52 protein-coding genes and 1 other annotated feature (2 of these 53 running past the window's edge) are annotated in these 57,671 nt (G+C 42.4%); of the genes, 1 reads left to right on the forward strand and 51 read right to left on the reverse strand.

Annotated elements, in window-relative coordinates; genetic code table 11:
- The 13 genes from pknB to AC1DVK_RS00640 form a co-directional block, all read right to left on the reverse strand.
- Positions 1 to 929 carry the 5' end (the start) of a Stk1 family PASTA domain-containing Ser/Thr kinase gene (gene pknB / locus AC1DVK_RS00580; RefSeq protein ID WP_089362430.1) on the reverse strand. It extends 1,102 nt beyond the left edge of the window, so only the first 929 of its 2,031 coding nucleotides appear in the window; the start codon lies at positions 927 to 929; the stop codon falls past the left edge of the window.
- A 5-nt stretch (positions 930 to 934) separates the two neighbouring features.
- Positions 935 to 1,684 (reverse strand): Stp1/IreP family PP2C-type Ser/Thr phosphatase, encoded by a 750-nt coding sequence (locus AC1DVK_RS00585; protein ID WP_061462366.1) that lies wholly within the window; start codon positions 1,682 to 1,684, stop codon positions 935 to 937.
- A 4-nt stretch (positions 1,685 to 1,688) separates the two neighbouring features.
- Positions 1,689 to 2,783 (reverse strand): dual-specificity RNA methyltransferase RlmN, encoded by a 1,095-nt coding sequence (gene rlmN / locus AC1DVK_RS00590; RefSeq protein ID WP_061462365.1) that lies wholly within the window; start codon positions 2,781 to 2,783, stop codon positions 1,689 to 1,691.
- Positions 2,783 to 4,135 (reverse strand): 16S rRNA (cytosine(967)-C(5))-methyltransferase RsmB, encoded by a 1,353-nt coding sequence (gene rsmB / locus AC1DVK_RS00595; RefSeq protein ID WP_410860265.1) that lies wholly within the window; start codon positions 4,133 to 4,135, stop codon positions 2,783 to 2,785. Before rsmB ends, rlmN begins: the two co-directional genes overlap by 1 nt.
- Positions 4,122 to 5,081: a methionyl-tRNA formyltransferase gene (gene fmt / locus AC1DVK_RS00600; protein ID WP_089362428.1), complete on the reverse strand. Its 960-nt coding sequence runs from the start codon at positions 5,079 to 5,081 to the stop codon at positions 4,122 to 4,124. Before fmt ends, rsmB begins: the two co-directional genes overlap by 14 nt.
- Positions 5,078 to 5,563, reverse strand: coding sequence for a peptide deformylase (gene def, locus AC1DVK_RS00605; RefSeq protein ID WP_061462362.1), 486 nt, complete (start codon positions 5,561 to 5,563; stop codon positions 5,078 to 5,080). Before def ends, fmt begins: the two co-directional genes overlap by 4 nt.
- A 95-nt stretch (positions 5,564 to 5,658) precedes the next feature.
- The gene (gene priA, locus AC1DVK_RS00610) at positions 5,659 to 8,070 is read right to left on the reverse strand and encodes a primosomal protein N' (RefSeq protein WP_061462361.1); all 2,412 of its coding nucleotides are present in this window, start codon (positions 8,068 to 8,070) and stop codon (positions 5,659 to 5,661) included.
- 6 nt (positions 8,071 to 8,076) lie between these two features.
- Entirely contained in the window at positions 8,077 to 9,285 is a 1,209-nt protein-coding gene (gene coaBC / locus AC1DVK_RS00615) for a bifunctional phosphopantothenoylcysteine decarboxylase/phosphopantothenate--cysteine ligase CoaBC (protein ID WP_410860263.1), read from the reverse strand.
- A 262-nt stretch (positions 9,286 to 9,547) separates the two neighbouring features.
- The gene (rpoZ, locus tag AC1DVK_RS00620; RefSeq protein ID WP_089362426.1) at positions 9,548 to 9,754 is read right to left on the reverse strand and encodes a DNA-directed RNA polymerase subunit omega; all 207 of its coding nucleotides are present in this window, start codon (positions 9,752 to 9,754) and stop codon (positions 9,548 to 9,550) included.
- A gap of 3 nt (positions 9,755 to 9,757) precedes the next feature.
- Positions 9,758 to 10,372 (reverse strand): guanylate kinase, encoded by a 615-nt coding sequence (gmk, locus tag AC1DVK_RS00625; protein ID WP_061462358.1) that lies wholly within the window; start codon positions 10,370 to 10,372, stop codon positions 9,758 to 9,760.
- 10 nt (positions 10,373 to 10,382) lie between these two features.
- Positions 10,383 to 10,646, reverse strand: coding sequence for an extracellular matrix/biofilm regulator RemA (gene remA, locus AC1DVK_RS00630; RefSeq protein ID WP_034313813.1), 264 nt, complete (start codon positions 10,644 to 10,646; stop codon positions 10,383 to 10,385).
- Positions 10,647 to 10,701: 55 nt separating this feature from the next.
- On the reverse strand, positions 10,702 to 11,577 hold the full coding sequence (locus AC1DVK_RS00635; protein WP_061462357.1) for a YicC/YloC family endoribonuclease: 876 nt from the start codon (positions 11,575 to 11,577) through the stop codon (positions 10,702 to 10,704).
- Between the two features lie 154 nt (positions 11,578 to 11,731).
- The gene (locus tag AC1DVK_RS00640; protein WP_089362502.1) at positions 11,732 to 14,410 is read right to left on the reverse strand and encodes a calcium-translocating P-type ATPase, SERCA-type; all 2,679 of its coding nucleotides are present in this window, start codon (positions 14,408 to 14,410) and stop codon (positions 11,732 to 11,734) included.
- A 405-nt stretch (positions 14,411 to 14,815) separates the two neighbouring features.
- Between AC1DVK_RS00640 and AC1DVK_RS00645 the strand changes: the two genes are divergently transcribed.
- A complete protein-coding gene (locus AC1DVK_RS00645) occupies positions 14,816 to 16,537 on the forward strand; it encodes an Rqc2 family fibronectin-binding protein (RefSeq protein WP_477625662.1) in 1,722 nt (573 codons plus the stop codon).
- A gap of 53 nt (positions 16,538 to 16,590) precedes the next feature.
- Here the strand turns inward: AC1DVK_RS00645 and pyrE are convergent, their stop codons facing one another.
- The 38 genes from pyrE to rsmH form a co-directional block, all read right to left on the reverse strand.
- Positions 16,591 to 17,226, reverse strand: a complete 636-nt coding sequence (gene pyrE, locus AC1DVK_RS00650) for an orotate phosphoribosyltransferase (protein WP_061462355.1) — start codon at positions 17,224 to 17,226, stop codon at positions 16,591 to 16,593.
- Positions 17,220 to 17,936: an orotidine-5'-phosphate decarboxylase gene (gene pyrF / locus AC1DVK_RS00655; RefSeq protein ID WP_061462354.1), complete on the reverse strand. Its 717-nt coding sequence runs from the start codon at positions 17,934 to 17,936 to the stop codon at positions 17,220 to 17,222. The genes pyrE and pyrF overlap by 7 nt, the downstream gene beginning before the upstream one ends.
- Complete coding sequence (locus tag AC1DVK_RS00660; protein WP_477625663.1) at positions 17,908 to 18,849, reverse strand: dihydroorotate dehydrogenase; 942 nt, start codon at positions 18,847 to 18,849, stop codon at positions 17,908 to 17,910. Before AC1DVK_RS00660 ends, pyrF begins: the two co-directional genes overlap by 29 nt.
- Positions 18,846 to 19,625 carry a dihydroorotate dehydrogenase electron transfer subunit gene (locus AC1DVK_RS00665; protein WP_089362424.1) on the reverse strand — a complete coding sequence of 260 codons (780 nt, stop codon included), beginning with the start codon at positions 19,623 to 19,625 and terminating at the stop codon, positions 18,846 to 18,848. The genes AC1DVK_RS00660 and AC1DVK_RS00665 overlap by 4 nt, the downstream gene beginning before the upstream one ends.
- On the reverse strand, positions 19,622 to 22,828 hold the full coding sequence (gene carB / locus AC1DVK_RS00670) for a carbamoyl-phosphate synthase large subunit (protein ID WP_410860261.1): 3,207 nt from the start codon (positions 22,826 to 22,828) through the stop codon (positions 19,622 to 19,624). Before carB ends, AC1DVK_RS00665 begins: the two co-directional genes overlap by 4 nt.
- Positions 22,807 to 23,913, reverse strand: a complete 1,107-nt coding sequence (locus AC1DVK_RS00675; RefSeq protein WP_061462350.1) for a carbamoyl phosphate synthase small subunit — start codon at positions 23,911 to 23,913, stop codon at positions 22,807 to 22,809. Before AC1DVK_RS00675 ends, carB begins: the two co-directional genes overlap by 22 nt.
- A complete protein-coding gene (locus AC1DVK_RS00680; RefSeq protein ID WP_477625664.1) occupies positions 23,910 to 25,196 on the reverse strand; it encodes a dihydroorotase in 1,287 nt (428 codons plus the stop codon). The genes AC1DVK_RS00675 and AC1DVK_RS00680 overlap by 4 nt, the downstream gene beginning before the upstream one ends.
- The gene (locus AC1DVK_RS00685) at positions 25,159 to 26,094 is read right to left on the reverse strand and encodes an aspartate carbamoyltransferase catalytic subunit (RefSeq protein ID WP_089362420.1); all 936 of its coding nucleotides are present in this window, start codon (positions 26,092 to 26,094) and stop codon (positions 25,159 to 25,161) included. Before AC1DVK_RS00685 ends, AC1DVK_RS00680 begins: the two co-directional genes overlap by 38 nt.
- A gap of 202 nt (positions 26,095 to 26,296) precedes the next feature.
- Positions 26,297 to 27,586: a solute carrier family 23 protein gene (locus AC1DVK_RS00690; RefSeq protein ID WP_089362419.1), complete on the reverse strand. Its 1,290-nt coding sequence runs from the start codon at positions 27,584 to 27,586 to the stop codon at positions 26,297 to 26,299.
- Positions 27,587 to 27,761: 175 nt separating this feature from the next.
- Positions 27,762 to 28,307, reverse strand: a complete 546-nt coding sequence (gene pyrR / locus AC1DVK_RS00695) for a bifunctional pyr operon transcriptional regulator/uracil phosphoribosyltransferase PyrR (protein ID WP_061462346.1) — start codon at positions 28,305 to 28,307, stop codon at positions 27,762 to 27,764.
- Positions 28,308 to 28,501: 194 nt separating this feature from the next.
- Complete coding sequence (locus AC1DVK_RS00700) at positions 28,502 to 29,419, reverse strand: RluA family pseudouridine synthase (RefSeq protein WP_410860259.1); 918 nt, start codon at positions 29,417 to 29,419, stop codon at positions 28,502 to 28,504.
- Positions 29,412 to 29,882 (reverse strand): signal peptidase II, encoded by a 471-nt coding sequence (gene lspA, locus AC1DVK_RS00705; RefSeq protein ID WP_061462344.1) that lies wholly within the window; start codon positions 29,880 to 29,882, stop codon positions 29,412 to 29,414. The genes AC1DVK_RS00700 and lspA overlap by 8 nt, the downstream gene beginning before the upstream one ends.
- 222 nt (positions 29,883 to 30,104) lie before the next feature.
- Positions 30,105 to 32,873 carry an isoleucine--tRNA ligase gene (gene ileS / locus AC1DVK_RS00710; RefSeq protein WP_089362417.1) on the reverse strand — a complete coding sequence of 923 codons (2,769 nt, stop codon included), beginning with the start codon at positions 32,871 to 32,873 and terminating at the stop codon, positions 30,105 to 30,107.
- An 87-nt stretch (positions 32,874 to 32,960) separates the two neighbouring features.
- Positions 32,961 to 33,203: a binding site (T-box leader), on the reverse strand.
- Between the two features lie 63 nt (positions 33,204 to 33,266).
- Positions 33,267 to 33,782, reverse strand: coding sequence for a DivIVA domain-containing protein (locus tag AC1DVK_RS00715; protein WP_061462342.1), 516 nt, complete (start codon positions 33,780 to 33,782; stop codon positions 33,267 to 33,269).
- A gap of 85 nt (positions 33,783 to 33,867) precedes the next feature.
- A complete protein-coding gene (locus AC1DVK_RS00720) occupies positions 33,868 to 34,641 on the reverse strand; it encodes a YlmH family RNA-binding protein (RefSeq protein ID WP_477625665.1) in 774 nt (257 codons plus the stop codon).
- 136 nt (positions 34,642 to 34,777) lie between these two features.
- Positions 34,778 to 35,044: a YggT family protein gene (locus AC1DVK_RS00725; RefSeq protein WP_034313862.1), complete on the reverse strand. Its 267-nt coding sequence runs from the start codon at positions 35,042 to 35,044 to the stop codon at positions 34,778 to 34,780.
- A gap of 6 nt (positions 35,045 to 35,050) precedes the next feature.
- Positions 35,051 to 35,515, reverse strand: coding sequence for a cell division protein SepF (locus tag AC1DVK_RS00730; protein ID WP_061462340.1), 465 nt, complete (start codon positions 35,513 to 35,515; stop codon positions 35,051 to 35,053).
- A 21-nt stretch (positions 35,516 to 35,536) separates the two neighbouring features.
- The gene (locus tag AC1DVK_RS00735; RefSeq protein WP_061462339.1) at positions 35,537 to 36,208 is read right to left on the reverse strand and encodes a YggS family pyridoxal phosphate-dependent enzyme; all 672 of its coding nucleotides are present in this window, start codon (positions 36,206 to 36,208) and stop codon (positions 35,537 to 35,539) included.
- A gap of 2 nt (positions 36,209 to 36,210) precedes the next feature.
- Entirely contained in the window at positions 36,211 to 37,038 is an 828-nt protein-coding gene (gene pgeF / locus AC1DVK_RS00740; RefSeq protein WP_477625666.1) for a peptidoglycan editing factor PgeF, read from the reverse strand.
- A 55-nt stretch (positions 37,039 to 37,093) separates the two neighbouring features.
- Positions 37,094 to 37,363 (reverse strand): YlmC/YmxH family sporulation protein, encoded by a 270-nt coding sequence (locus AC1DVK_RS00745; protein WP_061462337.1) that lies wholly within the window; start codon positions 37,361 to 37,363, stop codon positions 37,094 to 37,096.
- A gap of 231 nt (positions 37,364 to 37,594) precedes the next feature.
- Positions 37,595 to 38,374, reverse strand: a complete 780-nt coding sequence (sigG, locus tag AC1DVK_RS00750) for an RNA polymerase sporulation sigma factor SigG (protein ID WP_061462336.1) — start codon at positions 38,372 to 38,374, stop codon at positions 37,595 to 37,597.
- Between the two features lie 150 nt (positions 38,375 to 38,524).
- A complete protein-coding gene (gene sigE / locus AC1DVK_RS00755; RefSeq protein WP_053345247.1) occupies positions 38,525 to 39,244 on the reverse strand; it encodes an RNA polymerase sporulation sigma factor SigE in 720 nt (239 codons plus the stop codon).
- A 59-nt stretch (positions 39,245 to 39,303) separates the two neighbouring features.
- Positions 39,304 to 40,230, reverse strand: coding sequence for a sigma-E processing peptidase SpoIIGA (gene spoIIGA, locus AC1DVK_RS00760; protein WP_089362416.1), 927 nt, complete (start codon positions 40,228 to 40,230; stop codon positions 39,304 to 39,306).
- Between the two features lie 521 nt (positions 40,231 to 40,751).
- Complete coding sequence (gene ftsZ, locus AC1DVK_RS00765; protein WP_061462334.1) at positions 40,752 to 41,909, reverse strand: cell division protein FtsZ; 1,158 nt, start codon at positions 41,907 to 41,909, stop codon at positions 40,752 to 40,754.
- Between the two features lie 44 nt (positions 41,910 to 41,953).
- Positions 41,954 to 43,252, reverse strand: a complete 1,299-nt coding sequence (ftsA, locus tag AC1DVK_RS00770; RefSeq protein WP_061462333.1) for a cell division protein FtsA — start codon at positions 43,250 to 43,252, stop codon at positions 41,954 to 41,956.
- A 261-nt stretch (positions 43,253 to 43,513) separates the two neighbouring features.
- Positions 43,514 to 43,879: a small basic family protein gene (locus AC1DVK_RS00775; protein ID WP_076366662.1), complete on the reverse strand. Its 366-nt coding sequence runs from the start codon at positions 43,877 to 43,879 to the stop codon at positions 43,514 to 43,516.
- A complete protein-coding gene (locus AC1DVK_RS00780) occupies positions 43,879 to 44,589 on the reverse strand; it encodes a DUF881 domain-containing protein (protein WP_477625667.1) in 711 nt (236 codons plus the stop codon). The genes AC1DVK_RS00775 and AC1DVK_RS00780 overlap by 1 nt, the downstream gene beginning before the upstream one ends.
- A gap of 42 nt (positions 44,590 to 44,631) precedes the next feature.
- A complete protein-coding gene (locus AC1DVK_RS00785; RefSeq protein ID WP_477625668.1) occupies positions 44,632 to 45,324 on the reverse strand; it encodes a DUF881 domain-containing protein in 693 nt (230 codons plus the stop codon).
- Positions 45,311 to 46,093, reverse strand: a complete 783-nt coding sequence (locus AC1DVK_RS00790) for a cell division protein FtsQ/DivIB (RefSeq protein ID WP_061462329.1) — start codon at positions 46,091 to 46,093, stop codon at positions 45,311 to 45,313. Before AC1DVK_RS00790 ends, AC1DVK_RS00785 begins: the two co-directional genes overlap by 14 nt.
- Before the next feature lie 137 nt (positions 46,094 to 46,230).
- Entirely contained in the window at positions 46,231 to 47,139 is a 909-nt protein-coding gene (gene murB, locus AC1DVK_RS00795; protein ID WP_089362415.1) for a UDP-N-acetylmuramate dehydrogenase, read from the reverse strand.
- A 359-nt stretch (positions 47,140 to 47,498) separates the two neighbouring features.
- On the reverse strand, positions 47,499 to 48,599 hold the full coding sequence (gene spoVE / locus AC1DVK_RS00800; RefSeq protein ID WP_089362414.1) for a stage V sporulation protein E: 1,101 nt from the start codon (positions 48,597 to 48,599) through the stop codon (positions 47,499 to 47,501).
- A 162-nt stretch (positions 48,600 to 48,761) separates the two neighbouring features.
- A complete protein-coding gene (gene murD / locus AC1DVK_RS00805) occupies positions 48,762 to 50,114 on the reverse strand; it encodes a UDP-N-acetylmuramoyl-L-alanine--D-glutamate ligase (protein WP_089362413.1) in 1,353 nt (450 codons plus the stop codon).
- Positions 50,115 to 51,092, reverse strand: coding sequence for a phospho-N-acetylmuramoyl-pentapeptide-transferase (gene mraY / locus AC1DVK_RS00810; RefSeq protein WP_125161779.1), 978 nt, complete (start codon positions 51,090 to 51,092; stop codon positions 50,115 to 50,117).
- A gap of 89 nt (positions 51,093 to 51,181) precedes the next feature.
- Positions 51,182 to 52,654 (reverse strand): UDP-N-acetylmuramoyl-L-alanyl-D-glutamate--2,6-diaminopimelate ligase, encoded by a 1,473-nt coding sequence (locus AC1DVK_RS00815; protein WP_477625669.1) that lies wholly within the window; start codon positions 52,652 to 52,654, stop codon positions 51,182 to 51,184.
- Positions 52,655 to 52,812: 158 nt separating this feature from the next.
- Complete coding sequence (locus tag AC1DVK_RS00820) at positions 52,813 to 54,735, reverse strand: stage V sporulation protein D (protein WP_477625670.1); 1,923 nt, start codon at positions 54,733 to 54,735, stop codon at positions 52,813 to 52,815.
- A 113-nt stretch (positions 54,736 to 54,848) separates the two neighbouring features.
- Entirely contained in the window at positions 54,849 to 57,002 is a 2,154-nt protein-coding gene (locus AC1DVK_RS00825; RefSeq protein WP_477625671.1) for a penicillin-binding protein, read from the reverse strand.
- A 2-nt stretch (positions 57,003 to 57,004) separates the two neighbouring features.
- Complete coding sequence (gene ftsL / locus AC1DVK_RS00830) at positions 57,005 to 57,361, reverse strand: cell division protein FtsL (protein ID WP_061462321.1); 357 nt, start codon at positions 57,359 to 57,361, stop codon at positions 57,005 to 57,007.
- 32 nt (positions 57,362 to 57,393) lie between these two features.
- On the reverse strand, positions 57,394 to 57,671 hold the final stretch of the coding sequence (gene rsmH / locus AC1DVK_RS00835; protein ID WP_318680654.1) for a 16S rRNA (cytosine(1402)-N(4))-methyltransferase RsmH. The gene runs 655 nt beyond the window's last position; only the last 278 of its 933 coding nucleotides appear in the window; the start codon falls outside the window, past its right edge; the stop codon is at positions 57,394 to 57,396.

A 57,671-nucleotide genomic window follows, 5' to 3' on the forward strand; every position in this document is an offset into this window, starting at 1 on the left:
CTAATGATAGTCTCATCTATGCTTGAAAGCTGATCGTCCGTAATGACAGGGATGGCTTTGGTCGCATCATGATCTTCAGGAATCGTAAAAGGCAGTTCATTTGAACGTTCAGGATTAAGTGATGTCCGAATGTCATCTTCCATTGAGTCTACGCTCTCATAGCGGTAATATGAATCTTTGGCTGTCGCTTTCAAGATGATATTTTCCACACTCTGAGGTATTTCAGAGTTCCAGCGTTTTGGCGAAGGAGTTTCCGATTGTAAATGTTTAAGAGCTATCGAAACGGCAGATTCACCCGAAAAAGGCAATCTCCCCGTCAGTAATTCAAACATGACGATGCCAAGTGAATAAATGTCCGACTTTTTATTGGCCATTCCGCCTCTAGCCTGTTCTGGAGATAAATAATGAACAGAGCCTAAGACTGCGTTAGTCTGAGTTATATTTGTTGCACTCAGGGCCAATGCAATTCCAAAGTCCGTAATCTTGACGGTTCCTTCTTTATCAATCAAAATGTTCTGTGGCTTGATGTCACGATGGATGATCCCATTATGATGGGCATGGGAAATAGCTGCCGTGATTTGCTTCATGATATCCAAGGCTTTATCAACTGGAATGGGATAATATTTTTGTATGTATTGCTTAAGTGTAAAACCGTCCACGTATTCCATTACAATATAATAGATGGACTCTTCTTCACCGACATCATAAATGCTTACGATATTGGGATGGGCCAAACTGGTTGCCGATTGGGCTTCCCGATTGAAGCGCTTGATGAACTCTTCGTCGTTATTAAAATCCATGCGAAGGATTTTCAATGCAACATCCCTATCTAAAATCATATCCCTTGCAAGGTAAACATTCGCCATACCGCCGCCACCGACCATCTCGATCAGTTTATAACGGCCGTTGATTCTTCTACCAATCAACATTCAATTCACCTGCTTTCACTTTCTTCAGTAAATTGAACAAGCACAAGAGTGATATTATCTTCCCCACCGTAGTGATTGGCCATATCTATTAATGAATTCGCCTTTTCTTCAAGTGGCTGCCCATTGGTTATCGTATCTTCAAGTTCCTGTTCACTCACTTTATTCGTCAAACCATCCGAACAAAGCAATAGTAAATCATTTTCCTCAAAGATGACCGTCGTAATGTCCATTTCCACTTGCAATTCTGTCCCCAAGGCTCGTAATAAAACATTTTTTCGTGGATGGTTCTCGGCATCTTCCTTCGAAATCTGCCCAGAACGGACCAGTTCATTAACAAGTGAATGATCTTCCGTGACCTGCTTAAAACCGCTCTCATTATACAAATAACACCGGCTGTCCCCGATGTTGGCAATGGTAGCAAACTTGTCGGTGCAAATGGCTGCAACAATCGTTGTCCCCATACCCTTACATTCCGTATTTGCTTCGGCATGTTCAAAAAGCAACTGATTGACCAAGACGATTTGCTGTTTCAGCCAATCCTCAGCATCATTTGCCGTTTCGATCCCGCTTGATACTTCCCAGCCTTTTTTCAAAAGGTCTATCGTCATTGCACTCGCTACATCCCCGGCACGGTGGCCGCCCATGCCATCTGCAACGATGGCAAGGCGAACGCCTTCCGAGTTCTTAAAAATTCCGCCATTATCTTCATTATGCTGGCGGACTTTTCCACGGTCTGTTTTAAATATTGCCCTCATAGGGTCACCTCGTCTCTTCTTTGCGCTCCTTGGCCCGAAGCTGGCCGCAGGCTGCGTCAATATCACTGCCTTGTTCCCTTCGGATCGTTACATTAATGCCGCGCTTCTTCAATGTTTTTTCAAACTCAAAAATTTGGTCCCGAGGTGTACGTACATAGTTGCGTTCCGGTACATAGTTAACCGGAATTAAATTGACATGGCATTTTATCCCGCTTATTAAATCTGCCAATTCTTCGGCGTGTTCCACTGTATCATTTTCGCCACCGAATAGACCATATTCAAAACTTACACGGCGCCCTGTTTTTTCTGTATAGTATTTGATGGCTTCAATCAAGTCCGGAAGTTTGTAGGCCTTGTTGATCGGCATCAATTTACTTCTCAATTCCGTGTTCGGTGCATGCAGGGAAACAGCAAAGTTGATTTGCATGCTTTCTTCGGCAAATTTGTAGATTTTTGGAATGATTCCACTTGTGGAAACGGTAATATGACGTGCCCCGATGTTCAAGCCCTTTTCATGATTTATATTCTTCAAGAATGACATCATATTATCGTAGTTATCGAACGGTTCACCGATTCCCATGATTACTACAGAACTAACACGTTCTTCAACTTCGTCAAGTGCTTGCTGAACTTTTACGACTTGGGCAACAATTTCTCCCGATTCAAGATTTCTCTTCAAACCGCCAAGTGTCGAGGCACAGAATGTACAGCCAATTCTACACCCTACCTGTGTTGTCACGCAAATGGAGTTTCCGTATTCATGGCGCATCAGCACCGTTTCAATCGAGTATCCATCATGAAGTTCAAATAAAAACTTCATCGTTCCGTCATTGGACGTTTGCTGAATCAAAGTTTTCAATGTAGTGAAGGTGAATTGTGATTCCAGCTTATCTCGTAAAGATTTCGAAAGGTTGGACATATCTTCAAAACTGGAGACACGCTTTTTATAAAGCCAGTCATAAACTTGATCGGCCCGGAATGCCTTCTCGTCATTTTGAATAAGCCATTCTTTAATTTGGTGAAGCTCTAATGAGTAGATCGATGGTTTTTCTGGTGTTGTGTCTTTTTTTACTCTAGATGATTTTGTGATTTCTGCCATTACAGCACCTTCTTTCTAAAACTCGCAATAAAGAATCCGTCACTGCTAAAATATTGCGGAAAAACTTGCAGTGTATGACCCTCGATAAATGGCTGAACGCTTTCAGGCATTCTTTCAGACAGGGTCGCATCGCTTTCAAAATCCGGATGGCTTTCCAAAAATGCTGCAGCGACTTTGTCATTTTCTTCTTTATCCACCGTACAGGTACTATATACTAACCGTCCGCCTTGCTTTACGAGCGGGGCGGCAGCTTCCAATAATTGTTTTTGTATACTTGAGAGTTTCATTATATCATCTTTTGTTTTTGTATACTTTACATCAGGCTTCCGGCGCATGACTCCCAACCCTGAACATGGTGCGTCGATCAGGACCCTGTCAAACCCTTCCTTATTAAAGTGTTCTCGTACTTTTCTGCTATCAAGGGCCATTGTCTTAATATTATTTCTGAGTTTTAGGCGCTCCGCCTGCTCTTTGATGAGTTTGACCTTATGCTCATGAAGGTCAAGAGCATATACTTGACCAGTGGTCAAGCCTTCTGCGATATGTGTCGTTTTCCCTCCAGGTGCAGCACAGCAATCGAGTACAGCATCATTTTCATTTGCACCCAATGCATGGGCTACAAGCATTGAACTTTCGTCCTGAATCGATAAATACCCCAATTTATAGCTTTCTGAATGAGCAAGATTACCTTTATAGCTGACGATGGCTTCGGGAACGACTTCACTTGCCTCAACATCATATCCTTCTTCCGTTAAAATGCTGATTAGTTCGCTGCGTGAAATCTTCTTTAAATTAGCCCGTCCCGTCTGTAATGGTGCAGTCAAGTTGATTTCACACATTTCCTTGGTTTTTTCATAACCAAATTGCTCTACCCAACGCTTGACCAACCAAAGTGGATGACTTACTTCGATTGAAAGCCGTTCCAGATCATCTTTGATACCATCAAAAGATGGAACCCCATTTCTTTGAATATTACGAAGCACGCCATTGACCATTGAAGAAGTCCCTTTATGTCCGCGCTTTTTTGAAATTTCGACAGCTTCAAAAATGATCGCATGATCTGGCACTTTATCTAAATAGACCATTTGGTAAACGGAAAGCCTAAGTAAATTGATGACCCAGCTTTGCGTTTTTTTAGGTTGTTTAATAAACGGGTTCAAATAGTAATCCAAAGTCATCTTCCGCTGTATGGTACCGTAGCTTATCTCTGTAAGCAAACCGCTGTCCACACCGGATAACTGATGCTTTTTAATCAAGTTGTTCAGTAATAGGTTACTGTAGGATTGGTTTTTCTCCACAGATTCCAAAATATCGAGAGCGATTTCACGTACTCCCTTTTTAGTTTGCTTCATTCTGTTCTCCTAACTTCATGCCTGCTTTAATGAACGACCCGGCTCCGCGCAAGTAATCTTTGGCCGGCATTTTTTTCTTTCCTGAAGGCTGCAATTCAGTAACTAGTATTGCCGTCTCGTTGCCTGTCGAGACGATGAAACCATCATTTTGTACTTCAATGACAGTGCCTGGCACGGCACGATTGCCCTCTTCACGTTTCTTTGCCTGCCAAATTTTTAAAGTGGATCCGTCTAAGGTTGTATAGGCAACAGGCCATGGATTCAGGCCACGCACTTGGTTATAGATGACTTCCCCTGATTTCGACCAGTCGATTTTTTCCTCCGACCGTTTAATGTTAGGTGCGAAAGTCGCTTTATTCTCATCTTGCTTGATCGCCTGTAAACCCCCATTTAAAAGTTTTGGCAGAGTCTCTGCAAGTAAATCTGACCCTATCTTGCTTAATTTATCATGCAGTGTGCCGACATTGTCTTCTTCCCCTATGGCAACTTCCGCCTGAGTCAATATATCCCCGGCATCCAATTTCTCCGCCATATACATGATGGTGATCCCAGTCTTTTCTTTCCCCTGCAAAATGGAATAATGGATGGGCGCCCCTCCACGTAGTTCAGGAAGCAGGGAGGCGTGTACATTAATACATCCGTACTTAGGAGCATCCAACAATTCATTCGGAAGGATTTGTCCAAAAGCAGCCGTCACCACTAAGTCAGGATTCAATGCAATGATCTTTTCAAGTTCTTCTTGTTCACGGATTTTTTCTGGCTGATAAACAGGAATCCCCTGCTTTTCGGCTTCGACCTTAACTGGCGGCGGCGTTAGCACCTTTTTGCGGCCTACTGGACGATCGGGCTGTGTGACGACAGCAATCACGTCATACCCTTCATCGATGATTCTTTTCAATACCGGCACTGAAAAATCCGGTGTTCCCATAAAGATAATTTTTGTCATTCTTCTTCATACCTTTCTAACTCTTCTTCCGAAATATAACGAGAGACCTTACTCGTGAATAAAACCCCTTGAAGATGATCGATTTCGTGCTGAAGGGCCCTTGCGAGAAAATCTTCCGCTTCTAACTCGAAAAAAGATCCTTTACGGTCTTGTGCCCGCACTTTTACGCGGTATGGGCGAGTAACTTCACCATATAAACTTGGGAAGCTCAAGCATCCTTCAACACCAGTCTGTTCGCCTTCCATTTCCAGCACTTCTGGATTAATCAGTTCGATTACACCTGATCCTTCCTCTATTTCGACGACGGCCACTTGCTTTTTCACGCCAACCTGAGGTGCTGCAAGACCAACGCCATCCGCCTCCACCATCGTTTCGTACATGTTATTTAACATCTTTGCCAACTTTTTATCAAAACTTGTTATTTTATCGCATTTTTGTTGTAAAATTTTTTCAGGAAACATGACAATCGGTAAAATAGCCAAAATTAAAGGTACCCTCCTAGATATGAAAAACAGCACTTCATTATATAAAAACGCAAGCTTTAACAGCTCGCATAAACCATCTATTTCTTAATCAATTACATCATGATCTGTGGATTTAAATCTATTGAAATCTGCAGAAGATTTTGAGCCGTTTCTTTTTGATAATGCTCTAAAAGTGTACGTAAATGCTGATTAAGGTCCGGCTCTCGTTTGTATTTTATCAGACATTGATAACGATATCTATTGTTGATTCGGCTAATGGGCGAAGCAACAGGACCGAGAACGATAGAATCCCGATTCAATCGAGAACCTAAATAATTGGTTATTTTCTCAGTAACACTCACCGTCTTCATTAAGTCTTCATGAGAAACGGTTATAAGGACAACGTAATAATAGGGAGGATAATGACTTTGCCTCCGTAGATGCATCTCCCGTTCATAAAAAGCATCATAATCCTGCAAGGCAGAAAGCTCGATGCTATAGTGCTCAGGTGTATAGGTTTGGATGACCACTTCTCCCGGAAGCTGATGACGTCCCGCCCTTCCGCTGACCTGTGTCAGCAGCTGGAATGTCTTTTCCGAAGAACGGAAATCAGGCAGATGAAGCATAGTATCCGCTGAAAGGACTCCAACAAGCGTGATATTAGGAAAATCAAGGCCCTTGGCAATCATTTGGGTGCCCAGCAATATATCAGCCTTTCCTTCACCAAAGGCATTCAGCAAACGCTCATGTGAACCCTTTTTACTCGTTGTATCGACATCCATTCGTATCACCCGAGCATCAGGGAGAATTTTTGCAAGCTCTTCTTCAACCTTTTGTGTGCCTGTACCGAAGAACCTTATATGTTCACTTTCACATTCAGGGCAAACGGAGGGCATTCCCTCTTCAAACCCACAATAATGGCATTTCATTATATCATTAAAGCGATGATAGGTGAGTGAAATGTCACAATTAGGGCAGTTGATGACCAATCCGCAGCTTCGACACATCACAAAGGAAGAATGTCCCCGTTTATTTAGCATCAATACTGTTTGCTCCCCTTTTTCAAGCCGGTCTTTCAGCTTGGTGAAGAGCAGCTCCGAAAACATGGAACGATTTCCCGTCCTTAGTTCTTCCCTCATATCTACAATATCCACTGCTGGCAATGCATTTTTATTCATCCTTTGACTAAGGGTCAGTAATTTATAGACGTTTTTCTTGGCTCTCGCAAAAGATTCAAGTGTAGGAGTGGCGCTACCTAGAATTACCGGACACTGATAAGATTTCGCTCTTTCAATGGCAACATCCCTAGCATGATACCTTGGCGTTTCTTCTTGCTTATAGCTGGATTCATGCTCCTCATCAATGATGACCAGTCCCAGGTTTTCAAAAGGAGCAAACACGGCTGAACGCGCGCCCACCACAACTTTTACCTCTTTGCGGTGAATTTTCCGCCATTCATCATATTTTTCACCTACGGATAAACCGCTATGCATGACAGCGACCTGCTCTCCAAATCGTTCTTTAAACCTCTTCACCGTTTGTGGCGTCAAGGAGATCTCAGGTACCAGCATGATGGCTTCCTTCCCTTTTTCAATGACAGAGGCAATTGCCTGCAGATACACTTCCGTCTTCCCGCTCCCGGTCACACCATATAAAAGGAAGACATCATGTTCATCATGATTTATTTTCTCATGGATGGGCTTCAAGGCAGCTGCTTGCTCTTCTGTTAAAGTAAAGGGATTGGATTTTTTGAACACACGATTTTCATAAGGATCACGGTATATTTCCTGATCCATTTCCGCCAAGGCCCCTTTTGACACTAGGGATTTGACGGTACTGCTTGATGTGTTGATCAATTCAAGCAATTCCTTTAAGGGAACTGGCTCTTGATGTTCAATAAAGTATTGAAGAAGTTCCTGTTGTTTTTTTGCATGGCTGGAAATGGCTGATGCCATTTCTTTCAGTTCCTTAGAGGAAAGCAGGGATTTAATGACACGGACGGTCTTCTTATTAAGTCGGTTTTTCACATTATACACAAGCTCTAGATTGCCATTTTGTATTTCCTTTTGAAAAAGTGAGGCATTCTCCCCTTCAATCACTTCTTTCCAGGATAATGCATCATTCTTTCCGAAAAGACTTTGAATGAAGGGTGGGAGCTGATTCTTTTTATCTTCAATGACATTGATCACTTTTTCATACTTTGCTTTCATTGCTGCCGGAAGCATGGCCTGTAGGGCTGAAATTTTAAAACACATGGCCTCTTTGGTCAACCAGTCACCCAGCTGAAGCAATTCATCATTAAGGATGGGCTCCAAATCCATTGGTTCTTTTATATATCGTAATTTCGCAAAGTCGCTTTTAGCTTTTAATCCGGTGACGAACCCCTGCACCATTCTTGGACCGAATGGCACAATGACCCGCATTCCGGGCTTGATGACTAGGTTCCACTTTTCAGGTATACGATAGTCAAATTCTCGATCCGTTTGTTTAGCAGGTACATCCACTATGACGGATGCAATATCCATAAGACATCATTCCTTTTGCATGCGAGATACTTCTGCCAGGATGCTTTTAGCTATATCCGCTTTACTCATTTTTGGAAGTTCTGTAGCACTTCCATTTTTATCGTAAATGGTCACGATGTTCGTATCCGTACCAAATCCTGCCCCAGCGACGGTAACATTATTGGCAACGATCATGTCTGCATTCTTTTTCACTAATTTCCCTCTTGCGTATTCTTCAACATTGTTCGTTTCAGCCGCAAAGCCTACCAAAATCTGATGGGTTTTATTTTCACCAAGTTCCTTTAGGATATCCTTTGTACGTTCAAATTCAATTACATTTTCCCCTGGCTGCTTTTTCATCTTTTGAGCATGATAATTCTTCGGTTTATAGTCTGCCACCGCAGCCGTCATGATTACAACGTCACTGGAATCGAACTGACCGAAAACCGCTTCATACATATCTGCTGCCGATTCCACTGGTATTACTCTGGCCTTGGAAGGCGGCGTCAAGTTCACAGGGCCAGTGATCAATGTCACCTCAGCGCCCAATTCAATTGCCTGTTCAGCTAGGGCATATCCCATTTTTCCGCTGGAATGATTCGTCACGTAACGCACCGGATCGATTGCTTCACGAGTCGGCCCTGCCGTTATCAAATATTTCTTTCCTTTAAGAAGCTGAGGCTGTGATTTCCGTTCACCAAAATAATGAATGAGATGTGCCACGATCGTTTCCGGTTCCTCCAATCGTCCTTTTCCTACATAACCGCAAGCCAAATACCCTTCACCTGGTTCAATGAATTGATATCCGAACGTACGAAGTGTCTCCATGTTTTTCTGAACCGCCGGGTGGGCGTACATGTGCACGTTCATTGCAGGCGCCACCCAAACAGGTGCCACTGTTGCCAGAAGTGTGGTCGTGATCATATCATCCGCGATTCCATTGGCTAACTTGCCTATGACATTCGCTGTAGCTGGAGCTACTAGGATAATGTCAGCCCAATCAGCCAAGTCGATGTGGGCAATGACTGAAGAATCCTTCTCATCAAATGTATCTGTGTACACATCATTTCTCGAAAGTGCTTGAAAAGTAAGCGGCGTCACGAACTTTCGTGCCGATTCACTCATGATCACTTTAACATGCGCACCTTCTTGAGTTAATTTACTTGTCAGGGCAGCAGCCTTAAATACAGCAATCCCGCCGGTGACACAAAGAAGTACTTTTTTATCGATAAGCATGCAAATTTCCCCTAACTATACATTCTATTTTTATTAATTATGAACGATAACTGAAGATATTTCATTTGAAATGCGCAATAACTTATGGATTTCCTTAAACATTTCATATCTATGCCTGCTTCATCAATGGCATCGTTATCTTTGAGAAATCAAAACAAACAGGCCTGACACCTTGGCCGCAGGAAGGAAGCAACTTTCCAAATGTAACGCATCCTGTTTGCTTTAGGGTGTCAGGCCCGATGGGTCAAGCTTATTTGTTCTCTTAGTTTTCTTCGTAAGAATTATCGTAAGTCAATTTACCGGTATGAATTTCTTCTAGGGCACGACCTACGGATTTATGGGAAACCGGTTTGGCTATAAGGCAATTATCTTTAATTTGCATTTCCCTTGCACGTTTAGCTGCCACTGATACAAGCGAGTATTTAGAATCGATTTTAAGTAATAGCGAATCAATTGATGGATATAACATAGTTTATTCCGCCTCCAACATTTTTTTATATAAAACTGCAACTCTTTCCCGACGGCAATGCTCAGCAATTACAATTGCATTAATTCTGGCACATGCAGCATCCACATGATCATTTTCAACAACATAATCATAAAGATCCATAAGTTCTATTTCTTCCTTGGCCACTTTCATCCGTCCTTTTATCGCTTCCTCCGTCTCGGTTCCGCGAGTAACGATGCGGCTTTCGAGTTCGGTCAAGCTTGGAGGAGCAAGGAAAATGAAAAGTCCTTCAGGGAATTTCTCCCGGACCTGTTTAGCTCCTTGAACTTCAATTTCCAGAAATACATCTTTTCCGGAATCAATTGTTTCACGGACATAATCCACGGGCGTTCCATAATAATTCCCGACGAACTCTGCATATTCTAGCAATTTGCCTTCTGCGATCAATGCTTCGAATTCCTCGCGTTTTTTGAAGAAATAGTCCACTCCGTCAACTTCCCCATGGCGGGGCAGCCGTGTCGTCATCGAAATTGAATATTCAAATGCCGTTCCAGGCTGAGAAAAAATCGCCTTCCTTACTGTTCCTTTACCAACACCGGATGGACCGGATAAAACGATTAATAAACCTTTTTCTCTCATATTGTTTCAGTTACCCCTCTTCTACGCTGTCATCTCTATCTTGAAGCCGTGCGGCAACCGTTTCCGGTTGAACGGCAGATAAGATAACATGGTCGCTGTCTGTAATTATAACGGCCCTGGTTCTTCTACCATATGTAGCATCTATTAAGGATCCGCGGTCTCGGGCATCTTGGATAATCCTTTTAATCGGAGCAGACTCAGGACTCACGATGGATACGATCCGGTTTGCGGAAACGATATTGCCAAAGCCAATATTAATGAGCTTAATTGACATTTTTGTCCCCCATTCATATTTCTATTGTCACCTTGTTAGGTTCATCATAAACCGACTACTCGATATTTTGAACCTGTTCTTTTAATTTTTCAAGCAGACTTTTCATTTCCACCACATCTTTGGTAATGGCCGAATCATTTGCCTTTGATCCAATCGTATTAACTTCCCTATTCATTTCCTGGACAAGGAAGTCGAGTTTTCTTCCAATTGGTTCACTATGGGTAAGCGTCCTTGAAAATTGCTGTACATGGCTTTCGAGTCTGGTCAGTTCTTCGTTTATATCACACTTATCGGCAAAAATGGCCGCTTCTGTCACAATACGGCTATCTTCAATCAATCCTTCTGTCAACTCGGCTAGTTTGATTTCCAACCGGGCTTTATATTTCTCGACGACTGAAGGTGCATAGTTTTTGAGCCCTACAACAATCTCACCAAACTTTTCAAGCTGGTATTTCATGTCCAGGGCAAGTTCCTGACCTTCCAGAGTCCGCATTTTTTTCAGGTTTTCCAATGCCCCCATGACAGCCTTCAATAACAAGGCTTCCAAATCGGCAGGAACTGCAGGTACTTCTTCCGTCATGAAAATCGATTCAAGTTGCAGTAAATCCTGTAAGGTAATGGAACTTTCCAGATTGTATTTTCCCTTGGCTTCATCCATCAATCCCACATACTGATCAGCAAGCTCCCAATCGATCTTCACCTTTTTGGCAACCAGGCTCTCACCTTCCACCGTAATGAAGATTTCCACTCGTCCTCTTCTTATGTATTGATTCGCCTTTTTCTTCACCTTTTCTTCCAAAACCAAAAGCTGGCGCGGCATTCGAATCGTATATTCACAAAAACGATGGTTCACCGTCTTAATCTCGACAAAAACCTTGACCTGTTCGTTTTCCGCTTCTTCTCTTCCATAGCCCGTCATACTGGTAACCATGGTTCCACATCCTATCAAGCATAATGTAGTAATTTCGCGTTAACATTCATTATATATTAGCTACAGCATGAAAACTTTAGCTTACAAATAAAATACTACAAAAATAAAAAGGCAATAGAGCAAAACTCTACCACCTTAAAGATTATATCATATTTCATTGTGCTTTTCTTGCTAAAAAGGTTCCAGCCAGTAAAAAAGTTGGGATGGATGACATTCCTATTACCAATAGCCAATCCCTTCCTGAAATCGGTACAGTGTGGAAGATGGTTTGCAAAGGCTGCACATACATGACTGCTAGCATTAATAACAGAGAGGACAGTACTGCCCCCACTAGATAAAAATTACCGAATGGATTTCTCGAGAAGATCGAACGTTCACTTCTGCAATCGAAAACATGTATTAGCTGAGCTAGTACCAGGGTTGCAAACGCGATTGTTTGTGCATAAGCAAGGTTACCCGGATTTGCACGATATACCACATAAAATGCTATCAATGTAGAAATACCAATCAGAAAACCGCGTGAGATGATCTTCCAGCCAAGCCCTCGTCCGAAAACACCTTCGTTTGCATTTCTTGGATTTCTTTTCATTACATCTTCTTCTGGGGAATCCAGGCCCAACGCCATCGCAGGCAGACCGTCCGTAACAAGGTTCACGAATAAAATCTGGATTGGTATCAAAGGTAATGGCAAGCCACATAGCATCGCAAAAAACATGACCAAAATCTCCCCAACATTGGAAGCAAGCAAATAACGGATGAACTTCCTGATGTTTTCATAAATATTCCTGCCTTCTTTGATGGCCGATTTAATGGTGGCAAAATTATCGTCAACCAATATCAAGGAAGATGCTTCCTTAGCGACATCAGTCCCAGTTATACCCATTGATATACCTATATCCGCTGATTTTATCGCAGGTGCATCATTGACACCATCCCCTGTCATTGCGACGACATGTCCTTTATTTTGCAAGGCTTTTACGATTTTTAATTTATGTTCTGGGGAAACGCGGGCAAATACCGACACACTTTCAACAACTTCCTCAAGTTCCCCAACTTCCATACCAGCCAATTGCTTTCCTTCAAGTACACGGTCTTTTCCTTTTAAAATACCAAGTTCTTTAGCTATTGCCTTTGCGGTTATTACATGGTCACCAGTTATCATGACTGTTTTGATCCCAGCATCCCTGCATTCCTTAACTGCCTGCTTCACTTCTGGGCGGGGGGGATCAATCATGCCCTGCAGTCCCATAAAGGTCAAATTGCGCTCAGCTTCTGTTTCATGAAGTAAAATCGTTCCTTTGGGAAGGGGTTTATAACCAACAGCAATCATTCGAAGTGCCTGTGAGGCAAGCTCATTCATGTCCTGTTGCACCCTTTCCTTACTCTCGCGATTCAATATTTCCGACTTTCCTTCCCATAGAATCGTGTCACTCTGGGCGATCAATACGTCAGGGGCCCCTTTTACGATGACAAAATGATTATCTTTATCATCCTTCACTATGACACTCATCATTTTGCGGCTCGAGTCGAATGGAAACTCCTTGACTACCGTAAACCGCTTAGATAAGTGTTCCCTTGTCAAACCCGCTTTCATTGCCGCGACCAACATCGCCCCTTCTGTCGGATCACCTTCTAAAATATATCGTTTGCCATTCTCATTTAACTCAGCTTTGTTACAGAGCATGCCGAATGTAATTATTTGAAGCAAGGCATTTTGGTTTTTCGGAGCAACTGAAACTCCCTCTAAAGAAAACTCACCGACAGGATTATAACCAGTCCCGCCGACATCCCAAGTTTTCCCCCCACTCCAAACCTTCGTCACCGTCATTTTGTTTTGCGTCAGTGTACCTGTTTTATCTGAGCAAATTACCGTTGCACAGCCAAGCGTTTCTACTGCAGGAAGCTTGCGGACTATCGCTTTTTGTTTGATCATACGTTGTACGCCCAAAGACAAGGCTACAGTAACAATGGCTGGCAAGCCTTCGGGAATCGCCGCAACAGCCAAAGATACCCCGGCTAAAAACATCGTATAGAGGTCATGTCCTTGAATGACGCCAGTCAGCACCACGATCACGGTTAATATTAAAGCCGTGACGATCAAAATTTTCCCTAACTGCTCCAATCGCTTTTGAAGAGGTGTTTCTTTTGTTTCTGCAGTCTGCAGGAGGTTCGCAATCTTGCCCATCGCCGTATTCATTCCTGTAGCGATTACGATTCCAACTCCATTCCCTCTTGTAACCATCGTTCCCATAAAAGCCATATTTTCCTGATCACCGATACCTTCGACCTCATTCATCAATGGATCAGAACATTTAACAGCCGGGAGTGACTCACCGGTAAGGGCAGACTCTTCAATTTCAAGGCTTGAATGGTCGACGATCCGTAAATCGGCACCAATTCGGTCACCGCTCGAAAACTTCAGAATATCCCCCACAACAACTTCTCTCGAAGGGATTTTCAGCCAGTGTCCATCCCGAAGTACATTGACCTGCGGCGCTGCCATTTCCTTTAGGGCATCCAGGGATTTTTCAGCCTTCCGTTCTTGAAAAAAACCAAGTAATCCATTCAAAAAAACAATAGCCATGATGGCAATCGCATCGATATATTCGCCCAAAATCCCGGAGACTAAGGTCGCGGCAAGTAAAACTATGACCATGAAATCCTTGAATTGTGCGAAAAATAACAGAATGGCTGACTGTTTTTCACCTTCCTTCAATTCGTTAAAGCCATTCTTTCGCAGCCTGTCCTTTACTTCATCATCGTCCAAACCGTGTGTAACGTTTGTTTGAAGCGCTTTCTCCATTTCTTGATTATTCATTTTCCTGAACTCCATCAAGTATCACACATCCCTTTGAATAGAATGAAATAGGCTCCTGTATCCATCTCAACAGGCGCTCTCGCTTTACTCATCCAACAACACCTGCCCGCTTACCGATACATAAAACAACCTGCTCTTCTTCCATGATTATTCAGACTCGTCCAAAATAATGCTATAATTAAACAGAATTGCGGAAAGAAGAACGATCCGGATAATATAATGAATGGACAAACTTTGTAATTAATATCACGAATCTATTAAAATCGCATCCATTCAATATTCCTGAACTGCAACCCCAGCTTTTCACCCAGTTCAACTGAATTAGTGAATACAGTTAAAATGGGCCGATCCTGATACATCGATAACGCCCTGCAGAATTTAGTATCATAGAAAATCTTATGTAAAGGAAGTAAAAATAGAATGTCATTTGATGGATTATTTACGAAAGCGATGACGGAAGAAATCGCTTCTATATTAAAAGGTGGACGAATCAATAAGGTACATCAGCCTTATAAAAATGAAGTTATACTGGTTGTTCGTGCTGGAGGTAAGAACCATAAACTCTTATTATCAGCCCACCCAAGTTATTCAAGGGTGCAATTGACCGAAGAAAGTTATGAGAATCCTAAAGAAGCACCCATGTTCTGTATGCTTCTTAGGAAGCACCTCGAAGGCTATACGATAGAAGATATTTATCAATATGAACTTGATAGGATGATCATCTTTGAGGTGAAAGGCCGCAATGAGCTTGGAGATGTTTCCCAAAAGCAGTTAATCATTGAAATCATGGGGCGTCACAGCAACATTGTTTTAGTCGATAAAGAACGGAATATGATTTTAGATAGCATTAAGCATGTTTCCTATGCAGTGAACAGCTATCGGGCGATATTGCCCGGCCAGGAATATAAGGTGCCACCCGCACAAGAAAAGGATAATCCCTTCAATGCTACGGAGGACGATATCAGGAAGAATATTGACTTCAATGCAGGAAAACTAGATAAACAGCTTGTTGCCCATTTTTCAGGAATTTCACCTTTAGCTGCAAAGGAAGCCGTTCACCGGGCTGGATTGGCCAACAGCACCACCCTTCCATCAGCTTTTTCAGGGCTTATCCAAGAAATCTCAGAACATAACTATGCCGCGACGATCAAACAAGATGGCAATAAAGAAGTTTTTTATATGCTTTCACTAGAGCATCTGACAGGAAAACAGCGTACTTTTTCTTCATTAAGCGAGATGCTCGACCGTTATTATTTCGGAAAGGCAGAACGTGATCGGGTTAAGCAAAAGAGCCAGGATGTAGAACGTTTCATTACTAATGAAATGGAAAAGAACTCAAAAAAAATCGGGAAGCTTGAACGAACATTAAAAGATACGGAACGCGGGGAACAGTATCAGTTGTTCGGTGAGCTGCTTACAGCTAATCTATATCAAATGAAAAAAGGCATGAAGGAAATTGAAGTCGTCAATTATTATGATGAAGAACAAGGTACGGTCATCATCCCGCTTGATCCATTAAAAAATCCATCCGATAATGCACAAAAGTACTTCTCGAGATACCAAAAGTCTAAAAATGCAGTCGGTGTCGTTCAAGAGCAAATCGAAAAATCAAAATTGGAATTGGCCTACTTTGATGCCTTGCATCAGCAGCTCCAATCAGCTTCCCCCAAAGATATAGAGGAGATTCGCGAAGAACTTCAGGAAGAAGGCTACATCCGGCAAAAAAAGAAAAAAGGCATGAAAAAGCCAGCCAATGCAAAACCTCAGCTTGAAACATATTATGCTACCGATGGAGATCTCATTTTTGTTGGGAAAAATAATAAACAAAATGATTACCTAACGAATAAGTTCGCACGCCGTGATGAGATTTGGCTTCACACCAAAGATATCCCTGGCTCACATGTAGTGATTCGAAATGAATCACCAAGTGAAAAAACGATTAAAGAAGCGGCCGTATTAGCAGCTTTCTTCAGTAAAGCAAAGCAATCGAGCTCAGTGCCCGTTGACTTTACACAAGTTCGCCATGTTAAGAAACCGAATGGCTCAAAGCCTGGTTTCGTGATCTATGATCAGCAGCAAACCTTGTATATTACTCCAGATGCCGATATTGTCATTCGCTTAAAGGAAGAAGTAAAGGATTGAATGGTAAAAAAATAGAGGTGACCCAATCCTGAGTGATTGGGCCACCTCCATTTTCATGCTGAAATCCAAGCAGTATCTGCCGGATTCTCCCGCCATTTTTTTAGCTTTTCCAATTCATCTGCTGTGATATACCCTTTTTCATTTGCGACTTTTATCAAAGTCGAGTAGTCACTCAACGAATGGTTAGTGATACCCTCAGCATTGAATTTTTCTTTTCCCTTTTCCAATTCGTAAGTAAAGATCGAAACGACTCCAAGAACCTCACAGCCAGCTTCTTTTAGTGCGTTAACAGCAGTAATTACACTGCCTCCGGTTGAAATCAAGTCTTCCACAACTACAACTTTTTGTCCTGGAATAGCTCGGCCTTCGATTTGATTGCCCTTTCCGTGCTCCTTAGCTTTGGAGCGAACATAGCACATGGGTGCATTTAATTTTTCACTCACCCAAGCTGCATGAGGAATGCCGGCAGTTGCTGTGCCTGCGATCAGTTCAGCCTCAGGGAAATGCTGTTCAATCAATCCTTTCAACCCTTCCGCTATTTCCTTCCGGACTTCTGGGTACGAAAGGGTCAAGCGGTTGTCGCAATAAATCGGTGATTGAATTCCAGATGCCCAAGTGAAGGGGTCATTCGGCTGTAGGTACACTGCTTTTATTTCCAATAAATGTTCAGCTATCTTTTGATTTAACATGAAATTCCCTCCCAAGCTGCTTTCATATCCAAATAGGCCTTTAATGGATCTTTAGCTCCCGTTATGGCTCTCCCGACAACGATGGCATCCGCTCCAAAATCCCTTGCCTGTTCAGGCGTAGCAATTCTCTTTTGATCATGCGTCTGTCCACCTGCACTTCGGATTCCAGGTGTGACTGTTAAGAATTCAAGTCCGATGCGTTCATGTATGTTCTTTACTTCATGAGTGGAACAGACAACGCCATCCAATCCTGCCTGTTGAGTAAGCTTTGCATAATGGAGGACCGAGTCCTCCAGAGAACCGGCAATGTTTTGCTCAACGTTCATTTGTTCTTGCGACGTGCTTGTCAGTTGGGTAACCCCTATGCATAAAGGACGTTTTTTTCCAGCTGACGTTCCTTTATCAAGACCCTCCATAGCTGCTTCCATCATCTTTTGACCACCCGCAGCATGTACATTGACCATGTCAGCTCCTAAAGTTGCCAAGCCTGTCATGGCCATTTTGACCGTATTCGGAATATCATGAAGTTTCAAGTCCAAAAACACATCATGGCCTTGCTCTTTTACGTAAGAAATAATTGCTGGTCCATTCTGATAAAATAATTCCATCCCCACTTTTACAGCGAGTTTTTCGGAGGGGAACTGACTCAAAAATCTTTCCGTTTGAATGAGGTCCGGGAAATCAAGGGCGATAATTAGTGACTGCTTCATTCTGCTTCCAGCTCCTTCCGGTACATTCTGAAATATGGTCAAACCCAAGCTCATCCAACAATTTCGGTAATTCTTCGATGATGGTCGGGCATACAAAGGGATCCACGAAGTTGGCGGTTCCCACCGCAACAGCACTGGCACCTGCATAGAAAAATTCAATGACATCTTCTGCTGTAGCGATTCCGCCCATTCCGATTATTGGAATCGACACTTGCTGGCTCACCTCATAAATCATCCGGAGCGCAAGAGGTTTTATTGCAGGACCAGATAACCCACCCGTTCTGTTCGAAAGAATCGGCCTGCCGGTTTTTAAATCCAAACGCATGCCGACTAATGTGTTTATCATTGTCAACCCGTCAGCCCCGCCTTCTTCTACAGCTTTGGCCATTTCCACAATATTACTGACATTCGGTGAAAGCTTCACATATACAGGAACCGAAGATACTTCCTTGACCGCCTTGGTTACCTCTTTGGCAACTTCCGGTACCGTACCGAAAGCTATGCCTCCTTCTTTAACATTCGGACAAGAGATATTCAATTCGAGTGCCTTTACATTCCCCACCTTACTTATGTCACTGGCAACCTTTACATAGTCAGCTATTTGTGAACCCGCAACGTTAGCGATGATAGGGACATCATATCCACCTAACCAAGCCAGTTCTTCACTGATGACTTTTTCTAAACCTGGATTCTGCAGACCGATGGCGTTCAGCATTCCCGAAGAGGTTTCCGCAACACGCGGAGTCGGGTTACCGAACCTCGGCTCAGGAGTGGTCGCTTTAATCATGATCGCCCCAAGAATATCCAAGTCAAAAAATTGACTGTATTCACGGCCGAACCCAAAGCATCCAGATGCTGGCATGACTGGATTTTTCAAGTGTAATCCTGGTAACTCAACTGAAAGCCTGCTCATAATACCACCTCTCCTGCCCGGAATACGGGTCCATCGCTGCATACCTTTTTGTAACTGAAACCAGTTGGATCATCCCCTGTATGACATACGCAGGCAAAGCAAGCACCAATGCCGCACCCCATCCTTTCCTCGAGGGACAGGTAAAGCTTTTTTTCACGATAGCCCGCTTCCAATGCTTTTAGCATTGGTGTAGGCCCGCATGAAAAGATCGTTGCAAACTCCTGTTCCAGGTTGTCAATCACAGTCGTAACAAATCCCTTTGTCCCATATGAACCATCCACTGTGGCAATATGGGTATCACCTAATTCACTGAACTCTTCCTCGTAAAAGATGGCTGACTTGGTCTGGAAGCCCAATACATGGATCACCCTGACACCATTTGCAACCAACATTTTTGATAATTGATACAGGGGTGGGACACCAATCCCACCACCAACCAATAATGCCGTTTCGCCTTTTTTCGCTTCATGAACAGGGAATCCGTTGCCAAGGGGACCTAAGATATCGACCGCTTCTGCCTGTTTACGCTGTGATAACAGCGTCGTTCCTTTACCTTCAGCCCGGTATATCATCGTGAACTGTTTTTCACTGCTGTTATAAGAAGAAATTGAAATCGGGCGTCTTAACAATGGCTCTGTGCCTTCTGTTGTCTTGACTTGGACAAACTGGCCTGGTTGTTTCATCTCTGAAACCAGTTCTCCTTGAAGAGTAAGTTCAAAGATGGATGGGGCCAGTTCTTTATGAGTTAACACCTTCATTCTTTCCTTCTTGATCATATATGGCTCACCTCACGACTTTTTTCCGTTTTTCCCATTGCCTCTGCCGAGAAGGTCATGGATTCTATCACTCTTAAAATGGCCTCTGCCGTATCGAGGGATGTAAGGCATGTTACTCCATTCTCAACCGATTCACGTCGGATTCTAAAACCATCGCGTTCCGGCTGCTTCCCTTTGGTCAAAGTGTTTATGACGAATTGTGCTTCCCCGTTTCGGATAACATCCAAGAGGTTTGTGCCTTCTTCGCCAATTTTACCAACAATCGCAGTCGGTATTCCGGATTGCTCCAATAAGGCAGCAGTTCCGCTGGTGGCTATCAGCTTGAAACCGATATTATGGAAGCGTTTTGCTAAAAGAAGCGCTTCTTGCTTATCTTTATCAGATATCGTCAATAATACCGAACCATGCCCCTCAATCTTGAAGCCGGAAGCGACCAGCCCTTTATATAAAGCCTTTTCAAGTGTGCTATCTTTTCCCATTACTTCACCAGTCGATTTCATTTCAGGTCCGAGTGAAATGTCCACACCTCTTAATTTTGCAAAAGAGAAGACCGGAACTTTTACATAGACCCCAGTTTGTTCTGGCACTAATCCGGATTCATACCCCTGGCTTTTAAGTGAGTGGCCCAGGATGACCTTGGTTGCTAAGTTAGCCATCGGCACATTCGTAATTTTACTTAAGAATGGAACGGTTCGGCTCGAACGTGGATTTACTTCAATGACATACACTTCTTCATTGCTGATGACATATTGAATGTTCAAGAGACCAACTATATTCAAGCCTTTTGCCAATCTTGTCGTATAGTCTATGATTACTTCTTTTTGTTTTTCCGTTAGATTTTGAGGCGGATAGACTGCAATCGAATCACCGGAATGGACGCCGGCACGTTCGATATGCTCCATTATTCCTGGGATTACGACCGTTTCTCCATCGGAAATTCCATCAACTTCGACTTCCTTACCTGTTAAGTAGCGATCTATCAGGACAGGATGATCTGGATTTATCTTCACAGCATTTTTCATGTAATGCAGTAATTCCTCTTGTTTATAGACGATTTCCATCGCTCTTCCCCCGAGTACATACGAAGGCCTTACTAATACCGGGTAACCAATGTCTTCAGCAATGACGATCGCTTCATCAACCGATGTTGCGGTTTTACCCTTCGGCTGCGGAATGTCTAAATCCTTAAGTGCCTTTTCGAACTTATTACGGTTTTCCGCCCTATCCAGGTCTTCAAGTGAAGTACCAAGGATCTTCACTCCTCTTTCAACAAGACCATCTGCAAGGTTAATCGCCGTCTGTCCACCAAACTGGACAATGACCCCTTCTGGTTTTTCCAAATCGATGACATGCATGACATCTTCAAGAGTCAATGGTTCGAAGTAAAGTTTGTCGGAGATACTGAAATCCGTCGAAACTGTTTCGGGATTGTTGTTGATGATAATCGCTTCATACCCCGCTTCTTTGATGGCCCATACTGAATGTACTGTCGCATAATCAAACTCTACACCTTGTCCTATACGAATTGGGCCAGACCCCAGGACAATGACACTTTTCTTTTCAGTAACGATGGATTCATTTTCATCTTCGTATGTCCCATAAAAATACGGTGTTTCCGATTCGAATTCCGCAGCACATGTATCGACCATTTTGTAAACAGGGATGATCCCTTGTTGTTTCCGGTACTCATAGACGTCAATTTCGGGAACTTCCCAAATTTCTGCGATCGTTTTATCAGAAAACCCTAGTTCTTTAGCCTTTTGCAGAACTTCACGATCAAAAGAATGTTCTTGAAGCTCCTTCTCAAAGTCGATTATCTTTTTCAACTTGTGCAAGAAGAATAAATCGATCTGGCTCCATTCGTGAATGGTTTCGATCGTTTTCCCCCTTCTTAATGCTTCGCCGATATAGAATAATCGTTCATCTCCCGCTTTTCGGATCCGCTTCTCTATTTTTCCATCCTCAAACTCGTCATTCAATTCAAGATGGTATATACCTGCTTCAAGGGAACGTACAGCTTTTAAGATGGATTCTTCGAATGTACGGCCGATTGCCATAACTTCTCCGGTCGCTTTCATTTGTGTCCCAAGCCTGCGATTTGCGCTCTCGAACTTATCGAAAGGCCAACGCGGAATCTTCGTAACTACATAGTCTAGTGCCGGTTCGAAGCTCGCATAGGTTTTGCCTGTGACAGGGTTCATCATTTCATCAAGCGTTAAACCGACGGCTATCTTTGCTGCTAGCTTCGCAATTGGATATCCTGTTGCTTTTGAAGCAAGTGCTGACGAACGGCTGACCCTAGGGTTCACTTCAATGACATAATATTGATAGCTGTTCGGATCAAGCGCAAGCTGAACATTGCACCCACCTTCAATTTTCAAGGCACGGATAATCTTTAAAGACGTATTTCTAAGCATTTGATACTCTCTGTCACTTAATGTTTGGCTTGGTGCGGCAACTATTGAATCGCCTGTATGGACACCTACAGGGTCGAAGTTTTCCATATTACAAACGACAATTGCATTATCATTGGAATCACGCATCACTTCATATTCCACTTCTTTGCAACCGGCAATGCTCTTCTCAAGCAGACATTGGTGAACCGGACTGCTTTTCAGGCCACCCTCAACAATCTCGATCAGCTGCTCTTCGTTATCACAAATCCCACCGCCTGTTCCGCCAAGCGTGAAGGCCGGACGAACAATGACCGGATAACCGACTCGTTCCACGAATGTATAAGCCTCTGCCAAATTATGAATTATGTCGCTGTCAGGTACTGGTTCCCCAAGATCGTTCATTAGGGTACGGAAAAGGTCACGGTCTTCGGCTTGTTGGATAGCGGAAAGTTTCGTTCCAAGAATTTGCACATTGCATTCTTCAAGGATTCCTGCTTCGGCAAGCTCGACTGCCATGTTCAATCCAGTCTGTCCGCCCAGGGTAGGTAATAGTGCATCTGGACGCTCTTTACGAATGATTTTGCTGACAAATTCCAATGTGATCGGTTCGATATAAACCGCATCGGCCATTTCACTGTCTGTCATGATTGTAGCCGGGTTAGAGTTAATCAGGATCACTCGATAACCTTCTTCTTTTAAGGCTATACATGCTTGGGTTCCTGCATAATCGAACTCGGCGGCCTGTCCGATGACGATCGGACCGGAACCAATTACTAGGATGCTTTTTATATCAGTGCGTTTTGGCATGTTTTTTCCCCCTTGGTGTTTGCAGCTTCAATCATTTGTAAGAATTCATTGAATAAGTAGTTGGCGTCTTCCGGTCCTGGTGATGCTTCCGGGTGATATTGTACGGTGAAGGCCGGATATTTTTTATGGCGCAGCCCTTCAATCGTATCGTCATTCAATGCTGTATGTGTCACAATAAGATCAGTCTTTTTAATGGAAAGCTCTTCGACTGTGTATCCATGATTTTGAGATGTGATGGATATCTTCCCGGTACGAAGGTCTTTAACCGGATGGTTAGAGCCTCGATGACCGAATTTTAATTTTTCCGTATCCGCCCCGTTTGCAAGTGCGAATAATTGATGTCCTAAACAGATTCCGAATAACGGCACTTCCGTTTGGATTGTACGGATCATTTCAAGCGTTTCATGAACACTTTTCGGATCTCCAGGACCGTTTGAAAGCATCACACCATCTGGGTGATATTGCATCACTTCCTCAGCGGTAACGTTATAAGGCACAACCACGACATCACAGCCCCGCTTCGTTAACTCACGTAAAATCCCATGCTTCATGCCATAGTCTACAAGAACTACCCGCGGGCCTCTGCCCGGGCTTGAATAAGGTGTTTTTGTTGAAACCTGTTTCACTTGATTAGAAGGAATTACCGTTGCTCTCAATTGGGAAACAACCTCTTCGGCATCTTTATTGATATTGCAGAGCGCTCCTTTAAGTGCACCAGATTTCCTGATGATCCTTGTCAGCTTTCTCGTATCGATTCCGCTTATTCCAGGTATGTTCTTCATTTTCAGATATTCATCAAGAGATGATTGGTTTCGCCAGTTTGAAGGAAGTTCTGCTGTTTCCTTAACGACGAATCCTGATATCGCCGGATTTATGGATTCAAAGTCATCCCGGTTTATCCCGTAGTTCCCGATCAATGGATACGTAAGTGTAACGATTTGACCGCAATAAGATGGATCGGATAGAATCTCCTGGTATCCTGTCATTCCTGTGTTAAAAACGACTTCACCTATTTTTTCTACGTCCCCTCCGAATGCTTCCCCAAGGAAAACCGTACCGTCTTCTAAAATTAGTTGTCTTTTCATCCTTGAACACGTCCTTTTTCCCAAACTGTCTTTCCTTCTGCAATCGTCATGACTGGCCAGCCATAACATTTCTTTTCATTAAAAGGTGTATTTTTTCCTTTTGAAGCAAACTCTTCATTATTAATTCCTTTTTCCGTTTCCAAATCGATGAGCACGATATCGGCCGTAGCACCTTCCTTTAGCTCTCCATAAGGAAGCGAGAAACTTTCAGCTGGTTTGACCGTCAGGAAATCGACCAATTGCTTTAATGTTATGACGCCCTTTTTAACCAATTCGGTGTAAAGCAACGGGAAAGCCGTTTCCAATCCCACTATTCCGAAAGGAGCTAGCTGCATTCCCTGCGCTTTTTCATCAGCCGCATGCGGTGCATGGTCTGTTGCTATAAAATCGATTGTTCCGTCAAGCAGTCCTTCTATCAGCGCGTCCCGATCTTCACGCCCCCTTAATGGCGGGTTCATTTTATAATTCGTATCAAGTCCCGGTATATCATCTTCACACAATAATAAATGATGCGGTGTAACTTCGGCTGTGACACGAATACCTGCACGTTTGGCATCCCTCACCGTTCTAACCGATTCCTTCGTGGATATATGGCAAACGTGATAATGACAGTTTGCCGCTTCCGCAAGGAGGATATCCCGGGCAATATGTACAGCTTCACATACTGACGGAATTCCATTGATCCCCTGTTCCTTTGAGAATCTTCCTTCATGGACGGAGCCTTTATTGATCAAGCTATTATCTTCACAATGAGCGACTATGGCCATATCCTGTGCGGCTGCCCGTTTCATCGCTTTAAACATCATCCCGGCTTCTTGAATTCCTACGCCATCGTCCGTAAAGGCGAAAGCACCCGTTTGTTTTAATGAAGAAAAGTCGGTCAACTCCTTGCCGGCTTCCCTAATCGTTATGGATGCATAAGGGAGGACCCTGACATGCGCCGTTTCTTCAATTTTCCGGTTAAGAGCTTCAAGATTTTCCACTGTATCAGGAACTGGCCTTGTATTAGGCATTGCCGCTACCGTAGTGAAACCGCCTCTTGCCGCTGCAAGCGTTCCACTTGCGATTGTTTCCTTATGTTCACCGCCCGGTTCGCGCAAATGGACATGCAGGTCAATAAACCCTGATGTAATAAGTAACCCTTCAGCGTCAACAACCTTACAATTTTCCGTTGATAAGTTCTCGCCGATTTTTGTGATGACCTTTCCTTCTATTTCAATGTCTGCTTTTTTGAATGAATTTTGATTATCTAGCAATACTCCATTTTTGATTACAGTTTTCATGGTTGATTCCCCCTTCGGATTGTTCAAGCACATTTTTCAATACGGCCATTCTTATAAACACGCCATTTTCCATTTGTTTAAAAATTCTTGAGCGGCTGCATTCGACTAATTCACTGTCTATTTCAACACCACGGTTTATTGGTGCAGGATGCATGATGATCGCACCCGGTTTCATATTTTTTTCACGTTGTTTGGTCAGACCAAAATTCTCCAGATAATCTCCATTTGCCTGGTCGTATTTTTCGATATGCCTTTCATGCTGTATTCTAAGCAGCATGACTACATCCGATGTCGCCATCGCTTGATCGATGTCTTCATATCTTCCTAAACTGTTGGTTCTGTCAAACCATCCAGGCGGACCTGAAAATACGACATTCGCTCCTAAACGAGTCAATGCTTCTGCATTCGATTTTGCAACCCGACTATGCCTCACATCCCCGATTATCGCAATCTTCAGACCTTCGAAACTTTTAAACTCTTGTTTTATCGTCAATAAGTCAAGTAATGACTGGGTTGGATGATTTCCGCATCCATCCCCTGCATTGATTATCGGAATACCGATTTTCTCTTTCAACTCGTCAAAATAATTATCCTGCTCATGACGGATGATCAAGGCATTGACGCCTATTGCTTCGAACGTTTTAACAGTGTCATATAAGGTTTCCCCTTTTAACACGGATGATGTACCCGCATCAAAAGGAATGACCTCAAGACCCAGTTTTCTTTCAGCCATTTCAAAGCTTGATTTTGTTCGTGTGCTTGGTTCAAAGAACAGATTGGCAACTGTGGTCTGCTGTTTAGGATTCCAGCCAGATCCGTTGGCAAATCCTTCAGCCTCATGTAATATTTTTTCAATGTCAGTTATAGTCAATTCATTCATCGTAAATAACTTTTTCATCGATCCTGCTCCCTTCACATTTGTGATGCGGGGGATAAAAAAACACCCCGCCATTAAGGATAGGGTGTAGGTCATAAAGAATTGTGAGTACGAGGAATGGTTCATCATTTTATCCCGTTCTCATTCATCTTTATAGCAACACCCTTTTAAGCCTCTCTGGACTTCTTTTAAAAGGTGATCTATTGTTTTGATGCAGTTTCACTTATTTTTCAAAGATGTCTCCGGATATTTTTTCCCGGTCCGGAAGAATCAAGTTAAGAAGGATCCCGACGATGGCTGAAAGTGCCATGCCGGAAAGCGATACTGTTTCCGATAGTTGTACAAACGCGCCTCCGATTCCTAACACCAGTATGACTGAAGCTATCATCAGGTTTCTTTTCTTGTCAAAATCAACCTTATTATCAATCAGCATCCTTAAGCCACTTGATGCGATGATTCCGAAGAGTAAGATGGAAATGCCGCCCATCACTGCTGTAGGTATCGAGCTGATGACTGCTGAAATCTTACCGTTAAAGCCAAAGATGATTGCAGTTAACGCTGCCCCCCCGATGATATAAACACTAAATGCCTTTGTCATGGTCAGGACCCCAATATTTTCACCGTACGATGTGAGTGGTGGCCCACCGATTAAGGAACCAATCATGATTCCTGCCCCATCTCCTAAAATCGAGCGATGCAAACCGGGCTTTTCCAAAAAATTTCTTCCGACTACTTTGCTCAGTACCATCTGGTGCCCGATATGTTCTGATAAAGTGACGACGGCCACAGGGACCATGATCGCAATGACTTCCCATGAGAAGGTCGGTGTATAGGTTATATAAGGAAACATGAATTTCGGCATTTCCCACCATTGTGCAGATTTAATTGGTTCATAATCTATAATTCCCGCAACCGCTGAACAACTGTAGCCAACTATTATTCCCATTAATATAGGAATCAAGTTAATGAATCCCTTAAAGAACACGTTGCAGATGATGGTTACCGCTAAAGTTATTAGCGCTATTATAATATAAGTGACACTGTAATTTTTTTGCGGATCATACATAGCCATGTCCACGGCCGTTCCAGCGAGGCTTAACCCGATTACAATGATAACTGGGCCAACCACAACCGGAGGAAGCAAATTCATTAGCCAGCGCAATCCTACTTTTTGGATAATCAAAGCTACTATCCCATATATGAACCCTGCTGCAAAACAGCCGATCATGGCCGCTTCCGGTCCTCCTAAAGCCTTTGCCGCGATGATTGGCGTAATGAAGGCAAAAGATGAACCGAGATATGCAGGAATCTGACCTTTGGTAATCAATAAGTATGAAAGTGTTCCTAATCCGCTTGAAACCAGTGCTACCGCCGGGCTTAACCCAACCAAGAATGGAACCAGTACCGTTGCTCCGAACATGGCGAACAAATGCTGGATGCTTAACGTTATCCACTGGCCAGCCTTTGGCACGTCCTCGACATCCAGTACGATGTCCCTTTTTGTTTCTTCCATTTCCGAATCCCCCTCATGAAAATTGCATCAAGACTGCAAAAACCCTCTTTGCAGTTATACAAAGAGGGTTTCTCAGAAGGCGGAATGCCTATACATAGACACAACTCTCCCGATTGACTCCCTTTGCCAGCCTCTCTGGACTGTCTTTAAAAGGGTTATGAAATTTTCATGTTGTTTATTTTTCTAATATAGTGACTTGATCTATTTCATCTACTTCTGTTAAAGTAACTGTAATTTTTTCAGATTGGGAAGTCGGAACGTTTTTTCCGACGAAATCCGCACGTATCGGCAGTTCCCTATGTCCCCTGTCAACTAATACCGCGAGCTGGATTTGCGAAGGTCTTCCCAAATCCACCAGAGCATCCATTGCTGCTCTAACGGTTCTGCCGGTAAAAAGAACATCATCCACTAAAATCACTTTCTTGTTGCTGATATTGACCGGAATGTCTGAACCTTTTACTACGGGTTCCCCATCATTGGACTTTTTCGAGAGGTCATCGCGATAAAGTGTAATATCCAGTTCACCCAGCTCTATTTCCTTACCTTCTATTTGATTGATGCGCTTTGCAAGCCGGTCGGCGAGGAAAATCCCGCGTGTACGGATCCCGATTAAGACGCAATTTTCAATACCCTTATTTTTTTCAATAATTTCATGGGCAATTCTCGTCAAGGCTCTGCTAATGGCCTGTTCATCAAGTACTATGGCTTTCTCATTCAACATGTCGGCCACCCCGATTCCCTATTTCTGATTGGTTTTCTTCAATAAAAAAATCCTCATGCCAAGAAGGCATGAGGATTTTATCGCAATGGGTAGAATTATCCCAATTTGCGCATCCGTTTCCTTCTCAGTCTCTCTGAACTGTGTTAAAGGTTCTTATTAAGTTGTTATTATAATATATCAGAAAAACGTATTTGTCAATCCTTACTTCTACGCAATTGATTAATTAGATTTTCAAACTCTTCCGGAATCGGAGCTTCGAACTCCATATACTCATTTGTACGTGGATGAATGAAACCCAGAAGACCAGCGTGCAATGCTTGTCCATCTAATTTCAGGGTCTTTTTCGGACCATATTTCGGATCTCCGGCAAGTGGGAACCCAATGTATTTCATGTGAACACGGATTTGATGCGTCCTGCCTGTTTCAAGCTGGCATTCCACCAAAGTGAAGTCTTTGAAACGTTCAATGACCCGGAAATGTGTAACAGCATTTTTGGAATTTGAATCTGTGACAGTCATGCTTTGGCGATCCTTTTTATCCCGGCCGATCGGTGCATCAATTGTTCCGAAGTCATGAGGGATCACTCCATGAACTACAGCTTGATACTTACGGGTAACCGTTTTGTCAACAAGCTGCTGCACAAGTTTTTCATGTGCCATATCATTTTTTGCAACCATCAATAGACCTGATGTATCTTTGTCGATTCGATGGACGATTCCAGGTCGCATCACACCGTTGATACCAGAAAGATCGTTGCAGTGAGCCATCAAGCCATTTACAAGCGTGCCTGATACATGTCCAGGTGCTGGGTGGACGACCATACCGCTCGGTTTATTAACCACGAGTACATCAGCATCTTCATAATAGATATCCAAATTCATTTCCTCTGCTACTGCATCCAATTCCTCAAGTTCAGGAATCGTCACTTCGATCGTATCGCCAGGAACAGCTTTGTAATTCGTCTTTATAGCCGAGCCATTTACTAAAACATGGTCATCTTTAATCCATTGCTGGACCTGAGTACGTGACCATTCCTCATTCAAAGTGGAAAGAGCCTTATCAATCCTAACTCCTTTTAGTGTTTCATCGATGCTGTATAACCTTTTATCCATTATCTTTCTCCTTAGCTTTTTTTTCTTCTAAAAACATATGAATCACGAGCAATCCGACACCAATTGAAAGCGAAGCATCAGCAACATTAAATACCGGGAAACTGTAGCTGAAAATATAGGTATGAACGAAATCCACTACTTCCTGACGAGCAACACGATCGATGAAATTACCAATCGCACCGCCTAGCATGAGAGCAAGTGCAACTCCAAGCAAACGGCTTTCCTTCGCCATCTTCTGAATATAATAGACAAGTCCAATAATGACAGCGATGGTGATGATGTAGAAAAACCACATTTGACCTTGTAGAATTCCCCATGCTGCCCCACGATTACGATGCGAGGTGATATATAGAAGGTTTTCAATAATTTCAATGCTTTCTCCGTACTCCATTTTTTGCACAATCATCCATTTTGTCAGCTGATCGAAAGCTATGACCAAAAGGGCTATTAAATAATAAAACACACTTTTTCCCCCAAACTAATCAAATCTTCACTTTTGAATTGTAGCATAAACTAGAAATAATAACTAATACGAAAAACAGAAGTCTGTTTTTTATAGTACGGATAATATTGGATAATGAAGAAAAAGTCAACATTCCCTAATGTAGGATGCTTACAGCCCTTTCTGTTCTCTTTCCCACAAAAAAGCCGGTCCCTTAATAAGGGACCGGCCTTCCTTTTGGAATTATTGATTCACATAATGCTTCTTCACGACTGTTGCACAACGTGGGCAAAGTGTTGGATGTTCTTCCACTTGACCTACTTCTTTCGAAACATTCCAGCAACGTTCACACGTTTCACCTTCTGCTTTTGTAACAAGGATCGCTATATCCTCAAGTTTAACCGCTTCTGCCGGGGCATTTGCAACATTGCCAGCGATTTCAAATTCGGAAACGATGAATAACTGTTCAAAGCTTTCCTTAATGCTATCGAGCAAATTCTTCGTTTCTTCATTAACATATACCATCACTTTTGCGTTCAGTGATTTTCCGATGACTTTTTGGTTCCGGGCTTCTTCTAATGCTTTCAGTACATTATCACGGACATTCATGAACGCCGTCCATTTTTCTTCAATGATTTCAGCATCATCGATGGAAATTTCCTTAGGCATCAATGTCAACTGTACACTTTCTTCCGTCACTCCCGGAATGAAAGCCCATACTTCATCAGCTGTATGAGAGAGGATTGGTGACACCAATTTCGTTAAGCTGACCAATGATTCGTAAAGAACCGTTTGAATGGCCAAACGCTCTTTTCCATTTGGTGCTTCACAATAAAGAATGTCTTTCGCATAATCAAGGTAGAACGAACTTAAATCCTGTGTGCAGAAATTATTGACCATATTATAAATTGTGGCAAACTCATAATTTTCATAACTTAGCTTCGATTGTGTGATCAGCTTATTCAATTTAACTAGCATGTAACGGTCGACTTCAGGTAATTCTTGGACTGCCACTTTATCGGTTTCTGGATTGAATCCATCCAAGTTCCCTAACAAGAAGCGGAATGTATTACGGATTTTCCGGTACACTTCAGAAACTTGTTTTAAAATAGGATCGGAAACCCTGACATCCGATTGGTAATCCACCGAAGCAACCCAAAGGCGTAAAATATCTGCACCAAGTTGGTTCATGACCTTAGATGGCAGGACGACGTTCCCAATCGACTTACTCATTTTACGACCTTCGCCATCCAATGCGAACCCGTGGCTCAGCACGCCTTTATATGGCGCTTTGCCTGTGACCGCAACACCTGTTGAAAGTGATGAGTTAAACCAGCCGCGGTATTGATCGGAACCTTCTAAATAAAGATCAGCAGGCCGCTGCAGGTCATCTCTTTCTTCAAGTACTGCCTGATGAGAAGAACCGGAGTCGAACCATACATCCATGATATCCGTTTCTTTTGTAAAGATACCATTCGGGCTGCCTTCATGTGTATAGCCTTCAGGCAGAAGATCTTTCGCTTCACGCTCAAACCAGATGTTTGAACCGTGTTCGCGGAATAGGTTTGAAATATGGTTGATGGTTTCATCCGTAATGATCGGCTCGCCATTTTCTGCATAAATGACTGGAATTGGCACGCCCCATGCACGTTGACGGGAAATACACCAATCCCCGCGGTCACGGACCATATTGAATAGGCGCGTTTCACCCCAAGCGGGTACCCATTTTGTTTCTTCAATTGCTTCCAGAAGTTCACTGCGGAAGTCTTTGATTGAGGCGAACCATTGTGCCGTTGCACGGAAGATCGTTGGTTTCTTCGTCCGCCAGTCATGTGGATAAGAGTGTGTAATGAACGTCAAGTTCAATAACGCGCCTGCTTCTGTTAATTTTTCAGTAATTGGTTTATTCGCTTGATCATAAAATAATCCAGCAAATTCTCCTGCCTCTTCCGTCATGACCCCTTTTTCATCTACAGGACAAAGTACGTCCAAGCCGTATTTTTGCCCAATGATAAAGTCATCTTCACCATGTCCAGGTGCAGTATGAACACAACCCGTACCAGCTTCAGTTGTTACGTGCTCACCCAACATCACTAAAGATTCGCGGTCATAAAGAGGATGTTTGGCAACAGCGCGGTCCAACTCGCTCCCTTTTACTGTTTTCAAGATAGACGGGTTATCCCAGCCTAAAGTTTCTGTAACCGATTCAAGTAGCGCTTCGGCAATTAAGAATTTTTCATTTTCGACAGCCACTACTACGTAATTTAATTGCGGATGCAATGAGATACCAAGGTTAGCCGGGATCGTCCAAGGAGTTGTTGTCCAGATGATGATCTTTACGCCTTCTTCGATTACACCTTTGCCATCTGTGACTTCAAAAGCAACATAGATCGATGCAGAACGTTTGTCTTGATACTCAATTTCAGCTTCGGCAAGGGCCGATTCACTTGATGGAGACCAGTAAACAGGTTTTTTCCCTTTATAAATATAGCCTTTTTTCGCCATTTCACCGAAGACCTTGATTTGCTGTGCTTCATATTCAGGCTTTAATGTGATATAAGGATTATCCCAATCACCACGGACCCCAATTCTCTTAAACTGCTCACGTTGATTGTTAATCTGAACATAAGCATATTCTTCACAAAGCTTTCTGAATTCGGCAACGCTCATTTCTTTCCGTTTCACGCCTTTTTTTGTCAATGCCGTTTCGATTGGAAGCCCATGCGTATCCCAGCCAGGTACATACGGTGCTTGAAAACCGCTCATCGATTTAAATCGGACAATGAAATCCTTTAAAACCTTATTCATTGCATGGCCCATATGGATATCGCCGTTAGCATATGGTGGTCCATCATGCAAAATGAATAAAGGCCGTCCTTCCGTTTGTTCTTGCACTTTTTTATAAATGTTCATTTCATTCCATTTTTCTTGGATTTCCGGCTCACGTTTCGGTAAATTCCCCCGCATTGGAAATTCAGTTTTAGGCATCAATAAGGTATCTTTGTATTCCATTATAAAATCCTCCATCCATCTTTATAAAAATTCATTCGAACCGATGACTTGATATCCGGCCAAAATAAAAAGCCCTCTCATCCCTAAAAAAGGGACGAGAAAGCTTTGCTTCCCGCGGTACCACCCTGGTTAGAAAGATTCACAAAGTGAATCCAACCTCTCGAGCATTCGTAACGTGAATGAAACGCTTCATTTACTTTCTGCAAAAGCAGGTTCAACTCAGAACTCAAGGGTGATCTTCAATATCTTCGCTTATTCCGGGCTTTCACCATCCCCGGTTCGCTAAAAATAAGTGTGTGAAGAATTTACTTTCCCTGTCATCGTCTAATGTCATAATGAATAGTATTGTTAAAAAATTATATGCGAAAAAAGTGTTCAAAGTCAAGGAATCGTTTAAATTTCCTCTTCCACTTTCTCATTTAATTCTATTTCAGTCGCATCTACTTCATAATCCAGCAGGTGGTCCCAATCGTCATTGTCCAGCAAATCCAGCTGCGCTCCGACAAGCATTTTAAAACGTGTCCGGAATACTTTGGATTGCTTTTTCAAATCTTCGATATCCATCGCTATTTTCCTTGCTTTCACAAGTGACTCATTGACGATCCGGTCCGCATTTTTCTCTGCTTCCTTTATGATCAGTTTCGCTTCTTTTTGGGCATTGCGCCTTAATTCTTCCGCTGCCTCTTGTGCGACAATAATCGACTTATTAAGTGTACCCTCGATTGTCGTAAAATGTCCCAAACGATCATAAGTCTCGTTCAGCTTATCCTCAAGTTCTTTCTTCTCTCTCAAAATCAATTCATAATCCTTAATGACCTGATCGAGAAATTCATTTACTTCATCTTCATCATACCCTCGAAATACTTTGTTAAATTCCTTGTTATGTATATCTATCGGGGTTAAGGGCATTACGGCACCTCCAGAACGGTTTCTACTCTAGTATGTTAAAACTCTATATTCGACAATAAATGTATGAATCCTGCTTGATATTGAATTATTTTTGTCTGCCTAACGAGATTCTCCACTTATCCTTCTTGGTTTTCCCATCAATTGAAGCTATTTTACATCTGCCAAAACCTCTGATTGAAAGTGTATCACCCTCACGGCATTCTTCCGAGACGTTTTCCGTTTGCTTGAAATTAACCTTTACTTTTCCTGATGTTATCAAGGCCTGGGTTTTTTGACGGGACATATTCAGGACGGACGATAGCACACTGTCAAGCCTAAGGGAACTGACTGTGGTGACTTGCTCATCCCATTTTTCATTAACTTGGATGATATTCTCGATTGGAAGCCTTTTGATCGAAACGGAAGCGCTACCTATTTTCTCCAGGTTTCCTGTGAGGTATGAATCCATCTCTCCGGCAGCGATAAATTGAATATGCTCCTCCGTCACTATTATATCACCAAATTTTTCACGTTTTACCCCTAGTGACATCAAGGTTCCAAGTATTTGCCTATGTTCAAGCGTAACAAACTTTTTTGGATAGGAGATATCGTATAAGGAGATATTGAAATCCGATGGTTCAGGAGAGTAATAATCAGGGTAAATGAGCACACGCTTTCGCTCTACGAAATCGCTCCCGCCATTAAATTGCAGTTTTGCATCCGGATCATTCCCTAATAAGGAAGTAAGGATTTCCTGCTGGCGCGGATCAAGAAAATCAGATAGTTTCGGAGCGTAGGAATTCTTGACCTGATCGATCCAATTCATTGCCTGATCAATAAAATCTTTTTCCTCCGGCCTGAAATGCTGATAAATACTCATGATTGAATAAATGCTCCTTAGTTATCAAATTAATGGTCGATCATAAGGAATTGATTAAATTGTTCTTCGTTGCTACTACACAGGCGGAAATTTTCCGACTGTGTAGTAATATGCATGTCAGGTTAATTGTTGTTGATCATCCTATTAAAGTCTGTAGGTAATAGATTCCATAACCGCTGGCAAAGTTAAGCACCAGCAGGGCCACAAGCGGTGAAAGATCAATCATGCCAAGTGGCGGTATGAACTTTCTGAACGGTTCTAAATACGGTTCGCAAATCTTTTCCAGGAATTGACCAATCGATGTCTCCCTTGCGTTGGGGAACCATGACATCAATATGTAAACGATTAATGCCATTGAATAAATTTCAATTAAATAATATAAACCTTGAAGCACTAAACCCATTAACCATTACCACCTCGCTTCTTCGTACTCCTCATCGGCGGCGAAGCCGGTAATATTACCGGAAACATCGACGTTGTCCGGGGTACATAAGAATATATCTGTTCCGATTTTTTGGATGTCCCCGCTGATTGCATAGACAGTCCCACTTAGAAAATCGATGATTCGCTTTCCTTGATCATGCTGGATTCGTTGAAGGTTCACAACTACTGCACGTCTATTTTTTAAATGGTCAGCTACCTCCTGGGCTTCTGCATAAGCTCGAGGCTCCAATAATACTACTTTAGAAGATTTCTGTACGCTTTGCAAACTTACGATATTCTGATTGGTATTATTCCCTGCAGAAGCGGGCTGCTGTTGTTTAGCTGACTTCACGGCTTTAGGTTCAGCCTCCTCTTCTTCCAACTCTTCATCCTTGTACTCATACTCATCATCCAGCGCGAAATAAGATTTAAATTTTGATACGAACGACATCTATAGCGTACCTCCTTAAAATTATTCGCCTACAAGTGCAGTACCAATCCTAATCATTGTAGCGCCTTCCTCAATGGCAATCATGAAATCATTGGACATCCCCATGGACAATTCAGTGCAGGGAGCATGCTTCAAACCGGCATTTTGTATTTCCGCCTGGATGCCCTTTAGTTTCCGGAAGCACTCCCGCAAAACCTGTTGATCATCAGTCAATGGAGCCATCGTCATCAATCCTGCAACATTCACCTTATCAAAATGAGATAACCCTTTTATGAAATCCATTGTCGCTTCAGGATTCAAGCCATGTTTTGATTCTTCACCTGAAACGTTCACCTGCACTAAACAGTTTATCGGCTCATTTGCGCGTTTTTGAATTTCTTCTGCCAAAGAAATGCGATCCAATGAATGGATATACGCAATTTTATCGATGACATTTTTTACTTTGCGTGTTTGCATGGAGCCAATATAATGCCAGTTGGGCTTGTCCTTCAGCACTTCATATTTATTCAATAGCCCTTCGTCACGGTTTTCACCCAAATCGCTTATTCCCGCCTCCAATGCTTCCTTTGCTCTCTCGACCGAAACATATTTTGTCACTGCGATTAACTTTATACCTTCACGGTCCCTGCCACTATTTTCACATGCTATATTTATTTTTTCTTCGATGTTTTTTAAATTGTCCACTACTTTCACTGTTACCCTAAATCCTCCTTCCAACCGATAAAACTCATCAATCTACCTGTCTTTCCGTTATCGCGGCGATGTGAAAAAAACAATTCATGATCACAGCTTGTACAGTATGATGAAACGTCGATCTGACTTTTTGGAATTCCTGATTTTTGAAGAATCAATGCATTAAGTTGCTTAAGATCCAATCGATATTGTCCTTCACTGATTAAATTATAGGGCTTTTCGTCATTATCTACCAGCAAATTCTGCACTAAATCGATGACTTTAGCATCAACTACATAGCACTTAGAACAAATCGACGGCCCAATAACAGCAAATATCTCCGTTGCCTTTATACCCTCATTTAGCCATGCCTCAACCATTTTTCGTGCAATTCCATTAACGGTACCCTTCCAGCCGGCATGTGCCACCCCAATCAAACCATGTGCCGGAGCAAGAAAGTATAAAGGCACACAGTCCGCATAGCAAAGAGTCAATAAAACATTTTGATCCTTCGTATAGAATCCGTCAGTTGCCTTAAAGGCTGAATCATAATCCATTGAACCCCTCCCGCCATCGCGTTCGGTAACATGATGGATTTTCGTTTCATGCGTCTGCTCGGCCCCTACCCATTCATTAAGCGGAAACAACAGCTTATCGGCTAAAATCCTGCGGTTTCCCTGGACATCTTCAAGCTTATCCTTGACATGAAAACCGGTATTCAATGTTTGGAAATCCCCTGAACTGACTCCCCCATTCTTTGTGGTGAAGCCCGCTACGAGCTGGAGATTTTGTTGTCTCCAGCTGTCAATGAGCATATATTGGTCTTTTATTAAAGCAAATGGCTCTTTCATCCTTTAACCTCTTTATTTTTTAGTCTAGTGTATCATATATTTGCGCCATGTACCTTTAAAACCGTTCATCTTTCAGCTCAGCTTGAAATACTGTCTGATGTTCAACAAGAATGACATCCGCACCTATTTTTTTTATTTTGCGCCATGGGATTACTATATCCTGTTCCCTGCCGAAGAAGCCCATTAGCCTTGTTCCATTTGAAACGATGATGGCCTCTATTTTCCCTGTGGACGTATTGATTTCAAGATCTGACATATTACCTAGTTTCTTTCCATCCGCTATATTGACGATATCCTTAATTTGAAATTCGGAAATCCTGGTCACATCACTCAGCTCCTCAAAATTTCATCATAGATGTTGGTCCTATTCCTATGTATATGACATGATTCACTCAAGGATGAAGAATACGATAAATAAACGTCCATTCATTTCATGACTTACCTTCTGAAAGGGGTTTTTCACAAAATAAAAAAGCCGCTATGGAAAAGTTGCTGATAAGCGGGTAATCGGCATTTGCCCTACCCGCTTCAGCTAACTTTTTCTCATGTCCAGCTTCTACTGTTGGATATTTTTATTCATTTGCTTGATTGCCGCTTTTTCCAATCGGGATACCTGCGCTTGTGAAATGCCAATTTCCTCGGCTACCTCCATTTGCGTCTTCCCTTGGAAGAAACGTTTGCGAAGGATCATTTTTTCCCGGTCATTCAACCGTCTCATTCCTTCATTTATAGCTATCTCATCAATCCAGGTACTATCTTTATTTTTTTCATCACTCAGTTGGTCGAGTACATAAATCGGATCCCCGCCATCATTATAAATCGGTTCAAAAAGGGAAACTGGATCTTGTATAGCATCTAATGCAAAAACAATTTCTTCATGAGGTACTTCCAACACCTTGGCGATTTCTTCAGCTGTCGGCTCACGAAGGGTCTGGCTTATAAGCTTTTCTTTTACCTGTAAAGCTTTGTAAGCGATGTCTCTCAAAGAACGGGATACCCGAATAGGATTATTGTCACGAAGATATCTTCTGATTTCTCCAATAATCATCGGTACAGCATACGTTGAAAACTTAACATTTTGACCTAGGTCAAAGTTATCTATCGACTTCATCAACCCTATACAGCCTACCTGAAATAGATCATCTACATACTCTCCCCGATTGTTGAAGCGTTGAATGACGCTTAGAACGAGTCGAAGATTCCCGTTTACCAGTTTCTCTCTTGCTGAAATATCGCCATTTTGAAGTTCTTTGAAGAGTTTTCTCATTTCTTCATTCTTTAAAACCGGTAATTTTGATGTATCCACACCGCAGATTTCAACCTTATTACGAGACAAAATTATTCCCTCCTCACAGGAGCGCTGTACAAAAAACAGTATTTCCGCGGGAGGAAAAAATATGCACATGGCTAGAACTGAAAATCACCATTATTTTTCATTATGGCTGCCAAAGTATTGATTTAATTGGCGTTTATCCACTTTATTTTCTTACACCATTTTATTAAATTCTTTTCGAAGCCTCTTAATAATCCTTTTTTCCAAACGTGAAATGTAAGATTGGGAAATCCCCAGCATATCGGCAACATCCTTTTGGGTTTTTTCTTCTCCGCCTGCAAGTCCAAACCGGAGTTCCATTATCTGTTTTTCACGCTCGGATAACTGCGTAAGTGCTTTCGTCAACAGCTTGCGGTCAACGTTTGCCTCGAGGTCTTTCGTGATAATGTCATCGTCAGTCCCAAGAACATCGGATAACAGAAGTTCATTTCCATCCCAATCAATATTCAGGGGTTCATCAAAAGAAACTTCAGAACGGATTTTATTATTTCTTCGTAAATACATTAATATTTCATTCTCGATGCATCTCGAAGCATATGTAGCGAGTTTAATTTTCTTTTCAGGATTGAATGTATTCACAGCTTTGATCAAACCTATGGTACCAATGCTAATTAAATCTTCAATATTGATGCCCGTATTTTCAAATTTCCTGGCAATATAAACAACCAGCCTTAAATTCCGTTCAATTAAGATCGATCGTGCAGCTTCATCGCCCTTGGGTAATTTATTGATCAGAATTGCCTCTTCTTCCTTTGAAAGGGGCGGTGGCAGTGCCTCACTCCCTCCTATATAAAATATTTCGTCCGTTTTCAATCCGAGCTTGAACAATAGTTTGTACCAAAAATAAGTGAGCCGAAGAATGAATTTCTTCAAAATAATTCTCCCTTCTAATAAACGGATTATGGGTCTAAATTTAGAGTGAATCAAAAAGTTCAGGAGGCATTTTGCACCGGTATCCCGGTTAACATTTTCGGATGAACGATAGATTGATAGCTATTGTCGGGAGAGAGTTGCTGAAAGGTAAACGATACGAGACCCTGCTTAACATGATATTCTTTTTCTCCTTTTAAGATTTTAATGTAATCCGGTTTGATTGCGGTTAACAGCTGGTGTTCATGACCAACGACTTTAAAAGGGATGACACGCATTCTACCAGTCCATGAATACTCGGGCTGTACTTCCTGGCTAATCAGGTTATCAGGGTTTTTAAAGAGCTCTAGCATATCGTCTGGAATTCCCGCTTCCCCGCCTGAAAGTGAAATGATCATGACTGGGGAACGTGTAATCGGATCATATAATTGATTGCCGCTATCCACCAATCCATGAAACGTACCTTCAAAGTCAGAAATTTTAACCGAGACCGAAACCATTTGTTCATGCGAAAGCTTTGTCATCTCCATCCCTTCAAGTGTCCTCTTGGAAAATTGCCAAGCGAGCGGGAAGCCAATCATTACAAATATCCAGCTGACAGGGTCACCAAAACGATTGATTCCTGCATATTGGCCAGGGTCCTTGGAAACGATTTGAAATTCAAATAGGTAGTGAAGTCCAAGAAGGATTCCTCCCGATAAAAACGTCACAAAATATAAGGTGGCCACCGATTTCATAAAAAGTTTTAACCTATTAAACCCAAAGGTTGCCAGCACCATGACCAGGGATACTAAAATCTTCATGTACACTCGGTCGGCAATTGCATAAAAAGGAGTGAATGCCAATACGATAATGAGGGAGCCTATCAGCCCGCCGATGCATACCCGCCAAAGAGCTACCCTTCGTTTGAGGATGATGGCGGTCCAATATAAAAGGAGGCAGTCAAATAACCAATTCAATAACCAGATCACATCTAAATATAAGGTCAAATACCTACCCTCCTTTTATGAGCTAACCTTCCACTAGCAAAAAGTATAGCGTACCTGCCCTAAGAAAGTGTGTCACTTTTTGTACTGAAAACTTAAGAGTTTTTCAGTCATTTTTACCCTTTTTGTAGAAAAACAGCTATTGATATTTTCAATACTGTCTTAGAGTCTATCCTGCTCCCTTTTACTTCTGTCGATTTATGTTTTAAAAGTTTAATAATTTCTCGATGCTCTTTTCTTTTTTCATTTACGTATGAAAAGTGAACGAAAGCTTAACGAAAAGAGGGTACTTACCCCAGATACTCCATCATGCAGCGGAAACAGGTCTTCCACCGCATAGGGACATTTAGACATCAATCAAGGATGCTATTATTAAAATTTCAGCTAGCCTTGGAATCGAGTGACACCGCTCGAGAAAAGTCCCATTATTCCAAAGCCCTTGGAATCGAGTGCTTTTTTTTAGGCATGCATCTTTTAAACGGCAAAAAACCGTCCCCAAATGGGAACGGCATATGACGTCGATATTAACGACGTCTATTACGGTTACGTAGGAAGGTTGGAATGTCCAAAGCCTCTTCACCTTGATTAGCATTTCGTGCAGGCTGTTCATTGACTTCTTCTCTCTTCACTTCACGCTTCACGTTTGACTGTGGCGTTTGTTGTGCCTGAGGTCTTGATTGCTGCTGTTGTCCGAGTGTCGGACGTCCAGTAGGCCTTATTGAAGCTTCAACCTCGTTAAAGCCTGTGGCAATCACTGTAACGACGATTTCATCTTTAAGGTTTTCATTGATAACCGAACCAAAAATCATGTTTACGTCTTGATCGGATGCAGTAGCCACGATATCGGCCGCTTCCTGGACTTCAAAAAGACTTAGGTTCGTTCCACCTGTTATATTCATCAGTACGCCTTGGGCACCATCAATCGATGTTTCAAGCAGCGGGCTGGAGATGGCTTTTTTTGCCGCCTCTGCTGCACGGTTTTCCCCGGAGGAAATCCCGATTCCCATAAGAGCGGAACCTTTGTTGGACATGATGGTCTTAACATCGGCAAAGTCCAAGTTAATAAGACCTGGAACTGCAATTAAATCTGAAATCCCTTGTACCCCTTGACGTAGAACATTATCGGCTTCACGGAACGCTTCAAGCATTGGCGTGCTTTTATCGACGATTTCAAGAAGACGGTCGTTCGGAATGACGATTAGTGTGTCAACCGATTCCTTCATGGATGAAATGCCGCCTTGAGCCTGTGTTGCACGTTTTCGGCCTTCGAAAGTAAATGGACGAGTAACAACACCCACTGTAAGAGCCCCTAAATCTTTAGCAATGCCAGCGATGACAGGAGCCGCTCCCGTTCCAGTACCGCCGCCCATTCCAGCAGTTACGAATACCATATCGGCACCTTTAAGCGCTTCTTCAATCTGCTCTTTGCTTTCTTCTGCAGCTTTTTTTCCTACCTCCGGATTGGCGCCTGCACCTAGACCGCGTGTAAGCTTCCCACCGATTTGCATTTTAATTTCTGCTTTTGATAGATTAAGTGCCTGTGCGTCTGTATTGACAGAAATAAACTCGACACCCTGTACACCATGCTCGATCATTCTGTTTACCGCATTGTTTCCGCCGCCGCCAACACCTATTACTTTTATCGTTGCTAATTGTTCTAAATTAGAATCAAACTCCAACATGACAATCCTCCTATTTTGACGAAATTCCCGATTCTTAATGATTGTTATTCAAAAAAGTAACCCAGGATTTTTTTGAATTTAGATTCACCTTTTTCACCTTGGTTTTTAGCCGTGTTCTCTTTGCTTTTCTGAGAAACCTTTTGGCTGCGCTGGTCATTATCTTCTTGTGCTTGTCCAGCTGCTACAGGAGTTTTATTAGCGGTGTTTTTTTGCATTCTCTCTTTCTTGCATGCGTGTTTAATCAGACCAACAGCTGTCGTATAATGTGGTTCCCTAACACCGATGTAGTTCGGTTCAGCTGTCCTGACGCGGTTTTGGAACACATATTGAGCAAGCTCCAGGACTCCCGGCATCTTAACTACGCCCCCGGTCAACACAAAACCACCCGGAATATCCTGGAAGCCAAGTCTTCTCAAGTCATCTTGAATCAACTCGAATATTTCGGTCACACGCGCTTCAATGATATCCGAAAGCATTAACTGGTTGCAGGGCTGCTGCTGGTCGCTGCCGATGATCGGTATTTGGAATACTTCATCTTCAGACGCGTCATCATAAAAGGCATGTCCATGCTTTACTTTTATTTTCTCAGCTTCTTCCATCGTTGTCCTTAGAACGATGGAAAGATCCTTCGTAAGTGTTTCCCCGCCTATCGGTATCACAGACGTATATTGTAAATAGCCTTGTTCGAAAATTGCAAGAGTCGTGGAACCTCCCCCAATATCGACAAGTGCCACACCAAGTTCTTTCTCATCCTTGGATAAAACAAGGGAACCTGCTGCTAATGGCTGAAGAGCGATATCGGTTATTTCTAACCCTGCCCTTTCCACACAACGCAGCGTATTATGTAAAATTGTCCGAAGACCTGTGATCAAAATCCCTCTCATTTCCAACCGAACACCTATCATGCCCCTTGGATCACTGATTTCATCAAGTTCATCAACTTTGTAATGAATCGGCACCACGTCGATAATTTCCCTGTCGGACGGTATCGTTATTAACTCCGCCGCTTCCCTGACACGGAAAACGTCATGCTCAGTAATTTCTTTATTGTCACTGGATACCGCTACTACCCCATGACAAGGCTGAAGCGTCACGTGATTTCCACTTATACCGACGATTACCTTTGTTATCTCCATCCCAATCATCCGTTCTGCTTGTTCGACAGCCTTTTGAATGGATTGGACGGTTTCATCTATACCGACGATTGAACCCTTTTTGAGCCCTTCTGATTTAACATTTCCAACGCCGATTATATTTAATGTGTCATTGACCATTTCCCCAATGATAACTTTTACACTGGATGTACCGATGTCAAGACTTACGTATATTTCGTTGCTGTTCATTCCATGGCACCTCCTTCAGGTTTTACATGTATTAGTAGAATAACATTTTTATATCTAATAGACTTATTCATTATAAAATAACAGAACTGATTACAACAACTCGCTAATTCATTATGCGGTTCATTTATCATTTCCCAAACAAACTCGTAGATTCTTCTGTTTTCAAGTGCTTATTGTTCGCTTCTCAACATAACTGATATCATTTCTAAACTAGATACTGCCATAAACTATTCGTCATTTACAACTTAATTCCCTTTAAAATTATAGATTTTTTTTCTGCTTTTTCCGGGAAATGGACCATTTTTCAATTAGTATCCTTCTAATCAGGGCGATATTTTGAAAGAGCCTTACGCCGAACACAAAGATTGCGGCTAAATACAAGTCTACACCAAGATGTACACCTAGAAAAGCCAAACCTGCAGCCAAAATAATATTAAAGAAGAATCCTGTTACAAATACAACTTCATCATAAAGGTTTTGCAGATGAGCCCTTATGCCTCCAAATAAGGTATCAAAAGCAGCAAGCACGGCAATGGAGAGATAATTTGAATATTCATGGGGGATATCGAAATCCACCAAAAAACCAAGGGTGATTCCAATCAAGAGTCCAAAAACTGGCAACCACATTACGATTCCCCCCCATCCATAATGGGTTCCATATGTTCCACATTTATAGCATTTTGGTAGGCCGGCAATGTCAACTCACCTGAAGGTGCCTTAATCAGCACTTCAAAATTATCTATAAAGAAATCATCCATAAGTTCCGATCCTTCAATACGCTGCTTCAATTTCGTTGGATTAACGGTAATTGCCTTTATTTCGACCGGGTAATCAACTAGAGGGTATCCGTCTATTTTCGGCTGCCCATTTATATCACGAATAACCGATGTTGAAATATACCTTTGTCCTGAAATGGAAATTTCGTCAGCGCCAAACCTATACATTTCATTTATGAGCCGAATGATCAATACAGGTGAAATATACTCGATCCTCTTACCAAGAAGGATTTCTTCTTTTATAGGCTGTATAGACACGATTACCCCTTTACCTTTTATTTCGGTCAAACCTGCATCAGTCTTTAATTCGGTCAGGGTGTCACGTAATACTTCCTCTTTACTCTCATTTTTCTTTGTTTCATAGGATGCAATTTTCCCCTCAAGCATACTGATACCCTCTATTAATTCCGCCTGGGTCTGCTGTTCTTTCAATAAATCATTTTTCAGCTCCCACATATCCCTTGTATCGGAAACGACAGGGTGATTCACCAAATTGAATTGAATTGCGAGCATGAAGCCAGCAATCAACGTAACTAAACTAAAAGAAAGCTTTTTTTTCATTTCCAGTTTCTCACCAATCTTTCATCGAATCCGGCGATCTAATCACCCTCCAATAATTGGATCAAAAATGATATTCTTTTGCTTTTCCACTGTAAAGATAATATTCTCATTAACCAGCTGTTCCTTTATGCCACCGGGTAAGTCCAGTGAAGCACCCAGGACATCAGGGTCCCCAATCGCAGAAATGATAAATGGAGCTGGATGCTGATGGCCATCAATTGTGATCACAGGCCCATTACATACTATGTAAGAATCATGATTTAACCTTTGACCGTTAATCGCAACAGCCTCTGCACCTGATATGTATAGTTCATTGACGACCTTGAAGACATGCTGTTCATGAACCAGGTAGTTATTAACATTGGCCTCTGAGTCCATATCTGTACCATCTTCAAGAGTCACCTGAAGGCCTGTGCCTTTCACTTTCACTTTTCCAAGAAACATCCGGTATTTTTCCGTATCCTCGGCCAAATTGTAAAATAACTGCTTTTCCTGCGCTAGGTCTTTTTCAATTTTGGATACATTTTCTTGCTTTTGAAGGAGTTCATTCTGAAGATCCCTGTTCTGTTTCTCTTGTTCGATCAGTTGCTGCCTTAGCTCATATTCCTGATCCCAGGCTTTATCCTTCACTACTCCTTTACCATCTTTGGTCAGATTGTAAGAGAAGGCAATCATAAATCCGAGAACAACGCAAACTAGGGGTAAGACCACCCGTTTGCCATTAATTTTCCTCATTGGTGCCTTCCTTTTGTTCAGCGTCTTCATATGCTTTAAAATAAGAACCCACTTCCAGATCAATGACTCCCTTTACCTTTGGATCCAACTGGCTGACAATCGATGGGTAGTGGATCATTTTCTCGTATAAAGTCCGGCTTGTCGCACTTACTTCAAACCCATCGTTCATAAACATGACGATATGGTAGTCATCGGTTTTGGTTGGAGCATAATGAATTTCAGATATGGCATTCTGAATCTCGACAGGAAGCTTGTCCAGCTCTTCTAAAAGCAACTTTAATGCTTTACCCTCTTTGAAACCAATTAAAACCGGGGCAAATACTGGAATTTCGCCTGTTGCTAATTCCTCCAAAACCGACCCGTTTTCCAAAATTGGAGCAAACTTACCATTATTGGACAGATATGCCATCCTATTATGTTCCGAAACCGTGATTTTAATGGAATTAGGAAATACAGGTGTTACCTGAACGCTTTTTATTTCCTTATTTTTTTTGATATTAGCGGCGGCGGTCCCTGTATCAACCTTCCAGATGCTTTGATCCTTCTTCACCTTACTCAATTTAATGATCTGCTTGGAAGTAAAATAACGATTCCCCTCTACCTGCACGGATTTCACGTAGCTCAACGGGGATAAGAAATACAGCACACAAGCAACCAAAATGAAGAAAAGGGAAAGCAAAAGAACAAGTCGCCTGTTTGCTTTGCTTTTTCTTAATTGTTTTAATTTCGGGATGCGGTCCTCAATGGAAACGATTTTTCCCTTTTCCATCCCATTCACCTCTTCCTGAAAAAATGGATGGTTTATGACACAGTACGATTCAAGACAAACTTAAAATTTGTTTTTAATAAACTTTAAAAGGTATCACATTATAACACAATATTTGGATATAAAGAATAAATCCTCTGTTATTTCCGGCCGATGATTTCCACTTCTGTTTCCATTTCAATTTCAAATTTATCATACACAGTATCCTTCACATGCTGTATCAAGGCTTGAACATCCGCAGCACTTCCAGTCCCTGTGTTAACGATAAAGTTTCCGTGCATCGGTGAAATCTGCGCTCCGCCAATCGAGTGTCCCTTCAGGCCGGCATTTTCCACCAATTTACCTGCATGATGTGGAAGTGGATTCCTGAATATGCTACCGGCACATGGCAGATTATACGGCTGGGTTTCTTTTCGATAATTCTTGTTATTCTGCATTCTTTCAACGATTTCGGTTTTATTGCCCTCTGTCAATTGAAAAATGGCCTCCAGTACGATTCCAGGTCGTTTCTTTTGAAGCAGAGAGGTTCGATATGAAAACTCCATTTCTTCCTTCGAAAGCCAAGCTAGGGTTCCATCTTCAAAAAGGACATGCGCCTTCTTGAGGATTACACTCATATCGGAACCGTGCGCACCAGCGTTCATATAGACAGCCCCGCCGACCGAACCAGGGATCCCACTGGCAAATTCCAATCCTGCATATCCTTTTTTACTGATTTGAACGGAAAGGCTGACAAGTGACACCCCAGCTCCCGCTTTAATCTCGCAGCCATTCAACTCGAAATGATCAAGTCCTTTATCCAATTTAAGTACGGCACCTTCAATTCCGCCATCACTTACAAGTAAGTTCGAGCCCCTGCCAATCGCCCTCCATGGTATCCCATGTTCTTTGATGACCTGCATCGTTTTTTCTATATTTTCAATGGATGATGGCACGATGAATAAATCAGCCGGCCCCCCAATTTTCATAGTTGTATGATTCGCAAGCGGTTCTCGTTCAAGAACTTTGCCGATTTTCATTTCAGTTAATTGCTTTATCACTTTATCCATGATAAACCTCCTTGTTGTTCCAAAAATTCCAAGTTATGATTTCCATTTCCTCTTACATGAGGTCATTTATTTTACAAGATTGATAATACCTTTTAAACAGAAAAATGAGCAGAAGCAAGCCCCAGTACGGCCTAACCCTCTTATACTATAGTCTAAACAAAGCAGTATTGCCAATATTTATTATGGATTCCCCCACATTCATACATGGTAATATTTAAGCGGCATTTCATTTATTTCTAATTTCCGGCAAAGTATCCTCCAAAATCAGTTTCCTGCAAGGGTTTTCATCGTAAGAATAAAAAAAGGAAAACCCTGCGTTTAACAGGGCTTCCCTTTGCCAACCATATATTTTCCTGATGTCAAAACCTTGAATAACGGCTAATATTCAGGAGCACTCCGATCGCCATCAACATAAGTGTCAAAGATGAACCGCCATAACTTAAAAGTGGTAAGGTGATACCCGTAACTGGCATCAATCCCGTTACTACCCCTATATTGATCATCACTTGAATGGCGACCATTGCAATGATTCCCACCGCTACAAGGCTCCCATATAAATCAGGGGCACCAAGTGCGATCCGAATGCCCCGCCAAAGCATGAGTGCAAATAACAATATGACCAGAGAGCCTCCGATGAAGCCAAGTTCCTCGGAAAGTATGGCAAAAATGAAATCGGTCTGCGGTTCTGGTAAATAGAAAAACTTTTGGCGGCTTTGCCCGAGTCCCAGTCCGAACAATCCACCGGGCCCGATTGCATAAAACGATTGAATCATTTGAAAGCCACTGCCCAAAGGGTCTTCCCAAGGATCCAGAAAAGATGTGATCCTTTTTATCCTGTACGGCGCTGACAAAATCAGGCCGATAAAACCTACTACCCCTATTAGCCCCAAGCCGACAAAATGGCTGATTTTTGCCCCGGAAATAAAAATCATAACGATGCATGTTCCTACCATTACCGTTCCCGTTCCAAGGTCGGGCTGTAACATGATCAATCCAAATGCCAAAAACACTAAACCCAAGGATGGAAGCATCCCTTTTTTAAAAGAGGTGATCAGCTTTTGCCGTTCGGATAAAAACTTAGCCAAAAAAGCGATCATCGCCAGCTTCATGAACTCAGATGGCTGTACCGAAAAGGCACCTACACCAATCCAGCTCCTCGATCCATTTCTTGCCATCCCTATACCTGGTACAAGCACCGCCAATAACATAATGAAACATATGATGATGAGAATCTTGGCCCAAGTCCGCCACGTCCAATAATCCACATTCATGATGAAAAACATGGCTATGACACCAACGCAGGCAAACAGCAACTGCCTTTTAGCAAAATAAAACGAATCATCAAATTTATATGTTGCCCAAATGGCACTAGCACTGTAAACCATGATTAATCCAACGGTCAAAAGACTTAAGGTGACGATAATGAGAATAAGATCGGGATTCGATTTTTTTAATGGCACGGACATCCACCTCGAGGAAGTTTTTCGAGCCTGTACGAATATAAACATCAATGCTGATTGCTTGTCAGCACTTTAGTCAAAAAAAAAGCGATAACGGCTCATTATCGCTTTTTTCCAAGGTGTCAACGTAGAAGCAGGTTCACTTCTCTTTTGCGAAAGCTCTTACTTAAGTTTATGCACGGCCTCCATAAACATGTCTCCTCTTTGCTCAAAAGTTTTATATTGATCCCAGCTTGCACAAGCAGGGGAGAGAAGAATGCAGTCGCCTTCATTTGAAAATTCAAATGCAGCCGGTACGGCCTTTTCTACATTATCGACACGTTTTATATTCGCTATTCCTATTTCTTTGGCTACCCGCTCAATTTTTTCTGCCGTTTCGCCAAAAGTTATCACGGCTTTGACATTTTTCATAGCCGGTTTTAACTCATCGAATTCATTTCCGCGATCCAACCCGCCTGCCAATAGGATGACAGGTTCCGTAAAGGATGTTAGCGCTTTGGATGCAGCTAGGATGTTCGTCGCTTTCGAATCATTATAAAACTTACGGTTTTCGATCGTCGCTACATACTGCAGACGGTGTTCCACACCAAAAAATGTTTTTAGGACAGTCTGAATGGCTTCGTTAGCAACACCCTTCAGTTTGGCCGCCGAGATGGCTGCAAGCACATTTTCCAAATTATGTTTTCCAGGAAGGGCTATCTCTGAAACATCAATGACTTTTTCTCCTCGGAAATAAACGGCACCTTCTTCCACATAGGCGCCATTCTCATGTTTCACTTCAGTTGAAAAAGGAACAAGTTCAGCCTTGGTCTTTTTCGCCATGGATAAAACGGCATCTTGATCTGCATTAAAAATCATGAAATCTGAGCCTATTTGATTTTTCGTAATCGCAGCTTTTGCTTCTGCATATTCCTGTTTGGAGCTATGATAATCCAAATGCGCATCATACAGATTAGTCAAGATCGAGATTTCAGGACGAAACTCCTCTATCCCCATCAACTGGAATGATGATAATTCAATGACGATCGAGTCATCGGATTTTGCTTTTTCAGCAACACCAGAAGCAACTGTACCGATATTTCCAGCAATAAGCGGGGATTTTTCACCGATTTTCAACATTTCGAATACCAATGTTGTCGTAGTCGTTTTTCCATTTGTACCAGTGATGCCTATGAAAGGGGCCTCACTGATCTGATAGGCCAGTTCAACTTCCGTGATAACTGGAATCCCTTTTTCCAATGCCCCTTTTACAATAGGATTCCGATAGGGGATTCCCGGGTTTTTCACGATCAACTCGAAACCTTCATCAAGTAGCTCGATCGGATGACTTCCGCAGATGACCTTGATTCCCTGTTCAAGAAGTCCTTGGGCTTCAGGATTTTCCGATAATGGCTTCATGTCATTAACCGTCACGAAAGCACCTAATTTATGTAGAAGCGAAGCTGCCATCACTCCGCTTTTTGCCAATCCTAATACCAATATCTTTTTCTCTGAATACTTTGCAGTCTCTTTCAATTATATCCACACCTCTAAATAGATTCCGAGTACCGCACACAGCAGCCCCACTGTCCAGAAAGTCACGACGACACGCCATTCCGACCAGCCAGAAAGCTCATAATGGTGGTGAAGCGGACTCATTTTAAAAATACGTTTACCAGTCGTTTTAAAAGATCCTACCTGTAAGATGACAGAGAGGGTCTCAATGACGAAGACTCCGCCAATGATTACCAGGAGGATTTCAAGCTTGGTTAACAGGGCGATGGTAGCGATGGCTCCTCCAAGTGCCAAGGAACCTGTATCCCCCATGAATACCTTTGCAGGATGGGCATTGAATACCAAAAATCCTAGTACTGCACCGACAACCGCAACAGAAAATATAGCGACATCATATTGTGACTGACTCCAGGCCAAAATGGCAAAAGCACCAAAAGCAATGGCTGATGTGCCTGAGACAAGTCCATCAAGCCCATCCGTCAAATTGACGGCATTCGAAAAACCTACCAGCCAGAAAATAACGATGAAGAGATAAAACCAGCCAAAATCAACAGCATAGTCTGTACCTGGAATCGTCAATTCAGGATTAAAACGGTCTGTCTGCTTAAAGACGAAGTAAAAGATGACCGAAATCACAATTTGTCCAAGCAGTTTTTGCTTTGAAGTCAGTCCTAGATTACGTTTCATCACCACTTTGATGAAATCGTCCAAGAAACCTAATAAACCAAATCCTAAAGTAACGAATAATAATAAATAAGTTTCAGTTGATGGTTCCGAAAATTTAAAAGTCATGACAAGTGTAGCGATAGTAACAGATAGTAATATGACCAAACCGCCCATGGTGGGTGTTCCCGTTTTCTTCAGATGCGATTGTGGGCCTTCTTCCCTGATACTTTGCCCGAATTTCAATCTTCGTAAAAACGGGATGAAAATCGGCGAAAGAAGAACGGTTACTAAAAACGCCACCAAAATCGTATAAAAAATTACTTGTTCCAACATTCCTTACTCCCTCATTCCTAACACAATTCAAAATAAAATTCTGCTTGTTGTCATTTCTTGTTTGTTGACGGGACAAATTCACCGCTGGTTCATACTGAACCCAAACGACTTTGAATCGCCTTTACTGCTTCTTCACGGTCATCGAAGTGAAGCACCTCGTCACCGACCAATTGATATGTTTCATGACCTTTTCCAGCAATTAAAATAACGTCTCCCTCTTCCGCCTTGGCAACTGCATAATTAATCGCCTGCTTGCGGTCTTCGATAACCGTATATTCTTTGCCTGCTACACCAGCTTCCATATCCCGCAGGATTTGGGCAGCAGCTTCACTGCGCGGATTATCCGAGGTGAAAATCGGGTCAGTCGCCAACCTGCATGCAATTTCGGCCATGATAGGACGCTTTGTCTTGTCTCGGTCCCCGCCGCAGCCCACTATCACAAAAATTTTCTTTTCAGCAAACTCACCAACAGTCTTTAGGACATTCTCTAAACTGTCCGGTGTATGGGCATAGTCAACTATGACCGGGAAGGACTGATTTGCTGTAATAAGCTCAAAACGGCCTGCAACACCTTTTATATCCTCAATTGATCTAATGGTCTCATCTAGATCGTTACCCGCGCACAGAGCGGCTGAGATGGCTGAGAGAACATTATAAACACTGAATTTACCAATTAGCTTCAGCTGAATGAAACGCTCCTCTTTGCCCGCTGTCAAGGTGAATGATGTGCCATTTGCATCAATTTTTATGTCCTTGGCCCTGATATCCGCTTCTTTGTCTATCCCGTATGTAACGACTGTAGCAGCGGTCACTTTAATGAAATCAGCTGTTGCCTCATCATCAACATTAAGTACAGCATATTTTGGACGGTTTTCTATGTAGGCATTGCCGAGCTGGGAGAAAAATAATGATTTTGCCTGCCTGTATCTGTCCATGGTTTTATGGAAATCCAAATGATCCTGTGTGAGATTCGTAAAAACGGCAATATCATAATCACAGCCATGGACTCGACCAAGCTCAAGTGCATGCGAAGAAACTTCCATAATGGCCGTGGAAACAGACGCTTCGGCCATTTCATGAAAAGCCTTCTGCAGTGTAACGCTATCTGGCGTCGTATTCTTAGTTTCGTATACCGTATCGGCAACTTTTGTATACATCGTGCCAATCAATCCTGTTTTTTCATTTCGATCCTCGAAAATCTTTTCCAATAAGTGACTGGTGGTCGTTTTTCCATTCGTACCTGTAATTCCAATCAAGCGCATCTTTTGCGTAGGATGGCCATAAAATGCATCGGCAAGCATTGCCATTGCCCTGCTTGAATCCCTGACAACGATCACGGGAACATCGAGGTCGAGCGGCCTTTCTGCAATGACTGCTGCAGCTCCATGTTCTACAGCAGATTGGGCAAAATCATGACCATCGACTGTATAACCTTTTATACAAACAAATAAACTTCCGTCTATGACTTTACGGTTATCATTTTCAATGGAGGTGATTTCAGGATTTTCTCCTTCATACGTAAATAAGGAGTGTAAATAAGATAGTAATTTGTGAAGCTTCATTTTTCCATCCCTCTCAACTTAATTTGAGGATTCATTATATGTGATTAGTCTTGGCTTGTCGAGAAGCCAATTTCAATTATACGGGGTTATCACGACTCCGTAAACAAAGCGGCTGATGATTCTTCAGCCGCTTTAACTATTCATATATTATATTATACTTATTCTGTATTTTCGCCAAGATAAATTCTTATCGTGGACCCTTCTTTTACTTTAACACCTGGATCCGGAGCTTGATTTATGACTTTATCCCCATTGCCGACAATATCCAGCTTAAGGTCGATGAGCTGGGTTTGCAACTCTTTTTTGCTGAGTCCCACAACGTCAGGTACCTCAACCATGACAGGATCCGTCCAAACCGTTTCCTTCTCAATCTGGTTTTTTCTTGGCTTGATGCCCATGGCCCTAAGTGAATCCTCCATGATATTCCCTACGATCGGAGCAGCAACGACCCCACCGAATTGTACTGTTCCTTTCGGATTATCCACCGCAATATAGACAACGATTTGCGGATCATCCGCTGGAGCGACACCAATAAATGAGAGAATATAATTATTTTCAAGGTATCGGCCATTTTCAGCTTTTTGTGCTGTACCCGTTTTCCCGCCGACTCGGTACGACTCCACGAATGCTCCTTTACCGCTCCCTTTAGCAACAACGGATTCAAGTGCTTCTCGGACTTTCTTCGAGGTTGCTTCTGAAATTACTTTTTTCTTCGCCTGCGGGGTCTTTCGCATCAGTACTTCTCCATTTTTTGGATCTACCAGTTCCTTTGCGATATAGGGCGTATACAACGTACCGCCATTCACAGCCGCCGATACCGCTGTCACCTGCTGAATGGGCGTTACGGCAACACCTTGTCCAAATGCAGTGGTTGCCTGCTCAACAGGACCCACTCGATCCATGTTGAACATGATTCCTTTTCCTTCTCCGGTTAAATCAATCCCCGTTTTTTGTCCAAACCCGAAATCATTTATATATTTAAACAGCTTGTCTTTACCAAGCCGGTTCCCTAATTCTACAAAACCAGGGTTACATGAGTTCTCGACGACTTCAAGAAAAGTTTGATCCCCATGTCCTCCGCTTTTCCAGCAATGCAGTGTAGAACCTGACACTTCCACATGTCCGGAATCATAAAAATGTTCCTTTTGTAAGTCGACCTTCCCTTCCTCCAGCGCTGCAGCAAGGGTTATGATCTTAAAAGTCGAACCTGGTTCATAAATACTCCAAACTGGTAAATTGCGGTTATACACTTCTGAAGGTACATTTTGAAAATTAGCTGGGTCAAAGGTTGGCCTGCTCGACATCGCCAATATTTCCCCTGTATTCGGGTCCATGGCAATGGCAATTAGACCATCGGGGTTATATGTCGCCTCCGCATTATCGAGCTCCCTCTCCACGATTGTCTGGATTTTACTATCGATCGTAAGCTTCAAGTTATCACCATCAACAGGGGGCTTATAGTCATCGGCCATATTTTCGAGCCTTTTCCCTTTCGCATCGGAATAAAATTTAACAAATCCTTTTTCCCCACTTAGTTCCTTATCATAAGACAATTCAATTCCCATCAACCCTTGATTATCGGAGCCCGTAAAGCCAAGAACATGCGAAAGATATTCACCAAATGGGTAATGACGCTTTGAATCTTCAGCGATATAAACGCCCTTTATCCCTAATGCTTTAATTTCCTTCGCCTTTTCGTGAGATATCTTTCTGCCTTCCGGGATTCTGACGCTCATCTCCTGTTTCGTTAACCATTGATAAGCCTTTTCCTTTGTCATATCCAATATTGAAGCAAGCTGTTCCGCCGTTTCCCCAGGATTCTCAATCTGTCTTGGGATGACATAGACTGTTGGCGCAGAAATATTCGTTGCCAGCTCAACACCATTCCGATCCAGGATTTCACCTCGTTTAGCTTCAAAAGGAATATTCCTGCTCCAGGAATCTTTAGCCAGCCCCGTCAGCTTATCCCCTAAATAAAATTGTACAATTCCCAAACGGACATCAATGATAAAAAAAACAACGATACCCACTGCCAATGCGATTGCCAGCCGTTTTCGGACAGTAACATTCGAAACACGCAAAAACAGGCACCTCCATTTCATACATGGTTCAATATATGCTTGTCTGCCCGATGCTAGACTAAGAAACTTTTAAAGAAATAAAAAGGGAATCCGTTTGGATTCCCTCTTTATCATCACTCTGTTTTCTCTTTATTCGGTATATCCTCTGCAGCTTTAGGCTGGGTTAATTCAATATTGAAGGTATCTCCTTCCTTCATCTTTTTCCCAGCTTCGATACCCTGTTTACTCACATAGCCAGTTCCTGTAGTTTTCAGATCCAGTTTTGCAACCTTAGCTAATTTCATGACATCGCGCAAGGACCATCCCTTCATCTCAGGAACTTTCATTTCCCCTTCGGTTTTCAAGATTATTTTTTCACCCTGTAATAGGGTACTACCGGCTTTCGGGGATTGATCGAGCACTTTACGCCCACTTCCGATCGTACTTACATCATAGCCAAGATCCTTCAGCTCTTTGACCGCTGAACTCTCGGTTTGATTCGTATAGTCAACGATTTTATTGGCTTTTTGTTTTTTAACGTCAGAAGGTTTTATGTTCAAATATTGCAGGCTATTTTGCATGACAGGGTTAAATATCTCTGACAAAGGATCAGCCCCGACATAAGATACACCTAATTTCGGCTGCTTGACCGCCACATACATGACCAACTCCGGGTCATCTTTTGGAGCCATACCTAAAAAGGAGAATACATAGTTATTTTTCCCTTCTAAATATTTACCTGTCGGACCAGCAATTTGTGCCGTTCCTGTTTTCCCTGCTACTTCATATCCATCAAGTGCATATTTTTTCCCTGTTCCTTTTTTCGCAGAAATTACCGTTTCCAAATAGTCTCGGACTTGTTTTGCAGTTTCTGCCGAAATCGGTTGCCCTGTCACTTTCGGCTTTGTCGTTTTCAAAACTTTTCCGGTATCCTGATCGGAAATGCTTTTTATCACGTACGGCTGCATCATTTTACCGTCATTGGCTATTGCGGAAGCAGCCTGGATCTGTTGAATCGGCGTAACGGTCGAACCTTGTCCAAAGGAAGTGGTAACTTTTTCAAGCTTATACTTGTATTGAATTTTACCGGTTATCTCGTTCGGCAAATCTATCCCAGTTTTTTTATCGAAACCGAACTTTGTCAAATACTCACGAAAAGTATCCGCTCCGATCTTATCCATTGCAAGAGTAGCAAAAGCGACGTTAGAAGAACGTTGAACCCCTTCAAGAAAGGTCATGCTCTTCCCTCTTTCGATTCCGCTATGATCATGAATTTCCCCTGAACCCGCTTTGTAAGTTCCTGCAACAAAAGTTTCATTTGGATTAAAGACCCCTTCCTCAACAGCCGCGGCAAGGGTGAATGTTTTCATGGTTGATCCCGGTTCAAAGGAGTCTTCAATAGCCAGGTTACGCCATGTATCCGTTAGCCCGACTCTCGTTGTTGGGTTGAAGGAAGGCCTTTGCCCCATCGCCATAATCTCCCCTGTTTTGGGATTGGAAACAATCGCTATGATTTCCTCGGGATCGTATTTTTGTTGCACTTTGCTCATCGAATCTTCCAGGAGCGTTTGTATTTTCTTGTCGATGGTAAGCATGACATCATTGCCATTATCCGGAGCAACCACCTTTTCCTTTGTATCCGGCAAAAGGAAGCCCCAAGAGTCACTGTCATATGTCAGCTCCCCGTTTGTTTCCTGCAATTGTTTATTGAGATACTTTTCAATGCCGAACTTACCAGCCGTTTCTCCCGTTTTTTCATCTTTTTCTACATAGCCAATCAGATGGGATGCGAAGATTCCATTAGGATAAAAACGTTTATTGGTTCTTCCGAATGTAATTCCCGGCAGTTCCAATTTTTCTATTTTCTGCTTGACGACCTGAGTCAGATCCTTGCCGGCACTACCGAACTCTACCTGGTATGCCCCTTTTTTCGTTAACCTTTCATAGATGTCCTGTTCATCCATGTCGATATATTTAGCAAGCTTTTTCGCAGTCATATCCGGATCTTTGACATGCTCAGGTTCCTTTTTACTGAGTACAGCCCTTAAAATATAGGAGGAAGTATCCTCGGCGATGACTTCACCTTTTGTATCGAGTATGCTACCTCTTTTTGCTTCTATGCTCTGTGTTTTTTGATATTTCTTGTCGATTTTCGAAGCCAGTACTTCCCCGCCTGCGGTACCAGTCACCTCAATATACAAAAAGCGGCAGATTAATACAAAAAAGAGCAGGCCGAATAAGAAAAATAATCCGGCTGCCCCATGCTTCATATTTTTTTGTTTCTGCATTATCACTGCACACCCTTCACATTATTCTCATTTAACTTGAACCCTAGAGCTGCAGCTTTTTTCCAAATTCTTTCGTATGTACTAAGTTCAGCAACCTGCACTTTCAAATCATCATTCACTTTTCCTTGTTCTTCAATTGAATTTTCCACTAGCTGTATTTCTTTATTCGTTTCATAAATGTCCGCTTGATTAGAGACTATTTTCACTCCCATAAAAGTAACCATGATAGCAAGGGCACATAGTAAGAAAACTTCACCAATGGATATCTTCGCTTTACGGATGACCACTGTCTGATGTGTCTGTTGCTGCTGTTGGTCTTCATTTTGCTGTTCTTGTATTTTTTTGGCTATGGAACTCATTCATGTTCCCCCTTACTGATTTTTTTCTGTAATTATTGCTTTTCGGCGATTCTTAGCTTAGCCGATCGGGAACGATTATTTCCTTCCAATTCTTCTTCTGAAGGTAAAATCGGTTTTCTCGTAATTATTTTCATAGGCGGTTTGAATTCATCCGGGATAACTGGAAGTCCCGGTGGAAGGTCTGGCAAGCTACTTGCTTTTTTAAATACCGTTTTACAAATTCTATCTTCAAGAGAATGGAATGTAATGACAGATATTCTTCCTTCTTTATCCAAAAGCGATATGGCTTGCTCTAAGGAATCTTCAAAGA

It is taken from the genome of Peribacillus sp. P4_B1 (genome assembly GCF_056402395.1).

Bases quoted from the DNA above. Each gene is read 5' to 3' on its own strand.
- AC1DVK_RS00585 (WP_061462366.1), bottom strand. From the start codon at position 1,684: ATGAGGGCAATATTTAAAACAGACCGTGGAAAAGTCCGCCAGCATAAT.
- rlmN (WP_061462365.1), bottom strand. From the start codon at position 2,783: ATGGCAGAAATCACAAAATCATCTAGAGTAAAAAAAGACACAACACCA.
- rsmB (WP_410860265.1), bottom strand. From the start codon at position 4,135: ATGAAGCAAACTAAAAAGGGAGTACGTGAAATCGCTCTCGATATTTTG.
- fmt (WP_089362428.1), bottom strand. From the start codon at position 5,081: ATGACAAAAATTATCTTTATGGGAACACCGGATTTTTCAGTGCCGGTA.
- priA (WP_061462361.1), bottom strand. From the start codon at position 8,070: ATGGATATTGCATCCGTCATAGTGGATGTACCTGCTAAACAAACGGAT.
- coaBC (WP_410860263.1), bottom strand. From the start codon at position 9,285: ATGCTTATCGATAAAAAAGTACTTCTTTGTGTCACCGGCGGGATTGCT.
- rpoZ (WP_089362426.1), bottom strand. From the start codon at position 9,754: ATGTTATATCCATCAATTGATTCGCTATTACTTAAAATCGATTCTAAA.
- gmk (WP_061462358.1), bottom strand. From the start codon at position 10,372: ATGAGAGAAAAAGGTTTATTAATCGTTTTATCCGGTCCATCCGGTGTT.
- remA (WP_034313813.1), bottom strand. From the start codon at position 10,646: ATGTCAATTAAGCTCATTAATATTGGCTTTGGCAATATCGTTTCCGCA.
- AC1DVK_RS00635 (WP_061462357.1), bottom strand. From the start codon at position 11,577: ATGGTTACCAGTATGACGGGCTATGGAAGAGAAGAAGCGGAAAACGAA.
- AC1DVK_RS00640 (WP_089362502.1), bottom strand. From the start codon at position 14,410: ATGGAGTTCAGGAAAATGAATAATCAAGAAATGGAGAAAGCGCTTCAA.
- AC1DVK_RS00645 (WP_477625662.1), top strand. From the start codon at position 14,816: ATGTCATTTGATGGATTATTTACGAAAGCGATGACGGAAGAAATCGCT.
- pyrE (WP_061462355.1), bottom strand. From the start codon at position 17,226: ATGTTAAATCAAAAGATAGCTGAACATTTATTGGAAATAAAAGCAGTG.
- pyrF (WP_061462354.1), bottom strand. From the start codon at position 17,936: ATGAAGCAGTCACTAATTATCGCCCTTGATTTCCCGGACCTCATTCAA.
- AC1DVK_RS00660 (WP_477625663.1), bottom strand. From the start codon at position 18,849: ATGAGCAGGCTTTCAGTTGAGTTACCAGGATTACACTTGAAAAATCCA.
- AC1DVK_RS00665 (WP_089362424.1), bottom strand. From the start codon at position 19,625: ATGATCAAGAAGGAAAGAATGAAGGTGTTAACTCATAAAGAACTGGCC.
- carB (WP_410860261.1), bottom strand. From the start codon at position 22,828: ATGCCAAAACGCACTGATATAAAAAGCATCCTAGTAATTGGTTCCGGT.
- AC1DVK_RS00675 (WP_061462350.1), bottom strand. From the start codon at position 23,913: ATGAAAAGACAACTAATTTTAGAAGACGGTACGGTTTTCCTTGGGGAA.
- AC1DVK_RS00680 (WP_477625664.1), bottom strand. From the start codon at position 25,196: ATGAAAACTGTAATCAAAAATGGAGTATTGCTAGATAATCAAAATTCA.
- AC1DVK_RS00685 (WP_089362420.1), bottom strand. From the start codon at position 26,094: ATGAAAAAGTTATTTACGATGAATGAATTGACTATAACTGACATTGAA.
- AC1DVK_RS00690 (WP_089362419.1), bottom strand. From the start codon at position 27,586: ATGGAAGAAACAAAAAGGGACATCGTACTGGATGTCGAGGACGTGCCA.
- pyrR (WP_061462346.1), bottom strand. From the start codon at position 28,307: ATGTTGAATGAGAAAGCCATAGTACTTGATGAACAGGCCATTAGCAGA.
- AC1DVK_RS00700 (WP_410860259.1), bottom strand. From the start codon at position 29,419: ATGGATAAAAGGTTATACAGCATCGATGAAACACTAAAAGGAGTTAGG.
- ileS (WP_089362417.1), bottom strand. From the start codon at position 32,873: ATGGAATACAAAGATACCTTATTGATGCCTAAAACTGAATTTCCAATG.
- AC1DVK_RS00715 (WP_061462342.1), bottom strand. From the start codon at position 33,782: ATGCCCTTAACCCCGATAGATATACATAACAAGGAATTTAACAAAGTA.
- AC1DVK_RS00720 (WP_477625665.1), bottom strand. From the start codon at position 34,641: ATGAGTATTTATCAGCATTTCAGGCCGGAGGAAAAAGATTTTATTGAT.
- AC1DVK_RS00725 (WP_034313862.1), bottom strand. From the start codon at position 35,044: ATGGGTTTAGTGCTTCAAGGTTTATATTATTTAATTGAAATTTATTCA.
- AC1DVK_RS00730 (WP_061462340.1), bottom strand. From the start codon at position 35,515: ATGTCGTTCGTATCAAAATTTAAATCTTATTTCGCGCTGGATGATGAG.
- pgeF (WP_477625666.1), bottom strand. From the start codon at position 37,038: ATGAAAGAGCCATTTGCTTTAATAAAAGACCAATATATGCTCATTGAC.
- ftsZ (WP_061462334.1), bottom strand. From the start codon at position 41,909: ATGTTGGAGTTTGATTCTAATTTAGAACAATTAGCAACGATAAAAGTA.
- ftsA (WP_061462333.1), bottom strand. From the start codon at position 43,252: ATGAACAGCAACGAAATATACGTAAGTCTTGACATCGGTACATCCAGT.
- AC1DVK_RS00775 (WP_076366662.1), bottom strand. From the start codon at position 43,879: ATGTGGTTGCCAGTTTTTGGACTCTTGATTGGAATCACCCTTGGTTTT.
- AC1DVK_RS00780 (WP_477625667.1), bottom strand. From the start codon at position 44,589: ATGAAAAAAAAGCTTTCTTTTAGTTTAGTTACGTTGATTGCTGGCTTC.
- AC1DVK_RS00785 (WP_477625668.1), bottom strand. From the start codon at position 45,324: ATGAGGAAAATTAATGGCAAACGGGTGGTCTTACCCCTAGTTTGCGTT.
- AC1DVK_RS00790 (WP_061462329.1), bottom strand. From the start codon at position 46,093: ATGGAAAAGGGAAAAATCGTTTCCATTGAGGACCGCATCCCGAAATTA.
- murB (WP_089362415.1), bottom strand. From the start codon at position 47,139: ATGGATAAAGTGATAAAGCAATTAACTGAAATGAAAATCGGCAAAGTT.
- mraY (WP_125161779.1), bottom strand. From the start codon at position 51,092: ATGTTGGAACAAGTAATTTTTTATACGATTTTGGTGGCGTTTTTAGTA.
- AC1DVK_RS00815 (WP_477625669.1), bottom strand. From the start codon at position 52,654: ATGAAGCTTCACAAATTACTATCTTATTTACACTCCTTATTTACGTAT.
- AC1DVK_RS00825 (WP_477625671.1), bottom strand. From the start codon at position 57,002: ATGCAGAAACAAAAAAATATGAAGCATGGGGCAGCCGGATTATTTTTC.
- ftsL (WP_061462321.1), bottom strand. From the start codon at position 57,361: ATGAGTTCCATAGCCAAAAAAATACAAGAACAGCAAAATGAAGACCAA.